The 42,285-nt window shown below is 72.9% G+C and carries 46 protein-coding genes and 1 pseudogene; 15 read left to right on the plus strand and 32 right to left on the minus strand.

Going from position 1 to position 42,285, the window contains the following annotated elements:
• The 5 genes from ABD211_RS08685 to ABD211_RS08705 all read left to right on the plus strand — a co-directional run.
• A partial coding sequence (locus tag ABD211_RS08685; RefSeq protein ID WP_344128147.1) for an ABC transporter ATP-binding protein occupies positions 1 to 526 on the plus strand: 526 nt, incomplete at its 5' end.
• 160 nt (positions 527 to 686) lie between these two features.
• Positions 687 to 1,484, plus strand: coding sequence for an energy-coupling factor transporter transmembrane component T family protein (locus ABD211_RS08690; protein ID WP_344128149.1), 798 nt, complete (start codon positions 687 to 689; stop codon positions 1,482 to 1,484).
• Positions 1,485 to 1,636: 152 nt separating this feature from the next.
• Complete coding sequence (locus ABD211_RS08695; protein WP_344128151.1) at positions 1,637 to 2,101, plus strand: hypothetical protein; 465 nt, start codon at positions 1,637 to 1,639, stop codon at positions 2,099 to 2,101.
• Complete coding sequence (locus ABD211_RS08700; RefSeq protein WP_344128153.1) at positions 2,098 to 2,661, plus strand: hypothetical protein; 564 nt, start codon at positions 2,098 to 2,100, stop codon at positions 2,659 to 2,661. The genes ABD211_RS08695 and ABD211_RS08700 overlap by 4 nt, the downstream gene beginning before the upstream one ends.
• Positions 2,662 to 2,708: 47 nt before the next feature.
• Complete coding sequence (locus ABD211_RS08705; RefSeq protein WP_344128155.1) at positions 2,709 to 3,473, plus strand: hypothetical protein; 765 nt, start codon at positions 2,709 to 2,711, stop codon at positions 3,471 to 3,473.
• A gap of 41 nt (positions 3,474 to 3,514) precedes the next feature.
• Here the strand turns inward: ABD211_RS08705 and thiD are convergent, their stop codons facing one another.
• The 11 genes from thiD to ABD211_RS08760 form a co-directional block, all read right to left on the minus strand.
• Complete coding sequence (thiD, locus tag ABD211_RS08710; RefSeq protein ID WP_344128157.1) at positions 3,515 to 4,312, minus strand: bifunctional hydroxymethylpyrimidine kinase/phosphomethylpyrimidine kinase; 798 nt, start codon at positions 4,310 to 4,312, stop codon at positions 3,515 to 3,517.
• On the minus strand, positions 4,309 to 4,959 hold the full coding sequence (locus tag ABD211_RS08715; RefSeq protein ID WP_344128159.1) for a thiamine phosphate synthase: 651 nt from the start codon (positions 4,957 to 4,959) through the stop codon (positions 4,309 to 4,311). The genes thiD and ABD211_RS08715 overlap by 4 nt, the downstream gene beginning before the upstream one ends.
• Complete coding sequence (locus ABD211_RS08720; protein ID WP_344128161.1) at positions 4,959 to 5,729, minus strand: thiazole synthase; 771 nt, start codon at positions 5,727 to 5,729, stop codon at positions 4,959 to 4,961. Before ABD211_RS08720 ends, ABD211_RS08715 begins: the two co-directional genes overlap by 1 nt.
• A gap of 2 nt (positions 5,730 to 5,731) precedes the next feature.
• Entirely contained in the window at positions 5,732 to 5,932 is a 201-nt protein-coding gene (gene thiS / locus ABD211_RS08725; RefSeq protein WP_344128163.1) for a sulfur carrier protein ThiS, read from the minus strand.
• The gene (thiO, locus tag ABD211_RS08730; RefSeq protein WP_344128165.1) at positions 5,929 to 7,047 is read right to left on the minus strand and encodes a glycine oxidase ThiO; all 1,119 of its coding nucleotides are present in this window, start codon (positions 7,045 to 7,047) and stop codon (positions 5,929 to 5,931) included. Before thiO ends, thiS begins: the two co-directional genes overlap by 4 nt.
• Complete coding sequence (thiE, locus tag ABD211_RS08735; protein ID WP_344128167.1) at positions 7,044 to 7,667, minus strand: thiamine phosphate synthase; 624 nt, start codon at positions 7,665 to 7,667, stop codon at positions 7,044 to 7,046. Before thiE ends, thiO begins: the two co-directional genes overlap by 4 nt.
• Positions 7,664 to 9,061, minus strand: a complete 1,398-nt coding sequence (locus ABD211_RS08740; RefSeq protein ID WP_344128169.1) for a purine-cytosine permease family protein — start codon at positions 9,059 to 9,061, stop codon at positions 7,664 to 7,666. Before ABD211_RS08740 ends, thiE begins: the two co-directional genes overlap by 4 nt.
• 203 nt (positions 9,062 to 9,264) lie before the next feature.
• Complete coding sequence (locus ABD211_RS08745; RefSeq protein ID WP_344128171.1) at positions 9,265 to 10,449, minus strand: ABC transporter permease; 1,185 nt, start codon at positions 10,447 to 10,449, stop codon at positions 9,265 to 9,267.
• Positions 10,446 to 11,138 (minus strand): ABC transporter ATP-binding protein, encoded by a 693-nt coding sequence (locus ABD211_RS08750; protein WP_344128173.1) that lies wholly within the window; start codon positions 11,136 to 11,138, stop codon positions 10,446 to 10,448. Before ABD211_RS08750 ends, ABD211_RS08745 begins: the two co-directional genes overlap by 4 nt.
• A complete protein-coding gene (locus ABD211_RS08755; protein ID WP_344128175.1) occupies positions 11,135 to 12,181 on the minus strand; it encodes a peptidoglycan-binding protein in 1,047 nt (348 codons plus the stop codon). Before ABD211_RS08755 ends, ABD211_RS08750 begins: the two co-directional genes overlap by 4 nt.
• A complete protein-coding gene (locus ABD211_RS08760) occupies positions 12,181 to 12,750 on the minus strand; it encodes a hypothetical protein (RefSeq protein WP_344128177.1) in 570 nt (189 codons plus the stop codon). Before ABD211_RS08760 ends, ABD211_RS08755 begins: the two co-directional genes overlap by 1 nt.
• Before the next feature lie 113 nt (positions 12,751 to 12,863).
• On the opposite strand from ABD211_RS08760, the gene ABD211_RS08765 reads away from it, so the two are divergent.
• Positions 12,864 to 13,550, plus strand: coding sequence for a response regulator transcription factor (locus ABD211_RS08765; RefSeq protein WP_344128179.1), 687 nt, complete (start codon positions 12,864 to 12,866; stop codon positions 13,548 to 13,550).
• Positions 13,551 to 13,573: 23 nt separating this feature from the next.
• Entirely contained in the window at positions 13,574 to 15,175 is a 1,602-nt protein-coding gene (locus ABD211_RS08770; RefSeq protein ID WP_344128180.1) for a sensor histidine kinase, read from the plus strand.
• 50 nt (positions 15,176 to 15,225) lie between these two features.
• On the opposite strand, the gene ABD211_RS08775 is transcribed toward ABD211_RS08770, so the two are convergent.
• From ABD211_RS08775 to ABD211_RS08820, 10 genes are read right to left on the minus strand one after another with little or no spacing between them, the layout of a single operon-like run.
• Complete coding sequence (locus ABD211_RS08775; protein WP_344128234.1) at positions 15,226 to 16,062, minus strand: isoprenyl transferase; 837 nt, start codon at positions 16,060 to 16,062, stop codon at positions 15,226 to 15,228.
• Positions 16,062 to 16,853 (minus strand): DNA repair protein RecO, encoded by a 792-nt coding sequence (recO, locus tag ABD211_RS08780; RefSeq protein WP_344128182.1) that lies wholly within the window; start codon positions 16,851 to 16,853, stop codon positions 16,062 to 16,064. Before recO ends, ABD211_RS08775 begins: the two co-directional genes overlap by 1 nt.
• Positions 16,786 to 18,000: an acyltransferase family protein gene (locus ABD211_RS08785; RefSeq protein ID WP_344128184.1), complete on the minus strand. Its 1,215-nt coding sequence runs from the start codon at positions 17,998 to 18,000 to the stop codon at positions 16,786 to 16,788. Before ABD211_RS08785 ends, recO begins: the two co-directional genes overlap by 68 nt.
• A gap of 52 nt (positions 18,001 to 18,052) precedes the next feature.
• Positions 18,053 to 18,343 (minus strand): type II toxin-antitoxin system RelE family toxin, encoded by a 291-nt coding sequence (locus ABD211_RS08790; protein WP_344128186.1) that lies wholly within the window; start codon positions 18,341 to 18,343, stop codon positions 18,053 to 18,055.
• On the minus strand, positions 18,340 to 18,630 hold the full coding sequence (locus ABD211_RS08795) for a type II toxin-antitoxin system Phd/YefM family antitoxin (protein WP_344128188.1): 291 nt from the start codon (positions 18,628 to 18,630) through the stop codon (positions 18,340 to 18,342). The genes ABD211_RS08790 and ABD211_RS08795 overlap by 4 nt, the downstream gene beginning before the upstream one ends.
• A gap of 42 nt (positions 18,631 to 18,672) precedes the next feature.
• Positions 18,673 to 19,599, minus strand: a complete 927-nt coding sequence (gene era, locus ABD211_RS08800; RefSeq protein WP_344128190.1) for a GTPase Era — start codon at positions 19,597 to 19,599, stop codon at positions 18,673 to 18,675.
• The gene (locus ABD211_RS08805; RefSeq protein ID WP_344128192.1) at positions 19,596 to 19,967 is read right to left on the minus strand and encodes a cytidine deaminase; all 372 of its coding nucleotides are present in this window, start codon (positions 19,965 to 19,967) and stop codon (positions 19,596 to 19,598) included. The genes era and ABD211_RS08805 overlap by 4 nt, the downstream gene beginning before the upstream one ends.
• Positions 19,968 to 19,982: 15 nt before the next feature.
• Positions 19,983 to 21,278: a hemolysin family protein gene (locus tag ABD211_RS08810; protein WP_344128193.1), complete on the minus strand. Its 1,296-nt coding sequence runs from the start codon at positions 21,276 to 21,278 to the stop codon at positions 19,983 to 19,985.
• Positions 21,279 to 21,288: 10 nt separating this feature from the next.
• Positions 21,289 to 21,747 (minus strand): rRNA maturation RNase YbeY, encoded by a 459-nt coding sequence (gene ybeY / locus ABD211_RS08815; protein ID WP_344128195.1) that lies wholly within the window; start codon positions 21,745 to 21,747, stop codon positions 21,289 to 21,291.
• 24 nt (positions 21,748 to 21,771) lie between these two features.
• Positions 21,772 to 22,824 carry a PhoH family protein gene (locus tag ABD211_RS08820; RefSeq protein ID WP_344128197.1) on the minus strand — a complete coding sequence of 351 codons (1,053 nt, stop codon included), beginning with the start codon at positions 22,822 to 22,824 and terminating at the stop codon, positions 21,772 to 21,774.
• A gap of 263 nt (positions 22,825 to 23,087) precedes the next feature.
• Between ABD211_RS08820 and ABD211_RS08825 the strand changes: the two genes are divergently transcribed.
• Entirely contained in the window at positions 23,088 to 25,106 is a 2,019-nt protein-coding gene (locus tag ABD211_RS08825; RefSeq protein ID WP_344128199.1) for an ATP-binding protein, read from the plus strand.
• On the opposite strand, the gene ABD211_RS08830 is transcribed toward ABD211_RS08825, so the two are convergent.
• Positions 25,087 to 25,431 carry an HIT domain-containing protein gene (locus tag ABD211_RS08830; protein ID WP_344128201.1) on the minus strand — a complete coding sequence of 115 codons (345 nt, stop codon included), beginning with the start codon at positions 25,429 to 25,431 and terminating at the stop codon, positions 25,087 to 25,089. The two genes, ABD211_RS08825 and ABD211_RS08830, sit on opposite strands and share 20 nt — an antisense overlap.
• A gap of 96 nt (positions 25,432 to 25,527) precedes the next feature.
• Between ABD211_RS08830 and ABD211_RS08835 the strand changes: the two genes are divergently transcribed.
• Positions 25,528 to 25,818, plus strand: a complete 291-nt coding sequence (locus ABD211_RS08835; RefSeq protein WP_344128203.1) for a TM2 domain-containing protein — start codon at positions 25,528 to 25,530, stop codon at positions 25,816 to 25,818.
• A gap of 30 nt (positions 25,819 to 25,848) precedes the next feature.
• Here ABD211_RS08835 and ABD211_RS08840 read toward each other — a convergent pair whose 3' ends face one another.
• From ABD211_RS08840 to hrcA, 3 genes are read right to left on the minus strand one after another with little or no spacing between them, the layout of a single operon-like run.
• Positions 25,849 to 26,577 carry a 16S rRNA (uracil(1498)-N(3))-methyltransferase gene (locus ABD211_RS08840; RefSeq protein ID WP_344128205.1) on the minus strand — a complete coding sequence of 243 codons (729 nt, stop codon included), beginning with the start codon at positions 26,575 to 26,577 and terminating at the stop codon, positions 25,849 to 25,851.
• 33 nt (positions 26,578 to 26,610) lie between these two features.
• Positions 26,611 to 27,741 (minus strand): molecular chaperone DnaJ, encoded by a 1,131-nt coding sequence (gene dnaJ, locus ABD211_RS08845; RefSeq protein ID WP_344128207.1) that lies wholly within the window; start codon positions 27,739 to 27,741, stop codon positions 26,611 to 26,613.
• 38 nt (positions 27,742 to 27,779) lie between these two features.
• Complete coding sequence (gene hrcA / locus ABD211_RS08850) at positions 27,780 to 28,802, minus strand: heat-inducible transcriptional repressor HrcA (protein ID WP_344128209.1); 1,023 nt, start codon at positions 28,800 to 28,802, stop codon at positions 27,780 to 27,782.
• A 189-nt stretch (positions 28,803 to 28,991) separates the two neighbouring features.
• Between hrcA and ABD211_RS08855 the strand changes: the two genes are divergently transcribed.
• Positions 28,992 to 29,405: a DUF4870 domain-containing protein gene (locus ABD211_RS08855; protein WP_344128211.1), complete on the plus strand. Its 414-nt coding sequence runs from the start codon at positions 28,992 to 28,994 to the stop codon at positions 29,403 to 29,405.
• 36 nt (positions 29,406 to 29,441) lie between these two features.
• On the opposite strand, the gene hemW is transcribed toward ABD211_RS08855, so the two are convergent.
• Positions 29,442 to 30,653, minus strand: a complete 1,212-nt coding sequence (gene hemW, locus ABD211_RS08860; protein ID WP_344128213.1) for a radical SAM family heme chaperone HemW — start codon at positions 30,651 to 30,653, stop codon at positions 29,442 to 29,444.
• A 28-nt stretch (positions 30,654 to 30,681) separates the two neighbouring features.
• Here hemW and ABD211_RS08865 point away from each other — a divergent pair, with 28 nt between their 5' ends.
• From ABD211_RS08865 to ABD211_RS08880, 4 genes are all read left to right on the plus strand, one after another.
• Positions 30,682 to 31,476: an enoyl-CoA hydratase-related protein gene (locus ABD211_RS08865; RefSeq protein ID WP_344128215.1), complete on the plus strand. Its 795-nt coding sequence runs from the start codon at positions 30,682 to 30,684 to the stop codon at positions 31,474 to 31,476.
• A gap of 58 nt (positions 31,477 to 31,534) precedes the next feature.
• A complete protein-coding gene (locus ABD211_RS08870; RefSeq protein ID WP_344128217.1) occupies positions 31,535 to 32,923 on the plus strand; it encodes an Ig-like domain-containing protein in 1,389 nt (462 codons plus the stop codon).
• Between the two features lie 55 nt (positions 32,924 to 32,978).
• The gene (locus ABD211_RS08875; protein ID WP_344128219.1) at positions 32,979 to 33,842 is read left to right on the plus strand and encodes a hypothetical protein; all 864 of its coding nucleotides are present in this window, start codon (positions 32,979 to 32,981) and stop codon (positions 33,840 to 33,842) included.
• A gap of 176 nt (positions 33,843 to 34,018) precedes the next feature.
• Positions 34,019 to 34,930 carry a phytanoyl-CoA dioxygenase family protein gene (locus ABD211_RS08880; protein ID WP_344128221.1) on the plus strand — a complete coding sequence of 304 codons (912 nt, stop codon included), beginning with the start codon at positions 34,019 to 34,021 and terminating at the stop codon, positions 34,928 to 34,930.
• 230 nt (positions 34,931 to 35,160) lie between these two features.
• Here the strand turns inward: ABD211_RS08880 and ABD211_RS08885 are convergent, their stop codons facing one another.
• From ABD211_RS08885 to lepA, 3 genes are read right to left on the minus strand one after another with little or no spacing between them, the layout of a single operon-like run.
• Positions 35,161 to 35,436: a GlsB/YeaQ/YmgE family stress response membrane protein gene (locus ABD211_RS08885; RefSeq protein ID WP_344128223.1), complete on the minus strand. Its 276-nt coding sequence runs from the start codon at positions 35,434 to 35,436 to the stop codon at positions 35,161 to 35,163.
• Between the two features lie 50 nt (positions 35,437 to 35,486).
• The gene (locus ABD211_RS08890) at positions 35,487 to 36,017 is read right to left on the minus strand and encodes an NUDIX domain-containing protein (RefSeq protein ID WP_344128225.1); all 531 of its coding nucleotides are present in this window, start codon (positions 36,015 to 36,017) and stop codon (positions 35,487 to 35,489) included.
• Positions 36,014 to 37,894, minus strand: coding sequence for a translation elongation factor 4 (gene lepA / locus ABD211_RS08895; RefSeq protein WP_344128227.1), 1,881 nt, complete (start codon positions 37,892 to 37,894; stop codon positions 36,014 to 36,016). The genes ABD211_RS08890 and lepA overlap by 4 nt, the downstream gene beginning before the upstream one ends.
• Positions 37,895 to 38,076: 182 nt before the next feature.
• Between lepA and rpsT the strand changes: the two genes are divergently transcribed.
• Complete coding sequence (rpsT, locus tag ABD211_RS08900; RefSeq protein WP_344128229.1) at positions 38,077 to 38,343, plus strand: 30S ribosomal protein S20; 267 nt, start codon at positions 38,077 to 38,079, stop codon at positions 38,341 to 38,343.
• 691 nt (positions 38,344 to 39,034) lie between these two features.
• Here rpsT and ABD211_RS08905 read toward each other — a convergent pair.
• The 3 genes and pseudogenes from ABD211_RS08905 to ABD211_RS08915 all read right to left on the minus strand — a co-directional run.
• Positions 39,035 to 40,018 (minus strand): hypothetical protein, encoded by a 984-nt coding sequence (locus ABD211_RS08905; RefSeq protein ID WP_344128231.1) that lies wholly within the window; start codon positions 40,016 to 40,018, stop codon positions 39,035 to 39,037.
• The gene (gene holA, locus ABD211_RS08910; RefSeq protein ID WP_425560382.1) at positions 40,015 to 41,034 is read right to left on the minus strand and encodes a DNA polymerase III subunit delta; all 1,020 of its coding nucleotides are present in this window, start codon (positions 41,032 to 41,034) and stop codon (positions 40,015 to 40,017) included. Before holA ends, ABD211_RS08905 begins: the two co-directional genes overlap by 4 nt.
• 91 nt (positions 41,035 to 41,125) lie before the next feature.
• Positions 41,126 to 42,285 (minus strand): annotated as a pseudogene (locus tag ABD211_RS08915) (ComEC/Rec2 family competence protein); the annotation flags it as partial.

Raw genomic sequence — 42,285 nt, forward strand, 5'->3', positions numbered from 1 at the left:
CAGCGCGGTGCGGGCGCCCGCGGTCAGCGCGGTGCGCGCCGCGCCGGCGCTCGGCGCGGCCGTCGACGGTCCGCCGCACAGGTGGCCCGCGAGGGACCTGGCGACCCGGATCGGGTCGGTGTTCCAGGACCCGGAGCACCAGTTCGTCACCTCGAAGGTGCGCGACGAGCTGGCGCTGGGCCCCCGCCGCGGCGGACGGCCGGCCGCCGAGGTCGACGCCGTGGTGGCGGAGCTGCTGGAGTCGCTGCGGCTGAGCCGGCTGGCCGAGGCCAACCCCTACACGCTGTCGGGCGGCGAACAGCGGCGGCTGAGCGTGGCGACGGCGCTGGCCACCGCGCCGCGCGTACTCGTCCTGGATGAACCCACCTTCGGCCAGGACCGGCGGACCTGGCGTGAGCTGGTCGAGCTGTTGGCCCGGCTGCGCGACGACGGCCGTGCCGTCGTCGCCGTCACCCACGACCTGGACATCGTCGCGGCCCTGGCCGACGACCACCTGGAGCTGGCAGCCGGAACGGTGACCCCGTGAGCACGCGAACCATCGGACATGTGCGGGTCAGTGCGACCACACCGCACATGTGTAGGCGCGTTGCTGAACCCACGTGGAACTACTGCCGCAACCGCGTTTTCGGCGGGATGTGCCCGCGGCGGGGTGTCGGCCTGAGCGGCGCGCCGATCGAGGTGACGGCGTGAGGTTCGCCCCGCCCGTCGCCGACCCGACCGCGCCCTTGGCGCGGCGGAACCCGACCGCGAAGCTGGCGGCGGCCGCGCTGCTGACGCTCGCCCTGGTGGTGTCGCTCGACCCGGTCGCCCCAGCCGTCGCGCTCGCCGTGGAGCTGGCGGTGCTGCCGCTGTTCGGGCTGCGGTTCCGGGTGCTGGCGGCGCGGTTCTGGCCGCTGTTCGCGGCGGCCGGTGGGGCGGCACTGACCTATGTGGTCTTCGGGCAGCGCACCGGCGCGACGCTGATCTCGCTGGGGCCGTGGGTGCTGACGACGGGCATGCTCCTGAGCGCGGCGAGCCTGGTGCTGCGGGTGTTCGCGCTGGCCCTGCCGAGCATCGCGGTGTTCGCCAGCACGGACCCGACCGACCTGGCCGACTCGCTGGTGCAGAATGCCAGGGTACCGGCGCGGTTCGCGCTCGGCGCGCTCGCGGCGCTGCGGCTGCTGCCGTTGCTGGGCAACGACTGGGAGATGCTGACCATGGCGCGGCGGGCGCGCGGCATCGACGCGGGCGCCAACCCGCTCGCGCGGGCGCGCCTGTTCGCGTCGATGACGTTCGCGATGCTGGTGCACGCGATCCGGCGCGGCACCCAGCTGGCGACCGCGATGGACGCGCGCGGGTTCGACTCGGGGCTGCCCCGCAGCTACGCCCGCGAGCAGCGGTTCACCGGCGCCGACGCGCTGCTCGTCGCCGGCGCGGTGGCGGTCGGGGCGCTGGCGGTGACCGCGGCGGTGCTCACCGGCACGTTCAACCCCGTGTTCCGCTGACTGGTCTACAACGACTACGCCATCGAGGCGTTCGACCGCGAGGACGCGTCCGACAAGACGCTGTTCGTCTACAACATGGTCAAGCGGCTGCGCGCAACCAGCTGACCGACGCCGCGCGCCAGGCGGCGCGGACCCGCCGGCAGCCGGACGGCATGCTCCGGACACCGTGGGTTGCCGTCGAGGTGGTCGCCATGGGCGTCGTGGCGTGCGGGTGCGCGTACGCCGGTGGGGTTCTGTTTGATCTTCCGGTCTGGCTGACCGTGCTCGTGGTGTGGATCGGACAGGTGGCGTTGTCCGCCGTCCTCTACCTTGTCCTGCGACGTTGTGACGAGTGGCTGTGGGCCAGAGCGCTGCCACCGGACTGGCCGGGCCGCCTCGACATTTCTGACCTGGTCGCTCGCGAGGACGTCGGCGCGCTGCTCGTCAGGGCGCGTGGCATGATCGGCCGGCTCGCGGTCGAGCGGTTCAGTCGGGTGGCGGTCCCGATCCGCACGGGCGGGCAGGCCCGATGGGTGGGCGAACGGGATGTCTTCCTGACGCACCTGCACAATGCCGACGCGCATCTGTGCGGGACCGTCTGGCTCTGGGCGCGGTTCGGCCGGGACGTGGCCGAGTGACCGGGACAATGCCCTCGTGGGAGTTCGCCGCCCGGGTGCGCGAGGCGGCCGTGGACGCCGACCGCGCCGTCTGGACGGCACAGGTCCGCGCCTGGCGGCAGGCCCCGTCCGGGAACGAAGGGCTCACGGTCGCGTGCCAACAGACGGCGTTCGCGCTACGGTCCGCGGCCGACCTGCTCGACCCACCGAACATGACCACGTACACGTCAACCACCACCCGGCTGGTCGCGGTGTTGTCCAATGTCGTGATCCTCGCCGGGGTGACCATCCTCGCGCTGGTCCTGTCGGGTTCCACCCTGGTGTTCGGCGTGGCCGCGTACGTCACCGCGGTGGCCGCCGCCTTCGCGACGTACCACCGCCGGCTCAGGCGACGCGGCCCACGCGACCTCGACCACGCCGAGCCGTCCGCCGCCGACATCGCGGCTGGACTGGGTACGGAGATCGCCGCGCTGTGCGACGCGTTGCGACTGGTGGACAGCCCTCGGCACGCCGAGGTACTGACCGCTCTCGAACAGGCCGCCGAATGGGCCGGGCGGGCCGTCCGACGAGCCGGGTCGTGATCGCGGTCGCATGGCGCCATAGTGGACATCCGAACTATCCTTTCCGGATGCGCAACTATCTTCGTGAGTCGATATTGCGCGACGCCGGGGCGGGCGTGGCGACGCCGGGCGTAGCCCAGCTCCTGGCGCTCGCCGAGCGTGGCGCGGTCGCGGTGCGGTGGCTGCCGGACAAGCAGCGCGTCGAGGTGGTCAGCCGGCCGGCGGGCCACGCGCTGACCGCTACGGACCGCGACTTCCTGAGCCGGATCTTCGAACCCGGGCCGACCCGCGAACTGAACCCCCACACGCTCCACACCGTGCTGCCGGAAGTCGTGCGGGCCGAACGCCACCGGGTCGTTGCCGACGGGCTCGGCCGCCGCCCGCTGCGGTGGCTCGCGTGGATCCTCTACGCCGTGTCGACGGTGAGCACGCTTGCCCTCGCGTACATGTTCTTCAAGGCCGTGGGCGGCGACAATGGCGGCGGCTCCGTCGGCGCCCTCGTGGCCGGGGTTGTGGTGGTGCCCCTGCTGTGGGTGGCCAGCGCGTGGGCCTCCGGCCTGATGCGGCCGACCAGGGCGGGCCGGGCGTGGCTCGCCGCGATCACGCCGGCCGACGAGCCGTCGCTGTCCGAACTGGTCGGCACCGGCGCGAGCCTCGCAACCTGGTCAGGGTTGACCGCCGCGACCCCGCCACCCTGGCTCAGCGGGCTGGCCTGGCAACCTGGCGGAGACAACCTCAATGCTGTGATGTCCACAGTGCTCTCGATTCGAAAGTCGATGCTCGCGCCGCGGGCGCCCTCCGGCGGCGGTGGCGGTGGTGGTGGTGGGCCGTGAGCCACAGCCCACCTGGCCCCGCGGCGTCTCTTTGATCATGCTCAGGCGAAGTGGTCCAGTGGGCCGTGGCCGGAGCCCAGGGACCAGGACGCGCCGGCCGTGACCGCCCGCAGGACGTAGGCCTTCGCGGACTCGACGGCCGCCATCGTCGGCAGGCCCTTGGCCAGGCCGGCGGCCACCGCCGAGGCGAACGTGCAGCCCGTGCCGTGGTTGTTGGGAGTGTCCACGCGGGGCGCGCGCAGCTCGTGGATCGTGGTGCCGTCCCAGACCACGTCCACGGCCTCCGATGACGCGTCGCGGACGGCGTGGCCGCCCTTCACGACCACTACCGAAGGGCCCAGCGCACCGAGCGCGACAGCCGCCTCACGCTGCTCCGCCAAGGTGCCGATCGAGCCCTGGAGCAGGACCTCGGCCTCGATGAGGTTCGGCGTCACCACGGCGGCCCGCGGCAGCAGCTCCGCCACGTAGAGGCGCTCGGCCTCCGGCTCCAGCAGGCGGTCGCCGCTGGACGCGACCATCACCGGGTCGACCACGAGCCTGGGCAGCCGGCCGGCGGCGGCGAGCTTGGCGACCGCGTGCACGATCTCCGCGGTGGCCAGCATCCCCGTCTTGGTCGCGGCCACCGGCAGGTCCTCGAGTACGGCCTCCACCTGGGCCACCACGAAGTCGGCCGGCACGGCGTGCACGCCCCGGACGCCGACCGTGTTCTGCGCGGTGAGCGCGGTGATGGCGCTCGTGCCGAACACGCCATGGGCGGCGAAGGTCTTCAGGTCGGCCTGGATGCCGGCGCCGCCGCCGGAGTCCGAGCCGGCGATCGTCAACGCGACCGGTGGGTTCACGACGGTACCTCCGCTAGGGCCGCCAGGTAGGCGGTGACGACGGACGGGTCACGCATCGCGGGACCCATGACAGCGACGCCGTACGCGCCGGCGCGCAGACAGTCACCCACGTGCTCGGGCAGCACGCCGCCCAGCCCGAAGACGGGCACCGACCCGCACAGCGCGGCGAGCGCGGCCGGGCCCAGCGCCGGGCCGTAGCCGGGCTTGGACGCCGTGGGATACACCGGGGAGACCGTGACGTAGTCGCAGCCCTCGGCCGCGGCCCGGGCGACCTCGACCGCGTCGTGGCAGGACCGGCCGACCAGCGCCGGGCGCGGGTCGGGAAGCGCGTCGCTGACCGCGAGGTGCACGCCGTCGGCCGGCCAGCCGGGATCGCCGGGCACGGCAGCGCCGCTGGGCAAGGCAGAGCCGGACGAGCCGCTGGGCACGACAGAGCCGGCCGGGCCGCCGGCCACGATCAGCGTGCCGCCGACCGGGGCGAGGAGCGCGGCGAGGTCGGCCGGCAGCGCGCGCCGCCGGGCGTACTCCTCGGACTTCTCGCGGAGCACGACGGCGCGCACGCCGCGGTCGACGGCCTCAGCCACGACGGACGTCAGCGGCCGCGCCGCCTGGGTGGCGTCCGTGAGGAGGAGCAGGCGGGGCAGCATTACAGCTCGGGGAAGCCGGCGATCTGGGTGGACGCCTCGGCGTGCCAGCGGCGCGGGATGCGGCCGGCGCGGAACGCGGCGCGGCCCGCCCGGATCGCGTCGCGCATGGCGACCGCCATCAGCTCGGGATCCCGCGCCCGGGTCACGGCGCTCGCGAGCAGCACCGCGTCGCAGCCCAGCTCCATGGCGAGCGCGGCGTCCGAGGCCGTGCCGACGCCCGCGTCGAGGATCACCGGAACCTGCACGGCCTCGCGGATGAGCGCGATGTTGTGCGGGTTGCGGATGCCCAGGCCGCTGCCGATCGGCGAGCCGAGCGGCATGACCGCCGCGCAGCCGATGTCCGCGAGCCGGCGCGCGGTGATCGGGTCGTCGTTCGTGTACGGCAGGACGGTGAAGCCGTCGGCGACCAGGCGCTCGGCCGCGTCGAGCAGCTCCACCGGGTCGGGCAGCAGGGTGTGCTCGTCGCCGATGACCTCGAGCTTGACCCAGTTCGTCTCGAACGCCTCGCGGGCCAGCTTCGCCGTGAGCACCGCCTCGCGGGAGGTCATGCAGCCGGCCGTGTTCGGCAGCAGCCTGACCTTGCGGCGCTCGACGACCTCCAGCAGCGGCGCGCCCGCCGACGCCTCGACGCGGCGCAGCGCGATCGTCACCAGCTGGGTCGCCGACCCCACAATGGCCTTCTCCAGGACCTCGAGACTGGGTACGCCGCCGGTGCCGAGCAGCAGGCGGGAGTCGAAGCTCTCCCCCGCGATGACCAGGGTGTCGTCCACGGTCAGCCGCCCGCCACCGGCGCGAGGACCTCGATGCGGTCCCCTTCGGACAGTGCCGTGGTGTCCCACTCGCCGCGCGGCACCACCTCGCTGTTGCGCGCCACGGCGACGCGCCGCTGCTCTTCCGTGCGCGCGCGGACCAGGTCCCCCACCGACCAGCCGTCGGTGACGTCGGCCGGCGTGCCGTTGATGACAATGTTCATGACCGCTCCCTGAACCGGTCCAGCCCGAACCCCCGCGCCGCCTCGGGCAACGTGCCGTCGGCGACCAGGTCGGCGATGGCCTCGCCCGTGACGGGCGCGAGGAGTACGCCGTTGCGATAGTGGCCCGTCGCCAGGACGAGGCCCTTGAGGTCGCACTCCCCCAGCAGTGGCGCGTTGTCGGGGGTGCCGGGGCGGAACCGGACCAGCGTCTCGACGAGCTCCAGCTCGGTGACGCCGGGGACGACCTCGATGGCGTCGCGGAGCAGCTCGTACACGCCGCCGGCGGTGACCGAGCGGTCGAAGCCCTTCTCCTCCGCGGTCGCGCCGATGATGAGCTGGTCGTCGCGCAGCGGCACCAGGTAGACCTGACGGCCCCGCACCAGCGCCCGGACCGTGCCGTCGAGCAGCCCCGCGGCCAGGCGCAGCCTTAGTATCTGACCCTTCACCGGGCGGACAGGCAGGTCGGGGACGCCGGGCAGGGAGGCGCTCCAGGCGCCCAGGGCGAGCACCACCGTGCCGGCGGTGAGCGTCGTCCCGTCGGCCAGCCGCACACCCGTGGCCCGGCCGCCGGCCGTGACCAGCGCCTCGATCCCGGTCGTGACCAGCGTCGCGCCGGCCCTGCGGGCCGCGTGGGCGAGCGCGTCGCGCAGCGCCCGGGCGTCGACCGAGTGATCCGACGGGATGCTCACCGCGCCGCGCAGGCGGGTGGTCAGCGAGGGCTCTCGTCTGCGGGCCTCACCCGGCGTGAGCCGCTCGGCCGGCAGGCCCAGCTCCAGGTGGAAGGCGTGCAGCTCGTCCAACGCCCGGATATCGTCGGCGTCGAAGCCGACCTGCAGCGTGCCGGCCGTACGCAGGCCGACGTCCAGTCCGGTGGCGTCGCGCAGCTCCGCGACGAAGGCCGGGTACCGCTTCAGTGAGGCCCGGGCCAGGCCGAGCAGGCGCTCCTCGCCGTAGGACGCCTCGGCCACCGGGGCGAGCATGCCGGCGGCGGCCTGGCCGGCGCCCTGCGTCGGATCGGGGTCGACGACGGTGACCCGCAGGCCCTTCTGGGCGCAGCGCCAGGCCACGGACATGCCGATCAGCCCACCGCCGGCCACCACCACGTCGCTGGTCACGGGGTCACCGCCACAAGCAGCTGTTTCGTCGCTTCCTGCGGGTCGACCGCGTCGGAGATGGCCCCAACGACGGCAACGCCATATGCCCCCGCCGCCATAAGCTCCGGGACGCGATCGACCGTTATGCCGCCGATGGCGATCACAGGAACGCGGACGGCTCCCGCCACCGCTCCGATCATGGTGGGGCCGATCGGGTCGGGCAGGCCGTCCTTGGTCCGCGTGGCGAAGGCGGGGCCGACGCCCAGGTAGTCGGCGCCTTCCTGAACAAGTCGGGCGGCGAGCCCCGGCTCGCGGGCGGTGCCGCCGATCAGATGGCCGGGGCCCGCGACCCGTCGCACCGCCTCGATCGGCAGGTCCGTCGCGCCCAGGTGGGTGCCGTGCGCGCCGATGGCCACGGCGATGTCCACCCGGTCGTTCACGATGCACAGCGCCTGGTACTCGGCGCAGAGCGCCATGAGGCGGCGGCCGAGCTCGTACACGTCGCGGTCGGTGGCGCCCTTGACGCGCAACTGCGCCACCGGTGCGCCGGCCGCGAGCGCCGCGCCGGTCACGGCGAGCGCGTCGCGGCCGGCCCGGGCGTCAGTGAGGACGTGCAGGCGACCCAGCGCGGCGGCGGTCACGACCGCGCCTCGCCAGCCGGATCCGCTTCGCGGGCCGCGTCCGCCGCACGGGGTGCGGGCACCGCCACCTCCCCGCGTCGGGCGCGGACGATCGTCGGCAGGCAGACCAGGGCGGTCACGAGCGCGGCCACCGCGAGGCTCACCAGCGACGCCGACCAGCCGTTCGCCGGGTCGATGCCCAGGTCGGCCTGCCGGGCCGACCACCAGGCCGTCCAGCCCGCGCCGGTGCCGGCGAAGTACGTGGGCAGGGTCAGCTGGTACGCCACGAACCCGGCGGCCCACGGCAGGAGCAGCAGCGGCCGGGCCGGGGCCGTGTCGGAGGTGTCCCAGGTGCCGCGCGGCACCAGGAAGTAGGCCACCACGAACACGCCGACGAGCGGCACGAAAACGGCACCGATGAGGAACAGGAACGGCTCGTACGCCGCGATGTCGAAGGTGAACGCGAGCACCGTCGCGACGGCGCCGACCGCGAGCGCGAGGAGCCGGCGGTCCAGCCGCGCGGACAGGTTCTGCGCGGAGACGGCCGTCGAGTACACGTTGGCGAACGCCTCGTCGACCTCGACGAAGATCAGCACGAGCAACGCCACGAAACCCCACTGCAGGGCCAGCAGCGCGCCGATCACGTCGAAGCCCGAGGCCCCGTACGCGGCCAGCGCCAGCGCGCCCAACGTGAAGAAGGCGATGGTCGCCGCGCCGTACCCGACGGCGGTGCCGACGAACGCCGGGCGGCCGCCGCGCACGTGCCGGGTGTAGTCCGCCGCCAGCGGGAACCAGGACACCGGCAGCGCGATGACGATGTCGGCGGCGGTCCAGAACGACGAGGCGCCGGCCTCGGTGAACGCCGGCAGCGGGTTCGAGAGCACCTCCCAGAAGAGGTAGACGACGCTCGCCAGGGCGGCCCACACGGCGTAGCGGGCCAGCACCCGCACCGCGCCGAGCGGGCGCAGCGCCATGAGCGTGGCCAGCACGCCCGCGCCGAGTATGAACGGCCAGCGGGGCGCGTCCAGCACGCGGGAGGCGGCCTCGGCGATGATGACGATCTCGAACGTCGCCCAGCCGATGCACTGCACGATGTTGAGGATCGTCGGCAGGTAGGACGCGTGCCGGCCGAGCAGGCCGCGCAGCAGCACCATCGCCGGGGCGCCCTCCCGCGCGCCGGCCGCGGCGCCGAGACCGAGCAGGACGGCGCCGATCACGGCGCCGACCACGATCGCCCAGAAGGTCTGCCCGAACGGTCGTCCCGGCAGGATCACGTACGCGGCGGCGACCGGCAGCAGCAGGCTGATGCCCAGGTTGCCCCAGAGGCCGAGGGTGTCCCGCAGTCCGAGCAGCTTCGGTGCCGGCTCGGACAGGGTGCGGGGCACGTCGATGTCGAGGGTGGCAGGGGTGGCCATTATCAAATCTCCCTACGCCGGCATTACCCGGTCAGGTTCCAGCGGTCGGCGGCAGATTCGTCCGCCCTCTCAGCCCCGTCACCCCGGAGCTCCCGTTCACAACATCGTCACTGTACGCCAGCGCGCCCGGGATTCGCGTTGTGGCGCCATAGCCGTGGAATGCGGGCCCGGATTCCACGGCTATGACGCCATAAGCCGGCCGGCTAGCCCGCGACGGCGGCGGCGGGGGCGACGCGGCTGGCGCGCATGGCGGGGTAGATGCCCGCGATCACGCCGATCGCCATCGTGGCCGCCAGGCCGCCGAGTGACGCCCAGGCCGGGACGACGGCCGGCCACCCCCGGTTCAGGGCGTACGCGGCCGTGACGGCCACGCCGACGACGACGCCGCCGGCACCGCCCAGGGCGGAGAGCAGCAACGACTCCGTCAGGAACTGGAGGCGCACGTGCCGTCGCGTCGCGCCCAGGGCCCGGCGCAGGCCGATCTCCGAACGCCGCTCCAGCACCGAGATGACCATCGTGTTCGCCACCCCGATGCCGCCCACCAGCAGCGCCACCCCGCCCAGCCCGAGCAGCAGCGAGGCCAGAGCCGCGTCGGTCGCCTGCTTGGCGGCCAGCGCGTCGGACGGGCGGGAGACCGCCACCTCGTTCGGCGCGCCGGGGTTCGCGGTGCGGCCGAGCACCGCCCGCACGGCGCCCAGGTCGGCCTCGACCGTCCGGACGTACACCGTGGTGGGGTGACCGTCGAAGCGGGCGAACCCCCGCGCGGCCGGCCAACCCACGAACGCCGCGCTGTCCAGTTGGGGCGCCAGCTCGATCGGGTTGAGCACGCCCACCACGGCGTACCAGCGGCCCGCGAGCCAGACGCGCACGCCGGGGCCGCGGATGTCGAGGCGCTGGCTGGCGCGGGCGCCGAGGACCACCGCCGGGTAGTTCGCCGTGGCCGCGGTCAGCCAGCTGCCTTTCGCCACGGTGAAGCGCAGCGTGGCGGGCAGGTCGCGGTCGACCGCCAGGACGTCGACGCTGCTGGTCTCGCCGGCCGGCACGTGATCGTTGCGGTAGACGTGCGCGTCGAGCAGCGCCGTCGCGGCGACCGACTCGACCGGCCCGATCCGGGCGATCATCGCCACGGACTCCTCGGGCAGCGTGGCGGTGCCGCCCTGCACCGTGCTGCCGGGCGCGACGGTCAGCAGGTTCGTGCCGAGGCGACTCAGGGCCCGGTCGAGCTCCGCGTGGCTGGACGCCGAGATGCCCACCACGGCGATCATCGCCCCGATGCCGATGGCGATACCCAGAGCGGAGAGTACGACCCGCAGCGGCCTCGTCCGCAGGCCGGCGGCGCCGAGCCGCGCGATGTCGCCGGGCCGCAGCCGGATGTTCCGCCTGCTCACGCCGTCACCTCCGCCGCGCTCACCGCGTCGACCACGATCCGGCCGTCCTTGATCTCGATGCGTCGGGGCAGCCGCGACGCGATGCCCAGGTCGTGGGTGATGACCACCACGGCCGTGCCGGCCGCGTTCAGGTCGCCGAGCAGGTCGAGGACGCCCTCGCCGGCGACCGAGTCGAGGTTGCCGGTGGGCTCGTCGGCCAGCAGCAGCACCGGCTCCCCGAGCACCGCCCGGGCGATGGCGACCCGCTGGCGCTCCCCGCCGGACAGCTGCGCTGGCACGTGGTCGACGCGCCCGGCCAGGCCCACCCGGGCCAGGGCGGCGGCCGCGCGCTCCCGCCGCTCCCGGCGCGGCACCCCGGCATAGAGCAGGCCGTCGGCCACGTTGTCCAGCGCCGGTACGCCGGCCGTCAGGTGGAACTGCTGGAACACGAAGCCGATCGTGGTGGCCCGCAGCGCGGACAGCCGGCGGTCGGACAGGTCGGCGATCTCCTCCCCGGCCACCCGGACCCGGCCCCCGGTGGGCCGGTCGAGCGTGCCGAGCAGGTTCAGCAGCGTCGACTTGCCGGAGCCGGACGGCCCGACGATCGCCGCGAACTCGCCGCGGCCGATCGTGAGGTCCACGCCCCGCACCGCGGCCACCCCGCCGGGGTAGACCTTGGTGACTCCGGCCAGTTCGGCCGCCGGGGTCACGTCGGCATCCTGACGACGGCCCCCGGCGCGATCCCCGGGCCGGAGACCTCCACCCGCCCGTCGGCGAACATCCCCGCCCGTACCGCCACGATCCGCGTCGCGCCGCCCTCGACCAGCTCCAGGCCGTACCCGCCCTCGGCGAGGGCCAGCAGCGCCGAGACCGGAACGCTGAGCACGTCGGACCGGGTGCGGGCCGCGTAGCGGACCGTCAGCCCGGACGTGGCGCCCGCGAGCGCCTTCTGGTCGGGGACCGTCACGGCGATCCGGGCCCCCGCCGCCCCGGCCTCCCCCTCGGCGGCCGGAGCGGCGGCGCCGGTGCCGGCGGCGGCGACGCGGCCGGGCACGGTCGCGCCGTCGGGCAGGACCACGGTGACCGCCACCCCGGGCTCCGCCCAGCCGGCGTCCGCCGCGTCGGCGGTGGCCACCACGACCTTCGCCGTACCCGTGACGGACAGCGCGTCGGCCGGTGCCGCCGCGCCCACGCGGACCGACTGGGCAGCGACCCGCACAGCGCCGGCGACGTAGACGACGGCGGTCGCGTCGACCGTACCCGTCTCGGGCACCCCCAGGTCGCGCTGCCAGCTACGGACGATCTCGGCGGTACTCGCCGAGAACATGTCGTCGACGGCGAACCCGGTGTACCCGAGCGCGTCGAGGTTGCGTTCGAGCTGCGCGACGTCCGTGCCCCGCGTCCCCACGGTCAGGGCCCGGTAGGCGGGCACAGTGCCGTAAAGCAGCACGACCGGCTTCTCGTCCACGCGGGCCACGGGCTGCCCGCGGCGCACGGTCGCGCCGGCCGCGGGGAGCCAGGTGAACGTCCCCGTGGCCTTGACGGTCAGCGGTCGCGCCTCGCCGAACCCGACGGAGGCGTCCAGGGTCACGTAGTCGACCAGGTCGCCCCGGGTCACCTCGACCGTCGCGGCCGGGGTCGGCGCGGCGACGGGTGACTGGCCGCCCGAACGGCCGAAGCCGACCGCCGCGACCGTGCCGGCCGCCGCCACCACGCCGACGACGCCGCCGACCAGCCACGCGCGTCGCCTCATCAGCCCTGCCCCGGGCCGGGATCGGTCGGCGCGCCGATGATCGGCCCGCACGTCCGGCCGGCCCGCTGCGCACCCTCGGACGTCTGGTCCCACGGGAGGGGCTCGCCCTCGGCGTCCTCGGGGAACCAGCCGTCCGGCCCCGGGTCGGGGAAGTCGGGGGCCCCGTTGGCGCGCATGCACTTCGCGTACTCGCGGGCCGTCTCGATCTCCTCGGCCGTGCGCACGGGCTTCTCCCGCAGCTCCTTGGGCACCGGGGGCAGCAGCGCGGAGCACTTCTTCTGCGCGGCGGCGAACTTCGGATCCGCCTTGAGGATGCGCAGGTCGCCCTCGAAGGTGAACCGTCCCTTGCCGTCCGGGTCCGTCACCTTCAGGCCCTCTTTGCGGACGCAGGCCACGAACTCCCGGACCGACTCGACGTACTCCGTGACGACGTCGGACGCCGCGCCGGTGGCCGGCGCGGCGCCACCGGTCCGCGCCGAGGCGACGCCGGACCGCTCCGGGTCGCCACCGCAGCCGGCCAGCAGCAACAGGCTTCCGAGCACCGACGGCACCGCATGGATCAATCTCATGCCGGCGACCGTAGGGGGGCGGTCATGAAGAAGTGATGAAGAACTCCTGCGATGCTCGTGGGCTGTGTGACAGCGGGTCGCGCCGGCGCCGGACGCCTCCTACCGTTGGCCGCATGGTGGCGAAGGTGCTGGTCGCGGAGGACGACCCGAAGCAGGCGAACCTGCTGCGTGTCTACCTGGAGCGCGAGGGCCACAGCGTGCAGGTCGTCGGCGACGGCCGGGCGGCGCTGGACCGGTGCCGCGCGTACCGGCCCGACCTCGTGGTGCTCGATGTGATGATGCCGCTCGTCGACGGGCTGGACGTGTGCCGCATCCTGCGCTCCGAGTCCGACGTGCCGATCCTGCTGGTCACGGCCCGCTCGACGGAGGACGACCTGCTGCTCGGCCTCGACATCGGGGCGGACGACTACCTCACCAAACCGTACAGCCCGCGCGAGCTGACGGCCCGGGTCCGCGCGCTGCTGCGGCGTTCGGGGCGGCTGCCGCAGGACGACGCGGTGGTGCTGCTCGTCGGCGGCCTACGCATCGATACGGGGCGTTTCCAGGTACGCGTCGACGACCGGCCGGTCGAGTTGACCGCCAAGGAGTTCGGCATCCTGCAGGTGCTCGCCGCGGAGCCCGGCCGGGTCTTCACCCGTACCCAGATCATCGACAAGGCGTTCGGTTTCGACCGGTACGTCGAGGAACGCACCGTGGACGCCCACGTGATGAACCTGCGCCGCAAGGTGGAGGCCGACCCCGCCCACCCCCGCTACGTGCAGACCGTGTACGGCCGCGGCTACCGGATGTGCGACGAGTGAGTTTCCGCGTCAGGGTGGTACTCATGATCATATTTTTGGTGGCGACCTCGACGGCCGCGACCGCCTGGCTCACCGTGCGCCAGGCCAATGAGCAGCTCACGAAGAGCAGCCCCGCGGACCCGGACGACGTCGCGGCGGCCGTCGCCGAACTCGCCGGGTACGGGCGCGCGCACGGCACCTGGCACGGCGTCGACGCGACGGTGCGGGCCCTGTCCGACCGGCTCGGGCAGCGGCTGCGGCTGGTGACCGCGACGGGCACCCTGCTCGTCGACACGGACCTGCTCGGGGGCGGCGTCGCGCGCCCGGTGACGGGCGAGGCGGCCGTGGTCGACCCCCGGCCGCCGATGCCGGCCTTCACCGCCTGGACCGGCGAGACCCGCGCCCAGCTCGGCGCCGAGATCGTGACCGGGTACATGCTGGGCTGGCCACGGGCGGCCTGCCTGACGCGGCTGGGCGTGCCGGTGCGCCTGACGCACCCGAAGCTGGAGCTGCCGGTCTTCGAGCCGGTCGGCGACCAGAAGCGCCACCCGGAGTGCGACCGGACCACCGCGAACGACAAGATCGCCATGCAGGCCGTGTACGCGCAGACCGGCCTGTGTGCGGAGCGCGGCGACCAGGACATCGACTGCCTGCAGCTGATCTTCACCCGGGAGATCGACCGGGCCGCCCCGGAGGAGACGCGGCTCTTCGTCGGAGCGGTCGACGCGACCCCGCGCACGATCCCCAACGGGTCGATCGCGCTGGCCGCCGGGGCGGTGATGCTGGCCGCGGCGCTCACCGCGCTGCTCATCGGCCGCCGCGTGACGCGTCCGATCAGCGCCCTCACCGTCGCGGCGCGCCGGCTCGGCTCCGGCGACCTCGCCAACCGGGTGCCCGTCACGGGCCGCGACGAGATCGCCGACCTGGCGCGCGAGTTCAACCGGATGGCGGCCTCCCTCGCCGACAGCGAGGAACGCGAGCGCCGCCTCATCGCGGACATCGCCCACGAGCTGCGTACCCCCCTGGCCAACCTGCGCGGCTACCTGGAGGCGCTGGCCGACGGCGTGCTGCGCCCCGACCCGGAGCTGTTCGCCTCGCTGCACGAGGAGGCCCTGCTCCAGCAGCGGATCGTCGACGACCTGCAGGACCTGGCGCTCGCCGAGGCCGGCGCGCTGGCCTACCACCGCACGACCGTGGACCTCGCCGAGCTGGTCGAGGTGTGCCGCACGGCGCACGCGGCCGTCGCCGAGGCGGCCGGCGTGACCCTGACGGCGGACGCGCCCGTGCCGGTCGACGTGGTCGCGGACCCCGACCGGTTGCGCCAGGTGCTGGGCAACCTGATCCGCAACGCGGTCGCCGCGACCCCGCCCGGCGGGCGCGTGACGCTCTCGGTGGGAGACGGGCCGATCATCCGGGTGGCCGACACAGGGCGGGGCATCGTCGCCGACGACCTGCCGCACATGTTCGATCGGCTGTGGCGGGCCGACCGGGCGCGCAGCAACGCCGACCGGTCACAGGGCGGCAGCGGGCTGGGGCTGGCGATCGCCCGGCGGATCGTCACCGACCACGGCGGCACGATCGAGGTAACGAGCGCGGTCGGCGTGGGCACGACGGTGAAGGTCGCCCTCCCGCGCGCGGAAGTCTGAACCGGGCTGGTACCCATACATACCAGCGCGGTTCAGGCTTCAGGAGCCGGTCAGTTCCCCGCCGGCGGGACCGGGTTGGGGATGGCGCCGCCGAAGCGGCGGTCGCGCTGGGCGTACAGCTCGCAGGCGTGCCAGAGGTGGCGGCGGTCGAAGTCCGGCCACAGGGTGTCCATGAAGATCAGCTCCGCGTACGCGGACTGCCAGAGCAGGAAGTTCGACGTGCGCTGCTCGCCGGACGGGCGCAGGAACAGGTCCACCTCGGGCACCTCGGGGTGGTAGAGGTAGCGCGCGAAGACCTTTTCATTGATCTTGTCCGGGTCGACCTTGCCGGCGGCCACGTCGCGGGCCAGGGCCGCCGCCGCGTCGGCGACCTCCGCCTGGCCGCCGTAGTTCACGCAGAACTGCAGCGTCAGCGTCGTGTTGTGGCGCGACATCTCCTCGGCGGTCTGCAGCTCGGAGATCACGCTCTTCCACAGCCGCCCGGCCCGCCCGGACCAGACGACCCGGACGCCCAGCTCGACGAGCTGGTCGCGGCGGCGGCGGATCACGTCGCGGTTGAAGCCCATGAGGAAGCGCACCTCGTCGGGCGAGCGCCGCCAGTTCTCGGTCGAGAAGGCGTACGCCGACAGGTACGGGATGCCCAGCTCGATCGCGCCCTCGACCGTGTCGAACAGGGAGAACTCGCCCCGCTCGTGGCCCTTCGTGCGGGGCAGGCCGCGCTCCTTGGCCCACCGGCCGTTGCCGTCCATGACGATCGCCACGTGCTTCGGCAGCACCTCGGCGGGCAGCGCCGGCGGCCGGGCGCCCGACGGGTGCGGCGTGGGCGGCTTGAGGACAAGCGGACCGGCGGCGGCGCGACGGCGGCCCCGGCCGCCCAGCGATCTGATCACGTGCGCTCCCCATTGCTCGTCCGGTCCACCAACGGCAGCGAGCGTAACCCCCGCTCAAGGTGCCACTGCAGGTGCGCCGCGACCAGGCCGCTGCACTCGCGACGCGGGCGCTCCTCGCTGGCGTCGGCGACCTTCCAGTCGCCGTCGGCCAGGGCCACCATGAGGTCCAGGGTGGCCGGCGCGGGCCGGGTGGCGCCGGGTGGTCGGCAGTCCGGGCACACGGAACCCCCCGCGGGTACGGAGAACGCGCTGTGCCGCCCCGCCGTCCCGCACACGGCGCAGCCGCTCAGCGCGGGCGCCCAGCCGGCCGTCGCCATGGCCCGCAGCAGGTACGCGTCGAGGACCAGCGGGCCCGCGTGCTCGCGGGCCGACAGGGCCTTGAGCGCGCCGAGGGTGAGCAGGAACAGGCGCAGCGACGGCTCCTGCTCGATCGGGGTCAACCGCTCGGCGGTCTCCGCGATGGCGGACGCGGCCGTGTAGCGGGGGTAGTCGTCGAGGAACGTGCGCCCGTACAGGTCGATGCCCTCGACCTGGCTGACCATGTGCAGTGCGCGTTCGACGGTGGCCGGGTTGACCGTGGCCGACCCGGCGAGCTGCACGTCGATGTGCCCGAACGGCTCGAGCCGGGCGCCGAAGCGCGACGTGGTGCGGCGCACTCCCCGCGCGACCGCCCGGACGCGGCCGTGCCGGCGGGTGAAGAGCGTGATGATCCGGTCGGACTCACCGAGCTTCTGCGCGCGCAGCACGATCGCGTCGTCGCGGTAGAGCTTCGTGCGCATCCCGGGCATCGGACCATTGTGCCGCGCCCCAGCGCGGCGTGGGCAGGGTGACCTGCCCGACGGCGGGGGACACCGGCACCCCGGACGAGGGGACGCCGATCGCGGCGGCGGCGAGCACCGGGGCCCGTACGGCCGGAACGGGCAGGGCGGGTCGCCGCAGCGCCGGCACGGGCCGGGGCGCGCCGGGCACCAGCCGCACCGGCCGGCGGGCCGCGACGTCCTCGACCCAGCCGAAGACGAGGACCGCGACGACGACGAGGAGCGCGGCGAGCGCCAGCCGCCAGGTCAGACCGCCGATCCCGGCGGCGGCGAGCAGCGCGCCCGCCGCGACGATGGCCGACGAGTGCCAGAGGTAGATGGTGACCGCGCGGGCGTTGAGCACCGCCACCGCCCGCCGCAGGCGCGGCAGCCGGTCGACGAACGCCAGGTCGCGCGGGGCGAAGCCGACGAGCACGAGGACGAACGCCATGGACCAGAACGCGTCGGCTAGCGGCATGCCGTTGAGGTCCCAGGACCAGCCGGTCGGGTTGTGAAGGCCCGCCACCACGGCACCCAGGGCGAGCGCGACCGCGATGGCGACCCGCGCCCACGGGCGGATGCGGGCCAGCAGGTTGTCGTGGTGGGCGAAGCCGAGCAGCCAGCATCCGAAGTAGAGGCCGAAGTCGAGGATCACCTTGTTGACCGGCGGGCCGAACTCCAACGCCACCCGCGTCACGAGCGGAACGGCGAGCACCGGCACCGGCCACCGCCGGAACGCCCACAGCGCGATGGGGGACAACAACACGAACCACAGGTACTCGCGCAGGTACCACACGACGCCGAGCACCCGCGTGCCCCAGCCGTTGGCGACGGGGTCCTGCAGCGGGAGAACCCAGCGCAACAGGTGCCAGCCGACCGGCAGGCCGCCGATGAGCAGCATCGCCGGCACGAAGATGGCGCCGGCGAGCCACAACGGCGGCAGCAGGCGACGCAGCCGGCGCCCGACGGCGCGCACGCCGTGCCGGTCCAGCGACGCGGCCATCAGCGACCCTGCCAGGGCGAACATCACGCCCATGGCCGGAAGGACGACGGTCAGACCGACGATGCCGGTCGAGTGGTACAGCACAACCCGCACGATGGCGACGGCTCGAACGACGTCAAAGTAACGATTGCGCATCGCTGGTTCCTACCCAGCAAACCTGGACGGAAACTCAACGCCGGAATCCCTGTCACAGAGCGTCGTGGACGTCGCTGCGGTGGCCTAAATGGACGACCAGGACCACGAGGCGGTCATCTTCGACGGTGTAGACGATCCGGTAGTCGCCGACGCGGATGCGTAGCAGGCCCGGGTGTCCGGTCAGGACTTTGACGCCGTGGGACCGAGGGTCGGTCGAGAGGGTGGCGACCGCGGCGATGAGACGTGCCTGCACGGGTCGGTCGAGCTTACCGAGCAGCTTGGCGACCCTTCTGTCGACCTCGATCCGGTAGGTAGGTGGGGTGGCGGGACCGGACGTCGTCACAAGTCCAGCTCGGCGCGCAGCCCGGCCAGTGGAACGGGCTTGTCGCCGGCGTCGATACGGGCAAGGGCCTCACGGGCGGCGTTGACGTCGGCCGCGTCCTCGGCGCGTTCGATGGCCTCCGCCAGTTCGGCGGGCACGATCGCCGCGAGGCGCTGGCCGCGCCGGGTCAGGTAGGTGATCCGGCCGTTGAAGTGGGCGCGGGAGACCACGTTGGCGAGGTCGTCGCGGGCGCTGGAGATGGGCATCTCCTGCGGGTCGCGCGGTGATTCGTGGGCGGGCTGAGCCATACGCCAATCGTACGACTCGTACGGTTCGTACGCCACGCGTGGTCAGAAGCCGAGGCGTCGCAGTTGGCGGGGGTCGCGTTGCCAATCCTTCGCCACGCGCACGTGCAGGTCGAGGTAGACGCGGGTGCCGAGGAGGTCCTCGATCTCGCCGCGGGCGCGGGTGCCGACGTCGCGCAGCCGGCTGCCGCCGGCGCCGATGACGATCGCCTTCTGGCTCTGGCGCTCCACGTACACGTCGGCGTAGATCTTCGTCACCGCGCGGGGACCGGCGTCGGAGTCGGGCCGTTGGATCTCCTCCACGAGTACGGCGATGGAGTGCGGCAGTTCGTCGCGCACGCCCTCGAGCGCGGCCTCGCGGATCAGCTCCGCGATGAGCACCTGCTCGGGCTCGTCCGTGATCATGTCGGACGGGTAGAGCTGGGGCGAGCGCGGCAGATAGGTCGCGAGCACGTCGACGAGCACGTCGAGCTGGTCGCCGCTGACCGCGCTCACGGGCACGACCTCGGCGAAGTCGCCCAACTGGGTGACCGCGAGCAGGCGCTCGGCCAGCTCAGCCTTGCCGACCAGGTCGGTCTTCGTGACGACGGCGACCACGGGGGCCTTCAGTTCGGCGATCTCGGCCGTGATGAACCGGTCGCCGCGGCCGATCTCCTCGTCGGCCGGCAGGCACAGGCCGATCACGTCGACCTCGCTCCACGTCTGGCGGACCAGGTCGTTGAGGCGCTCGCCGAGGACAGTACGGGGTCTGTGCAGGCCGGGGGTGTCGACGAAGACGAGCTGCGCGTCCGGGCGGTGCACGACGCCGCGCACCACATGCCGGGTCGTCTGCGGCCGGTTGCTGGTGATCGCGATCTTCTGCCCGACGATGGCGTTGACGAGCGTCGACTTGCCCGCGTTGGGTCGGCCGACGAAGCATGCGAAGCCCGCCCGAAAGGCCTGCTCCTCAGCGCGACCCGCGCCCCGGCTCATGCCTCCACCGGGCCGGTGAGCGTGCCGATGACCGTGCCGTCCGGACCCGCCGCGTGCACGGGAGCCTCCGCCGACAGGTCGCGGACGGCCGCATAGCCCTCGCCATCCACTGTGGATGCCTCGGTCACGACCGCGGCCGCCTCCAGCACAGTGGCGCCCGCAGAGACGGCCTGGGCCACGGCGAGCTGCAGCGCCGACAGCGACAACGACGGCAGCCCGACCGTGGCGGCCGCGTACGTGCGGCCGTCGCCGTCGCGCACGGCCGCGCCCTCCAGGGCGACGGTGCGGGCGCGGGCCGACCGGGCGAGCGTGACCAGCTTCGCGTCCTCGGCGCTCAACGGGGCGATGTCGGTGTCCAGCTCAGGCATGAACGGTGCCACTCCTCAGGCGTCTGCGGTCTGCTTCTCGTCGCGTTCGGGGGCCAGTTCGGCCGCGCGTTCGCGGGTGACGAGCATGGTGTCGATGCGGTTGCGGCGGCCGGTGGCGCCCTCGGCCTCCAGGCGCAGCCCGCCGATGACGGCCACCGCGCCGGGGATCGGCACCCGGCCCAGGGCCTGCGCCAGCAGGCCGGCGACGGTCTCGACCTCGTCGGTGGGCAGTTCCACGTCGAACAGCTCGCCGAGGTCCTCGACCGGCAGGCGCGCGGTGACCCGCACCCGGTCGTCGTCGAGGCGTTCCACGGGCGGGCGCTCGTACTGGTCGTACTCGTCGGTGATCTCTCCGACGATCTCCTCGAGGATGTCCTCGATGGTGACCAGCCCGGCGGTGCCGCCGTACTCGTCGACGACGACCGCCATGTGGGTGCGCGCGGCCTGCATCTCCCGCAGCAGCTCGTCCACGTGCTTGGACTCGGGCACGTAGGCCGCGGACCGCATCACCTGGGACACCAGCTCGGTGGCCGGCTGCTCGCGCCGCACGAGATCCTTCAGGTAGGCGATGCCGAGCACGTCGTCGACGGTGTCGCCGATGACCGGCAGCCGCGAGAAGCCCGACCGCAGGGCGACCTGCAGGGCCTGCTTCACGGTGGCGTCCGACTCGACCCACACCATCTCCGTGCGTGGCACCATGACCTCGCGGGCGATGGTGTCGCCCAGCGCGAACACCGAATGGATCATCTCCCGCTCGTCGTGCTCCACGACGCCGCGCTGCTCCGCCAGGTCGACCAGCTCGCGCAGCTCCACCTGGCTGGCGAACGGCCCCTCGCGGAAGCCGCGACCGGGCGTGACCGCGTTGCCGACCCGGATGAGCAGGGTCGCCAGCGGCCCGAGCGCGCGGCCGAGCCAGCGCACCAGCGGGGCCAGCGCCAGACCGACCGCGTAGGAATGCTGCCGGCCGATCGTGCGCGGGCCGACCCCGACGACGACGAAACTGACCACGGACATGATGCCCGCGGTGAACAGCGCCGCCGGAAAGCCCGTCCCCCACGCGTCAAATGCCAGGATCGCGATGAGTACGGTCGCGGTCAGCTCGCACGCGAGCCGCAGGAGCAGCAGCAGGTTGACGTAGCGCGGCACGTCGGCCGCGATGATCTGCAGTGACTTGGCGCCCCGCCGGCCCTCGCGGGCCATCTCGGCCGCGCGCCCGGGCGACACGGTCGACATGGCGGCGTCCGACATGGCGAAGATGCCGGCCAGGACGACCAGGCCCGCGGCGACGATGATCAGAGTTGCCTCGGACACCCTCGGCTCCTCATCGGGCGGCTCGCCACCCCTCCAGCAGTTTGGCCTGCAGCCCGAACATCTCGCGCTCCTCGTCCGGCTCGGCATGGTCGTAGCCGAGCAGGTGGAGCACGCCGTGGACGGTGAGCAGGTGCAGCTCGTCGGCGGCCGTGTGGCCCGCGGTGGCGGCCTGCTTGGCCGCCACCTCCGGGCACAGCACGATGTCGCCGAGCAGGGCCGGCTCGGCGCCGGTCTCGGCCGGGCCGTGGTCGATCGTGCCCTCGTCCATCGGGAAGGCGAGCACGTCGGTGGGGCCGTCACCGCCCATCCACCGGTGGTTCAGCTCGGCCATGTAGCCGATGTCGACGAGCAGGATGCTCAGTTCGGCGAGCGGGTTGACGCCCATCTCGTCGAGGGCGTACCGGGCCACCGCGAGGATGGCGTCGGTCTCGACGACGGCCCCGGACTCGTTGGCGATCTCTATGGACACGATGCGAGTTTCCTCTGGTTCACCTCAACGCCTGCGGGCGGCCCGCCCATTGTGACCGCCGCGGCTCTGCACGGCGTGCACGACAGGCGCTTCCTGCTCGGCGTCCCACCGGGCGTACGCGTCAACGATCTCACCGACCAGGCGGTGACGGACAACGTCCGCGCTGGAGAGCTGCGCGAAGTGGACGTCCTCGACCTCGCTGAGGATGTCCCGCACGACGCGCAGGCCGCTCTTCGTGCCGCCCGGCAGGTCGACCTGGGTGATATCGCCCGTCACCACGATCTTGGAGCCGAACCCGAGCCGGGTCAGGAACATCTTCATCTGCTCGGGCGTGGTGTTCTGCGCCTCGTCCAGGATGATGAACGCGTCGTTGAGCGTGCGGCCGCGCATGTAGGCCAGCGGGGCGACCTCGATGGTGCCGTTGGCCATGAGCCGCGGGATCGACTCGGGGTCGAGCATGTCGTGCAGCGCGTCGTACAGCGGACGCAGGTACGGGTCGATCTTCTCGTTGAGCGTGCCGGGCAGGAAGCCCAGCCGCTCGCCGGCCTCGACGGCGGGCCGGGTGAGGATGATCCGGTTGACCTGCTTGGCCTGCAGCGCCTGGACGGCCTTGGCCATGGCCAGGTAGGTCTTGCCGGTGCCGGCGGGGCCGATGCCGAAGACGATCGTGTGCTCGTCGATCGAGTCCACGTACTTCTTCTGGCCCAGCGTCTTGGGTCGGATGGTGCGCCCGCGACGGGAGAGGATATTGAGGGTCAGCACCTCGGCGGGCCGCTCGGTGGTGCCCTCTTCGAGCATGCCCACCGTGCGGCGGACGGCGTCAGCGGTCAGCGTCTCGCCTTTCTCGATGAGTTCCAGTAGTTCGGCGAAGATGCGCTCGGCCAGAGCGTTGTCGGCCGGCGCGCCGGAGATGGTGATCTCGTTGCCGCGCACGTGCACGTCGCTGGCGACCGTGCGCTCGATCAGACGGAGAATCTCGTCGTTCGAGCCGAGCAGGCTCACCATCTGCTGCGGGTTGTCGACCGTGATCTTGGTCTGCACGCGCGGCTGTGCCGCTGGGGGTGGACTGGCGGTCATATCTCGGCCCGGCGGGCCTAAGCCACCTGCTCTCCGCAACTCGACGGCACTGGACCCCTCCTATGATATCGGGCCGACCCCCGCAAACGTCTAACGGATAAGTCGGACCATTCGCGCCGGCTCCCGGTTCCCGGACGTCCTACCCATCGACCGCCACCGACACACACGCCGTCGGCCCCGTGGATATCCCCAATCGCGCGCCCACTACCACCGGCAGGTGACAAAGTCGGACATGACGCACATCCACGTCCGAGGACACCACCATGACGCGGTTCCGACCCCGGCACCGGGAGGGTCGCATCACCGTCGCGAGCCTGCTGCGTCGGTCGTTCGCGGCGCTGGTCGTCCTGACCCTGCTCGGCGGCGCCGGAGCGATCTTCGTGGCACTCCCCCTGTACCTCACGGCGCGGGAGCGGATGGCCACCGTCATGCAGGCCCGCTCCGCGAACGCCGACATGAAGCGGGCGATCACGAGCGGCCAGCTGGCGCTGGACGGATACCTGCTCACGTCGGACCTGAAATACCGGCAGGTGTACTGGGAGGCCCAGCGCGCGTACCCCCAGCAAGTCGCGGAGCTGCGCAGCCTGACGGGCGGGGCGGAAGCCGCGGCCATCGCCGAGGTGGCGTACCAGACGGAGGTGTGGTGGTCGCTCGCCGACCGGTGCATCATCCAGGACCCGGCCGTCATCTCCGACAAGGAGATCAAGGAGGTCCTGGAGCGGTTCGACTACGTGGCGATCGCGACCGCCAACCTGGACAGTCGACTGACGACAACGGCGACGAACACGCTTGCCGATCTCGACGCGCTGGCCCGCGCCACGCTGATCGGGCTGGCCGTACTGACCGCCATCGCCGTGGCCATCGTCGCGTTGATCGGCTGGCGGGCGACCCGGCGCATCACCACCCCGCTCGGCCAGGTGGTCAACGCCATCGACGAACTCGCCCGGGAGAACGTCGACGTGCACGTGGACGCCGAGGAGGCGCCCGCGGAGATCGCCGCGGTCGCGGAGGCCGTGAACGAGGCCGCCGACCGGTCGGCGATGGAACGCCGGCTGCTGGCCGAGACCCGCAACGTGTCCGTCGCGGTGCGCGGGCACCTCTCCGGCGCGGAGGCGACCAGCGCCGCGACCCGCGGCCTGGGCCACCTGCTGAACGTCGACCACGTGCTGATCCGACCGTCCGCGACCGCGGAGGTCATCGCGACGTCCGCGACGTGGAGCGCGCCCGACGCGGTGGGCGACCCGACCACGCTGGTTCACGCGACCAAAGAGTGGCCGATCAACGAAGACCCGCTCTACGTCGTGGACGCGTCGGCGGAGCCCGACAGCTCGCTCACCGGGCAGGAACGGGACAGCCTGCGGGCTGCCGGCGCCGGACCGGCGGTCACCGCCGCCATCGGCGAGGGCGACGAGCGGATCGGGCACCTCATGGCCATCAAGCGGCTCGGTCATGGCACCTGGACGCCACTCGAGATCCAGGTGGTCCGCATGATCGCCGCCGACCTCGGCCGGGCGTTGACCCACGCACGGCTGTACGCCCACGAACAGGAACTGGTCCAGCGCCTCCAGGACCTGGACGCGGCCAAGACGGAGTTCCTGTCCAACATCTCCCACGACCTGCGCACCCCGCTGACCAGCGTGGCGGGCTACCTCGAGGTGCTGCTGGAGGAGGACACCGGACCGCTGAACCCGACCCAGACGAGGATGCTCACCGTCGTCGACCGCAACGTCGAGCGCCTGCGCATGCTCATCGAGGACCTTCTCGTGATGTCGCGGATCGAGTCGGCCACGATGACCATGACACTCGAGCCGATCGATGTCGGCGCCGTCCTGGAGGGCGCCTGCCAGACGCTGGCACCGAACGCGCGCATGGCCAGCGTCGCGATGACCTATGAGGTCGCCGGCCCGCTGCCGCTGCTCGGCGACCGGTACTACCTCGACCGCATGTTCATGAACGTGCTGTCGAACGCCGTCAAGTTCACCCCTCCCGGAGGGACGGTCACGGTCACCGGGCGGGCCGAGGGGTCAACCGTGGTGATGGTCGTGCGCGACTCCGGCATCGGCATCCCGCGCGACGAACTCGACAACCTGTTCACCCGGTTCTTCCGGGCCAGCAACACGGCCCGGCACGCGATCTCCGGGACCGGCCTGGGCCTGACGATCGTGCGGACCGTCGCCGAGCGCCACGGCGGCACCGTCACGATCGACTCCGAGGAGAACGTGGGCACCACGGTGACCATCCGGCTGCCGCTGTCCGACGATGTCAGCCCGGCGGCCACGTGAGGTCACGGCCCGACAGCACATGTGCGTGCACGTGGTGGACCGTCTGCCCGGCGGACGGGCCGGTGTTGAACACAACGCGGTAGCCGTCCGTCGCGCCCTCCGCGGCCGCCACGGCGGCGGCCGCGGCCAGCACCTCCGAGGCGAGGCCCGGATCGGCGGCGACGAGCTCGCCGACGTTCGCGTGGTGCGCGCGCGGGATCACCACCACATGGCTGGGCGCCTGGGGGTTGATGTCGCGGAACGCCAGCGTCGTCGGCGTCGAGTGGACCTCGGTCGCGGGGATCTCGCCGGCCACGATGCGACAGAACAGACAGTCGTTGCTCACACGGCGCATCCTAGGCGGTCCCGGTAGGCAGGCCCGGCAGCGACCAATCCGCCTGTTCGCGCAACCGTGGGCGGAACGGGCTCATACGCTGGCGGTATGGCCTATCCACCAATGCCGGGCGTGCCCGACCCGATGGCGCCCTACGGCGTCGATCCGGTCACCGGGCAGCCGCTGTCCGATAAGACCAAGCTCGTCGCCGGCCTGCTGCAGATCTTCCTGGGCGGCTTCGGCGTCGGCCGGTTCTATACGGGCCACACCAAGATCGCCGTACTCCAGATCGTGGTCACGATCTGCACGTTGGGCTTCGGCGCGCTCTGGGGTTTCATCGACGGCATCATCATCATCGCCAACGGCGGCACGGACGCCGAGGGCCGCGTCCTGCGCTGAACCTACCAGCGCCCCAAGCGGGCGCTGAATCTACCAACGCCCCAAGCGGGCGCTGAGCACCGACAGGGCGGCCACGCCGGCCGTCGAGGTGCGCAGCACCTCCGGGCCCAGCCGGACCGCTACCGCGCCGGCCGCGTCGAAGGCGGCCAGCTCCTCGTCGGCAATGCCACCCTCGGGGCCCACGACCAGCACGATCTCACCGGACGCCGGCAGGTCCACGGCCGTCAGCGGGGTGGTCGCCGACTCGTGCAGCACCAGCCCCAACGCGGCGTCGCGCAAGCGGCCGGCGAGCGCCGCCGTGCCCGCCGCGCCCGCGACGGTCGGCAGCCACGGGCGGCGGGCCTGCTTGGCGGCCTCCCGGGCGGTGTCCACCCAGCGCTGGCGGGACTTCTCCCCGCGCTCGTCCTTCCACCGGACCACCGACCGGGCGGCCGCCCACGGGACGACCTCGTCCACGCCGACCTCGGTCATGGCCTGTACGGCCAGCTCGCCCCGGTCGCCCTTGGCGATGCCCTGCGCGACGACGAGGGCGACCGCGTGCGGTGGGACGTACCCCCGGGTGGTGATCGACAGGTTGAGGGTGCCGCGCCCGACGGCGGTGACCACCGCGGACGCCGTGCCGCCCCGGCCGTCGGCGAGGATCAGCTGCTCGCCCGCCCGCAGGCGCTGCACCGTGGACGCGTGATGCCCCTCCGGCCCATCCAATGTGAAGAGATCACCGGAAGGAAGTTGCGCCACCAGAAAGAGCGGCAGACTCACTGGGCTGTCCGGTTCACTCGCCCCGCTCGCTCACTAGGCGTGCCCGTTGAACGCGTCGCGGATGGAGCTGAACAGGCCGCCCTTCTGACGGGAGACCTCGGCGATCTCCTCGCCGCGCAGCGCGGCCAGCTCGCGCAGGAGGCGCTCCTGCTCCGGGTCGAGCTTCGTGGGGGTGCGCACATCGAGGTGGACGTGCAGGTCGCCCCGACCGGTGCCGCGCAGGTGGGGCACGCCCCGGGCGCGCAGGCGCAGTGACGCGCCGTGCTGGGTGCCGGCCTTGACGTCGACCGTCTCCTCGCCGTCGAGGGTCTTGATCGTCAGGCGGGTGCCGAGCGCGGCGGCGGTCATCGGGAGGGTGACGCGGCAGTGCAGGTCGTCGCCCTTGCGGGAGAAGACGTCGTGCGGCCGCTCGTGGATCTCGACGTAGAGGTCGCCGGCGGGGCCGCCGCCGGGGCCGACCTCGCCCTGGTTGGCCAGGCGGATGCGCATGCCGTCCTCGACCCCGGCCGGGATCTTGACGGTGAGCGACCGGCGGCTGCGGACCCGACCGTCCCCCGCGCACTGCTGGCACGGGTGCGGGATGGTCGTGCCGTAGCCCTGGCAGGTCGGGCACGGGCGCGCCGAGACGACCTGGCCGAGGAACGTCTTCTGCACCGACTGGATCTCGCCCCGGCCCGCGCACGTCTCGCAGGTCTGCGGGTGCGTGCCGGCGGCCGTGCCCGCGCCGCTGCAGGTGGTGCAGAGCACCGCCGTGTCCACGGTGATCGGGGCGTCCACGCCGAAGGCGGTCTCGTGCAGGTCGAGGTCGAGGCGCAGGATCGCGTCGGCGCCGGCGCGCGTGCGGGGGCGCGGGCCGCGCGAGCCGCCGCCGCCGAAGAACGCGTCCATGATGTCCTGGAACCCGACGAACGGGCCCGCGCCGCCGGGGCCGGGGCCGCCGCCCTGCGGGGCGAGCGGGTCGCCGCCCAGGTCGACGATCTCACGCTTGCGCGGGTCGGAGAGGACCTCGTAGGCGGCGTTGATCTCCTTGAACTTCTCGTGCGCCGCCGGGTCCGGGTTCACATCGGGGTGGAACTCCCGCGCGAGCTTGCGGTAGGCGCGCTTGAGCTCGTCCGGCGACGCGCCCCGCTGCACCCCGAGGATGCCGTAGTAATCCTTGGCCACGTGAGTCCCAAGTCCTCAATCGTCTCGTACGTCGGTCGTCAGCTGCCCTCGAGCACGTCACCCAGGTAACGGGCGACGGCCCGCACCGTGGCGATCGTGCCCGGGTAGTCCATCCGGGTGGGCCCCAGCACACCCAGCCCGCCCACCATGGTGTCGCGCGGACCGTAGCCCGTGGCGACGACCGAGGTGGTGCGCAGGTCCTCGAATTCGTTCTCGTCGCCGATGCGCACGTGCGCGCTGGTCTGCCGGACCTGGCCGAAGAGCTTGAGGATGATGACCTCCTCCTCCAGCGCCTCCAGCACGGGCCGCAACGAGCCGGCGAAGTCGAGCATGTTGGCCCGGGCCAGGTTGGCGGTGCCGGCGATGGTCACCCGCTCCTCGCCGCGCTCGACGAGCGTCTCCAGCAGCACCGTCGACAGCGACGCCATGGCGCCGCTCAACTCGGGGCGGACCTGGTCGTGCAGGCCCGGCACGACGGTGGGTGTGTCGGTGAGCCAGCGGCCCACGAGCGCCTCGTTCATGGCGGCGCGCAGCTCGACGACGTCGTCGGCGCCGAGCGGGGCGGGCACGTCGACCAGGCGCTGCTCGACCCGGCCGGTGTCGGTGATCATGACGACCATCAGCCGGGTCGTGGAGATCGAGATCAGCTCCAGGTGCCGGACCTTGCTGCGCGACAGGCTCGGGTACTGCACGATGGCGACCTGTCGGGTCAACTGGGCGAGCAGGCGCACGGTGCGGTGCACCACGTCATCGAGGTCGACGGCACCGACCAGGAAGCGCTCGATGGCCCGGCGCTCGGCCGGGGTGAGCGGCTTGATCCGGGAGAGCTTGTCGACGAAGAGGCGGTAGCCCTTGTCGGTGGGGACCCGGCCGGCGCTGGTGTGCGGCTGGCGCAGGTAGCCCTCCTCCTCCAGCACGGCCATGTCGTTGCGCACCGTGGCCGGGGAGACGCGCAGGTTGTGCCGCTCGACGAGCGCGCGGCTGCCGACCGGCTCCTGGGTGGAGACGTAGTCCTCGACGATGGCGCGGAGCACTTCGAGCTTCCGGTCGTCCAGGGACATTCCGTCATCCTCCCCTCACTGTGCGCGCGCTGGCACTCCGAAACGGTGAGTGCCAGTCTACGTCGCCCTGGCCACGGACCGCGACGCGCGCAGCGTGGCGTGACACGCACTCACGGTGTCGCCCAATGGTCCCTCCCGAAGGGCCGTGCACACTAGCGCAGCGATCGTGATAGCCCTACGGTGACCCCCATGACTGAGCCTCCCCTCACACCCCCGCCCCCGCCGCCGCCCGCGGCCGGGCCGCCGCCCATCGGCTACTCCAGCAACGATGAGAAGACGTGGGTCCTCGTGTCCCACTTCGGTGGCGCCGCCGGCGCCCTCATCGGCACCGGCGGTGGCGGCTGGATCGCGCCGCTCATCGCGCTGCTGGCGAAGGGCAACGAGTCGCCGACCGTGCGCGCGCACGCGGTGGCCGCCCTCAACTTCCAGGTCCCGCTCGCCATCGCGGCCGTGATCGGCTGGATCACCGTCTGCATCGGCATCGGTTTCATCATCTGGATCGCCGCGATGATCGTGGGGATCATCTTCGGCGTCCTGGCCGGCCTCAAGGCCAACGAGGGCCAGTTCTACAAATACCCGTTCTCGCTTCCGCTGGTGAAGTAGGCCACATACGTGACCGGGGCGCCGACGGCGTCCCGGTCACGGCAGCAGGTCGCGGACCACGGCGTCGGCGAGCAGCCGTCCGCGCAGCGTGAGCACGGCCCGGTCCCGCTGGAGCTCCAGCAGGCCATCGGCGACGGCCCGCTCGGCCGAGGCCAGCCCCGCCGGCGTCAGCCGGTCCAGCGGCAGCCCTTCAGCCAACCGCAGGCGGAGCATGACGTCCTCCAGGTGCCGCTCGTCCGCGGTCAGCGTCTCCCGGCCCGCCGCCGGGGAGACCCCGTCGGCCAGCGCCGCCGCGTAGCGCGTCGGGTGGCGCACGTTCCACCAGCGCACCCCGCCGACGTGGCTGTGCGCGCCCGGCCCGAACCCCCACCAGTCCCCGCCGCGCCAGTAGATCAGGTTGTGCCGGCAGCGGGCCGCCTCGTCGCGCGCCCAGTTTGACACCTCGTACCAGCTCAGGCCGGCGCCGCCGAGCGCGGCGTCCGCGGCCAGGTAGCGGTCCGCGGCCACATCATCGCTGGGCGCGGGGAGCTCGCCCCGGCGCACGCGCGCCGCGAGCCGCGTGCCGTCCTCCACAATCAGGGAGTACGCCGAGACGTGGTCGACCCCGGCGGCGACGGCGCTGTCGAGGGAGGCGGCGAAGTCCTCCGCCCGCTCCCCCGGCGTCCCGTAGATCAGGTCGAGGTTGACGTGCTCGAAGCCGGCGTCGCGCGCCTCGTGCGCGGCCCGCGCGGCCCGGCCGGGCGTGTGCCTACGGTCCAGGACCGCCAGGACGTGCGCGGCGGCGGACTGCATGCCGAGCGAGATCCGGGTGAAGCCGGCGCTTCTGAGCGCCCGCAGCGACGCCGGGTCGACCGACTCGGGGTTCGCCTCCGTGGTGATCTCCGCGTCGGCGGCCAGGCCGAACGTCTTGTCGATGGTCTCCACGATCCGGGCGAGGTCGGCGGGCGGGAGCAGGGTGGGCGTGCCGCCGCCCACGAAGATCGTCCGGGCGGGCGGGGCCGCGCCGGCGAGGACCCGGCCCGCGAGCTCGATCTCCCGGACCAGCGTGTCCACGTACTCCGCCTGGCTGGCGCCGCCGCCCAGCTCGGCGGCCGTGTACGTGTTGAAGTCGCAGTAGCCGCACCGGGACGCGCAGAACGGCACGTGCACGTAGATCCCGAACCCGTCGGCCCCGACGTCTGTCAGGGCGGGCGCGGGCAGCGCCCCGTCGGGCGGAGCGGGGTCGCCGTCGGGCAGCGTGCTGGGCATGGTTCCCAGTGTGCCGTAGCGTCGCGGCATGACCTTGGTTGATGTCGTCGTGGACCGGGGTGTGGCCACCCTCACCCTGAACAGCACGGCCAACCGGAACGCGCTGTCGTTCCGGTTGATGGACGAGCTGTCGGCCGCGCTCACGGCGGCGGTCGGGGACCCGGCGGTGCGGGTCATCCTGCTCTCGCACGCCGGCCCGGTCTTCTGCGCCGGCGCGGACCTGCGCGAGACGACGGCGGCGGTGTCGGCCGGCACGACGCTGCCCGTGGTGCGCCTCGCCCAACTGCTGGCCGACCTGTGGGAGTGCCCGAAACCGCTGGTCGCCCGCGTCGCCGGGCCGGCCCGGGCGGGCGGGCTGGGCCTGCTCGCGACCGCCGACCTCGTGTTCGCGGCGGCGTCGGCGACGTTCGCCTTCACCGAGGTCCGCCTGGGCGTGGTGCCCGCCGCGATCTCGCCCGTGGTGCAGCCCCGGCTGACCGCGCGCGGCCTCGCCGAGCTGTACCTGACGGCCGAGCCGGTGCCCGCCGCCCGCGCGGCAGCGGCGGGCCTGGTCACCGCCGTGGTGCCGGACGACGGGTTGGACGAGGCGGTGGCGGCCGCGGGCGCGGCCGTGGTGCGCGGCGCGCCCGGCGCCCTGGCCGAGACCAAGCGGATCTGCCGGGACGGGCCGGGGGTCGTGCTCGGGGAGGGGCCGTCGGCGACGGCGATGCGCGCCCGGCTGGCCGCCGCCGCCGAGCTGTCGGCGCGTACGTTCGCCGGGCCGGAGGGACGCGAGGGATTGGCTGCCTTCGCCGAGAAACGCCAGCCGTACTGGGAGGCGTAGCCCGTACGGCCGACGCGCCGATGTGATCACCGCCGAACGTGACGGTCGTTAGGCGAATGTGAGCAACTTGACACACCGGGCCAGAAGACGCGCGGCCGCCGTGGCGCTGGCGACCGTCGCGGGGGCAACTGGATGCCTCATCGGGGCTGCGCCCGCGGCGGCCGGCACTGCCGTCGTGTACTCCGACTTCGAGGACGGCACGCACCAGAGCTGGGCCCCGATGGCGAGCCCGACGACCATCACCAATACCTCGGCGGTGGCCCACACCGGCAGCCGGAGCCTGCTGGCGTCCAGCCGGTCCGCCGGTGCCCAGGGTCCGGCGCTCAACATCACCAACAGCATGCGGATCGGCATGCGGTACCAGTTCTCCGTCTGGGTACGGACGGTGAGCGTGCCGGCCAACGTCAACATCACCGTCCGGCAGATGTCCGGCACCGCCCAGGAAGCGGGCGTCCAGGTCGCCAGCAACGTGGCCGTCGGGCCGACCAGGTGGACCCACCTACGTGGCACGTACACGCCGCCGTACGGCTACGACCGGTTCCAGGTGCGGGTGGAGACGGGCAACGGGCCGGAGCCGTTCTACATCGACGACTTCACGCTGACGGTCCTGGAGACGACGCAGCCGCCGGTCATCACGAACCCGGCCAGCGGCTCGGTCGTCGCCTCCCGACAGCCGACGATCATCGGCGTCGGTCCGCCGTTCACGACGGTGACCGTCACCGACGGCCCGACGGTGGTGTGCCGGGCCCGGGTCGACAAGGCCGGCGACTGGCGGTGCGAGGCGCAGGCCGCCCTGGCGGGCGGCGGTCACACCGTCACACCGACCGTCCACGACGCGGCGGGCAACGCGACGGCGGGCACCCCGGTGACGTTCACGGTGAGCGCGGCGGCCACCCCCGCGCCCCCTGTGATCCTCCTGCCCCGGCCGGACACGACGCTCGCGAACGCCACCGTGACCGTGTCCGGCACCGGGCCCCCGTCCGGCGAGGTGCTCGTGTCGGAGGACGGCCGCGTGCTGTGCGGCGCCACGGTCCTCGCGGACGGCACGTGGCGGTGCACGCCGGGCACGCCGTTCAGCGGCGGCCGGCACACCATCTACGCGGCGGTGCGCAACGGCACCGGCCCGGTCAGCTCCGCCCGGTCGGTCACGTTCGGCGTCGACACCTCGATCCCCTGGCCGCCCACCGTCCGCGATCCCGCCCCCGGGGCCACCGCCAACATCCGCCAGCCCGTCATCTCCGGTACGGGCGAGCCGGGCGTGACCGTGCGGGTCACCATCGACCGGGTGCTCGCGTGCGTGGTCACGGTCGGCTTCGACCAGTCGTGGCGCTGCGTCCCGGACGCGCCCGTACCGGACGGGCAGCACCTGCTCGTCGCGACCGCGGTCGACGCGGCCGGCAACTGGGCGAACGCGCGGGCGGTCTCGTTCTTCGTGCGCGCGTCCTGATCGACCTTGGGTCCGGTGGCGTCGTCCGGCTAGGGTGGCGACCGGAGGGTCAGGCATGCGACTGCGGTCGGTGGTGGGGGTGCTGGTCGTCCTCGCCGTCATCGCGGGCGTGGGCGCGTTCGTCGTGCTGCGCCGGGTCAGCCCGGACCTGCCCGGGATCCTGCTCGGCAGGCCCTGCACGGTGGGCTCCGGCGACGGGTCGGTCTCGCTGGACACGGCGCAGATGGCCAACGCCGCCACCATCGCCGCCGTCGGCCTGCGTCGGGGCGTCCCGGACCGGGCCGTCGTCATCGCGCTGGCGACCGCGTTCCAGGAGTCGGAGCTGCGCAACCTCGCGCACGGCGACCGCGACTCGCTCGGCCTGTTCCAGCAGCGCACCAGCCAGGGCTGGGGCACCGAGAAGCAGATCCAGGATCCGCGGTACGCGGCCGGCAAGTTCTACTCCGCGCTGCTGAAGGTCAAGGGCTGGCAGCAGATGCGGGTCACCGAGGCGGCCCAGAAGGTGCAGCGCAGCGCCTACCCCGAGGCGTACCAGAAGTGGGCCGACGAGGCGGAGGTGCTCACCGCCGCGCTCGCCGGCCACGCGGAGGGGGCCGTGACGTGCCGCGTCACCGGCCAGCCCGGCAGCCGCGGCCCGGCCGCCGCCGAGCAGCTCGGTGCGGCCATGCGCAAGGACTGGGGCAAGCTGCTCACGGTCGCCGGCGGCGCCGACACGGGGATCGAACTCGCGGCCACCTCGGACAGGTCCGGCTGGCAGCTCGCCCACTGGCTGGTGGCCCACGCCGCCGACCGGGGCGTCAGTGTCGTGCGCTTCGGCACCCGCGAGTGGCGCGCGGACAGCGGCGGCTGGAAGCGCGTGGACGCGTCGGGCGGCGGCGCGGGCGAGCGCGTGGTCGCCGAGGTCTTCGCGCCGGCGTAGCCGGCGCCTGCCGGTTTCGCTGCAGCGTAGTCGGGGTCTCACCAGGCGTGACGCGCGTCATAGCGGTCGCCGGACCCCTCAGCGTTCCTTGAGTTGCACGGGTGACCGCCGAAAGATGAGCGCGGCTACTATCGGCCGGTCACCCCGTTCCGCCCTACCCACTCAAAGGGGAGGAAATGACCGCTTCATTCGATTATGGCGGCCGCACCGGCTACGAGCCGATCAGCGAAGTCGACCGCAAGGAGTTCCACGAGCAGGGTTTCCTGCTGCTCCGGAACGTCCTCACCGAGGACCACCGTGCGGCCCTCGAAGCGGCGGTCGACCGCGTCTACGCGGAGGAGAAGGCGGCCGGCAACACCAAGCCCGACGGCACCCTGCACCTGCTCGGCTTCCTCGAGCGCGACGAGCTGTTCGGTGAGCTGCTGACCCACCCGATCGCGTTCCCGTACATGTGGGGCCTGGCCGGCTGGAACATCTACAGCCACCACAACCACCTCGACGTCACTCCCCCCGCCGCCGAGCCCGAGAAGCCGTACTGGGGCTGGCACCAGGACGGTTACCGGCAGAACTCCGACCCCGAGACGATGGACCCCAACGTCCCGCGGCCGATGTTCTCGCTCAAGGTCGCCTACGTGCTCTCCGACCTGTCGGAGACCGGCCGTGGCGCCACAAAGGTCATCCCGGGCAGCCACCTGTGGAACTCGCTCGACCGCCCCGCGGACCTGTCCGTGCACAACCCGGACCCCGAGGGCACCGTCGAGATCACCGCGAACCCCGGCGACGCGTTCATCTTCGACCGCCGCCAGTGGCACTCGCGCTCGACGAACCTGTCGACGATCACCCGCAAGATGCTCTTCGTCGGCTACACCTACCGGTGGATCCGCCCGCTGGACGAGCTGCACCCCGACATCAACGGCGAGTGGTACAAGAACCGCACGCCGGTGCAGCGCCAGCTGATCGGCGAGGGTGGCCACACGGCCAACTTCTGGGGCATCAACTGGGACGGCTACATCGACGAGGAGATCCCCCTGCGCAAGGAGCTCAAGACCAGAGGGCTCCTCGACAGGAACATCCCCTGGCTCCGCTAGGCAGTTCAGACGAAAGGGGTACCTCATGGGTACCCCTTTCGTCGTTCTACGAGGCCGCGTCCGCGGCGGCCGACGCGCGGGCGCGGGCCATGTACCGCTCGAAGATGGCGTTCTCGCTCGGCGCGTCCAGCGACAGCTGGTTTCGAAACGAGGTTCGACAAGCCCTTTTTCAACGCGGAGTGAGGGGCACCCGGCCCACCATCCGGGTGCCCCTCGGGCTCTGGTGCTGCTTAGTAGGTGCTGCGGCGCCCACCGGCCAGGGACACGGTGAGCATGACGCCCACGGCCGCGAGGCCGATCTGGATCAGCAGCTCGACCCAGTCCACGCCGTTCGTGGTGGCCACGCCGAGCGACCGGGCGATCGCGGTGCCCAGCAGGGCGGCGCCGACACCGATCAGCATCGTCAGCCACAGCGGGATGTCCTGCCGGCCCGGGACCACGAGGCGCCCGAGGGCACCGACGATGAGGCCGACGATGATGGCCGTGATAATTCCAGTGACAGTCATGACGCCTCCAATTCCGGGGCTCTTTCAAGCCTTCGTTATCGCTCGGCCTGTTACTGCCCGAGCGTGGAGAGCGTCAAACGCGCGGCTGCGTCGACAAGTGCGCGGTCCATCGTGGAGAACGCCATCGGCGGCGCGTTGACCAGGGAAAACCAGGAATATTCAAGGGACTCGGCCGGATCGATCTCGATGCGGTCCGCGGGCAGCCAGGCCAGATAAAAGCAGTCGAGTACGGGCAGCACCTCGCCCTGGAAGTCGTACTCCCCTATGTACATACCGACGAAGTCGCCGAGTTCGACATCGACGCCGAGTTCCTCGCGGCCCTCCCGCAGGGCCGCGTCGCGCGGGTGCTCCCAGCCGTCGCAGAACCCGCCCGGCGTCTCCCACAGCCCGGCCTTCGGCTCCATCGCCCGCCGCAGCGCGAGAAACCTCACCTCCGGCGCCAGCGGGCCGTCGAGCACGAGCAGGCTCGCCGTCGGCCGGGCGTTGACGAACAGGGCGTACCCACAGGATGTGCACGTGGTCGGAGGGTGGGTGGCCAGCGGCGCGCCGCAGCGCGGGCAGTGTGCCGACTTCGTCGTCACTTCTTGGCGGTGCCCTTGCCGTCGGTCCCCTCGTTGGTGGACAGCGCGGCGATGAAGGCCTCCTGCGGCACCTCGACGCGGCCGACCATCTTCATCCGCTTCTTGCCCTCTTTCTGCTTCTCCAGCAGCTTGCGCTTACGGGTGATGTCACCGCCGTAGCACTTGGCGAGCACGTCCTTGCGGATGGCGCGGATGGTCTCGCGGGCGATGACCCGCGACCCGATGGCCGCCTGGATCGGCACCTCGAACTGCTGGCGCGGGATCAGCTTCTGCAGCTTGGACGCCATCGTCGTGCCGTACGTGTAGGCCTTGTCCTTGTGGACGATCGCGGAGAACGCGTCCACCGGCTCGCCCTGCAGCAGGATGTCCACCTTGACCAGGTCGGCGGCCAGCTCGCCCTGCGGCTCGTAGTCCAGGCTGGCGTAGCCCTTGGTGCGGGACTTGAGCTGGTCGAAGAAGTCGAAGATGATCTCGCCGAGAGGCAGCGTGTAGCGCAGCTCGACGCGGTCCGAGGACAGGTAGTCCATGCCCTGCAGCACGCCGCGCCGGCCCTGGCACAGCTCCATGACCGCGCCGACGAAGTCGTTCGGGGTCAGCACGGTCGCGCGCGCCACCGGCTCGTACACCTCGGCGATCTTGCCCGTCGGGTACTCACTCGGGTTGGTCACGATGACCTCGGTGCGGTCGTCGGTGACCACCCGGTAGACCACGTTGGGGGCCGTCGCGATGAGGTCGAGGCCGAACTCGCGCTCCAGCCGCTCCTGGATGATCTCCAGGTGGAGCAGGCCGAGGAAGCCGCAACGGAACCCGAAGCCCAGCGCCGCGCTCGACTCCGGCTCGTAGACCAGGGCGGCGTCGTTCAGCTTGAGCTTGTCCAGCGCGTCGCGCAGCTCGGGATAGTCGGAGCCGTCCAGCGGGTAGAGGCCCGAGTAGACCATCGGCTTCGGGTCCTTGTACCCGCCGAGGGCGTCCTTGGCCGGCCTCGACTGGATCGTCACCGTGTCGCCGACCCGGGACTGGCGCACGTCCTTCACGCCGGTGATCAGGTAGCCCACCTCGCCGACGGACAGCGCCGCCGACTTCACCGGCTCCGGCGAGATGACGCCGATCTCCAGCAGCTCGTGCGTGGCCCCCGTGGACATCATCTTGATCCGGTCGCGCGCCTCCAGCCGGCCGTCGACCACCCGGATGTAGGTCACCACGCCGCGGTAGATGTCGTAGACCGAGTCGAAGATCATCGCGCGGGCGGGCGCGGCCGCGTCGCCGACGGGCGGCGTCATCTGCCGCACGATCTCGTCCAGCAGGTGCGGCACGCCCTCGCCGGTCTTGCCCGAGACCTTCAGACAGTCCTCCGGCTCGCACCCGATGAGGTGCGCCAGCTCCTCGGCATACTTCTCCGGCTGGGCCGCCGGAAGATCAATCTTGTTGAGTACGGGAATGATATGCAGATCGTTCTCGAGCGCCAGGTAGAGGTTGGCCAGCGTCTGCGCCTCGATGCCCTGGGCCGCGTCGACGAGCAGCACGGCCCCCTCGCAGGCGGCCAGGCTGCGGCTGACCTCATAAGTGAAGTCGACGTGCCCAGGGGTATCGATCATGTTCAGGACGGCGTGCTCGCCCTGCCGGTCGCCCTCGCGGATCCGCCACGGCATGCGGACGGCCTGGCTCTTGATCGTGATGCCGCGCTCGCGCTCGATGTCCATCCGGTCGAGGTACTGCGCGCGCATCTGCCGGGCGTCCACCACCTCGGTGAGCTGCAGCATCCGGTCCGCCAACGTCGACTTTCCGTGGTCGATGTGGGCGATGATGCAGAAGTTGCGGATGCGCTCCGGTGGGGTGGCACCGGGGCCGGAGGCGCCGGCGTCGGGCGTCGGTGGCACGTCTGTCCGTTTCCTCGTCGGGTCTGACTAGCTATAGTCCCATGCCGGCACCTGGGGCCGTTCCTGGTGCCGGCCGTTTTGGTCCGCCCCCTGGCCACCTGGTAACCTGGCTGTTCGCGCGCCGCGCTCGGTGCAGTGTGCGCATTTCCAACTCAGACTACGGAACAGGACGAGGCTGTCGCGTGGCGAACATCAAGTCTCAGATCAAGCGCAACCGGCAGAACGAGAAGGCCCGTCTGCGCAACAAGTCGGTCAAGTCTTCCCTGAAGACGGCCGTCCGCAAGTTCAACGCTGCCGCCGCGACGGGCGACGCCGAGAACGCCGCCGCTCTCATGCGTGCCGCGTCGAAGCAGCTCGACGTTGCCGTCAGCAAGGGCGTCATCCACAAGAACCAGGCCGCCAACCGCAAGTCCGCGATCGCCAAGAAGGCCGCGGCGCTCAGCGCCTGATCTTCCTCGCCCCGGGCGCCCCTGGCACCCCAGCGAACCATGGGGCGTCCCTGACGCCCGAGACGGAGGCCGCGAGCCCGGCGCACGCCGGGCTCGGCTCCGCGCTCCCTTTGCAGGTCGAGCGCACGCCTCACCAAGCGACAACGCCCGCCCCGCAGCCAACCGTGCCGCCCGGCGGGGCGTTTCCGCGTCCCGCCGGGCGCCATGCAGGCACGGTCGGCGAGGCGAGTCCCCCCCCACCCGCCAACTGCTCACATCTGGCGGGCCGCGACGTTCCAACCCCGCCAACTGCTCACATCTGGCGAGCCCCCAACGCTCCAACCTCACCAACTGCTCACATCTGGCGGCTCGGACGTCCGGAAACCCGCCAGATGTTCACATGTGGTGGCTGACGCGGTCCTGCCACTCGGCCAGGCGCCCATATGTGAGCATGTGGCGGCCTGCATCCGCCAACCTCACCGGGTACGGCGCCATGGCGAGGTAGACGACCGGCCGCGTCCCGCCACTGCGACCCCTTGGCGAGGTGGACGCGTCACCGCACCACCACAAAGCGACCCCTTGGCGAGGTGGACGCGTCACCGCACCGGCAGGAGCGCCCCCTTGGCGATGGAGACACGTCGCCGCCCCGTCGCGAGTGACACCTCCTCGTGCCGGAGGCGAGGCGGGTGGGCGCTCAGACGGTGGGAGGTGGTCAGCGGGCGCGGCTGAAGCGGCCGCGGTTGAGGCGCGCTCGCGCCAGGCGCAGTTGGTCGATGGCGTTGCGGCGCCAGACGTTCATGATCGGTGGCCCGACGGGCCGGTCCGCGCCTGTACGTGGGGGCGGTGAACTTCCGGCCTGACGCCCGGGGTCCGCCGGGCGCGGCCGGGTGTCCGGCATACGGGTGCCGGCGGACGGTGGGCGGGCCGCTGCGGGCGGCGGGACGTCGCCCAGGGGCATGGGCCACGCGCCGACGGCACGGGCGTGCGACGAGGCAGCCGACGCCTTGACCTCGCCAGGAACGGTGGCGACGCCGCGCGCCACCCGGGCCCGCGCGGCCCGACCGGTCGAAACTCCCCGTGCCGTGCCGCGGTCACTGCCGGCCTGGTCACCCGTCGCGGGGACACGTGCCGTCACCCGGCGCGGGTGCGCCGTCGGGCGGGCGCCGGGCTCGGGTCGGTCCGGGTCCCCCGGGGTGCGGGCTTTCGTCGCGGGGGCGTCCGTCCCGGTCGCGACGCTGGCGTCGACGGGCGTCGCCAGGGCGCGGTTGGATCGGGCGACGAGGGTCGGCGTGGAGACGCGGGCGACCTGGACGGGCCGCCAGCGCGTCCGGTCCTGCGCGTCGCGGGGCGCGGAACCGTAGCCAGCGAGCGGTTCGGACCTTCGTCGGTCGGCGTCCTGCGACGGCGTACCCGACGGGGGTTCGGCGGCGCGGCGGGGACCGGCGTGGGTGCCGTTGGCACCGGTCCAGGCGACGACCACGCCACCCAGGGCGGGCAGGAGGTCGATGAGCTTGACGGCTCCGGCCACCAGGACCGGCAGCCCGAGAGCGAGCCACCAGGGCGTGAGCTCGGCGAGCGCGATGAGCGCGCCGAGGAACGTCGTGCCCTCCAGCAGCGCGAACCTGGCCAGCGATCCAGGGTTGAGGCGTTGCAGGCGCAGCAGGCGCGCGTAGAGCGAGCGCCGGGCGGGGGTCACCGGTCGCTCCCGGCGCGCGCGGCGGCGACGGCCATGACGGCGCGTTCGAGGGCGTAGCCGCGGTCGTCGGCGCCGCCCTTGACGGCGGCGTTGCAGTCGGCGGCGACGCGCATCGCGGACACGAGACCGTCGGCGGTCCAGCCGCGGGCCTGGCGCTGGGCCCGTTCCACCTTCCACGGCGGCATGCCGAGGCTGCCCGCGAGCTGGTAGGCGTTGCCCCGGCCGGCGCCGGCGACCCGCGCGACGATGCGGATGCCGTCGGCGAGGGCGTCCGCGATGGGGACGGGGTCGACGCCGATGTAGAGGGCCCACCGCAGCGCCTCGAGCGCGCCACCGACGTCGCCGACCATGGTGGCGTCGGCCACGGTGAAGCCGCTGACCTCGGCCCGGCCGCGGTAGTAGCGCGCGATGGTGGCGCTGTCGACGCGTCCGCCGGTGTCGGCGACGAGCTGCGCGCACGCGGCGGCCACGTCGCGCAGGTCGTTGCCGACCGCGGAGAGCAGCGCCTCGGCGGCCGCCTCGGGGCAGGTGCCGCCGAGCCGGCGGACCTCGGCCCGGATGAAGTCGACGCGCTCACGGTGCTTGGTGAGTTTCGCGGCCGTCGTCACGTCAGCCCCGGCGGCGCGTACGGCGTCGGCGAGGGCCTTGCCCTTGGCGCCGCCGGCGTGCGAGAACACCAGCGTTATCTCGGGATCGGGAGCGCCCACGTAGGACTGCAGGGCGGCCGTGAGGTCCTTCTTGGCGTCCTGCGCCGCCTGGATCACGACGACCCGGCGACCGCCGAACAGCGATGGGCTCACCGCGTTCTCGAACTCGGCCGGGGTGGTGTCGGCGGCGCGGTGCTCGATGACGACGGTCTCGGGGTCGGCCGCCCGGGCCGCCGCGATCACCTCGTTCACCGCCCGCTCCGCCAGGAACTCCTCGTCGCCGACGACGAGGTGGAGTACGCCAGGGGTCCCGCGTGTCACCTCGCCATCCTCGCACGTCCGCCGGCCCGCGCCCGGCAGCCGAGCCATGATCACTGAGTCTCTGACCAGTTGACGGAGCCGGTTCGACGGTCGACCGACCACCCACGGCGATCGACCGACCACCGACGGTGGACGAATGGGTGGCCACCCCGATCCCGCCGTCGACGGCGACCACCGCGAGGTCGCCGGAGGTGTCGGTGCGCAGGATCCGCGCGCCGGACCGCTGCAGCCGGGCCATCAGGCCGGGGTTCGGGTGGCCGTACCTGTTGTCGGCGCCCACGCTCACCAGTGCCACGCGGGGCGCCACCGCGTCGATCAGCCGCTCGGCCTGGGCCGCGGACCCGTGATGGGCGACCTTCAACACGTCCGCGCGCACCTCGCCCGCGCCGGCCGCGAGCAGGTCGCGCTGCTCGTCGGTCTCCGCGTCGCCGGTCAGCAGGATCCGCACGCCGCCCGCGTCGGCGCGCAGGACGAGCGAGTTGTTGTTGGGGTCGGAGTCCGTACCGGCGAGCGGCCGCACCGGCCCCAGGACCGTGAGGGTGAGCCCGGGCCACGACCGCCGCCAGCCGGGCCCCGGCGTGAGCACGGACGCGCCGCCCAACCGGGCGCGCACGGCCGCCGCGCGGTCCGCCGGCTCAGCGAGCGCCGGCAGGGCGGCCGCCACGAGCTGCCGGCCCCGCAGGACGCCGTCGAGTCCGTCGACGTGGTCGGCGTGGAAGTGGCTCAGCACGAGCAGCTCGATCCGTTCCACGCGCAGCCCGCGCAGGCAGGCGTCCACACGGGACGGATCCGGCCCGGCGTCCACCACGACGGCCGAGCCCGGCGCGACCGGCAGGACGATCGCGTCGCCCTGCCCGACGTCGCAGGCGACCACGAGGGCGCCCGGCGGCGGCCAGCCCGTGGCGAACACCCGCACCGGCAGGCCGCCGAGCACGGCCCCGACCGCCACGACCAGGGCCAGCCGTCGGGGCGCCCGCCAGGCGGTGGCCACCAGCAGCGCCACGGTCACGGCGCCGAGCAGGAGCCCGCCGGTCACACCCGCGGGCCACGGCAGGTTGCCCGCCGGCACGTCCGCCCCGCGGTGCGCGATCGCCACCAGCCAGCGGGCCGGCCAGCTCGCCAGCCACGCGAGGAACTCGGCCAACGGCGGACACACCGGCGAGACCGTGGCGGCGAGCACGCCGAGCAGCGTGGCGGGCGCGACGGCCGGCACGGCCAGCATGTTGGCGGGCACGGCCACGGCGCTGACCGTGCCCGACAACGCGACCACGACCGGCCCGCAGGCGACCTGGGCGGCCG

Origin of the sequence: Luedemannella flava (assembly GCF_039528515.1) — a bacterium.
GTDB lineage: Bacteria > Actinomycetota > Actinomycetes > Mycobacteriales > Micromonosporaceae > Luedemannella > Luedemannella flava.

What these genes read in the sequence shown, in the direction of transcription:
- ABD211_RS08695 (WP_344128151.1), top strand. Translation starts at nt 1,637, where the DNA reads ATGCTCCGGACACCGTGGGTTGCCGTCGAGGTGGTCGCCATGGGCGTC.
- ABD211_RS08705 (WP_344128155.1), top strand. Translation starts at nt 2,709, where the DNA reads ATGCGCAACTATCTTCGTGAGTCGATATTGCGCGACGCCGGGGCGGGC.
- ABD211_RS08715 (WP_344128159.1), bottom strand. Translation starts at nt 4,959, where the DNA reads ATGCTGCCCCGCCTGCTCCTCCTCACGGACGCCACCCAGGCGGCGCGG.
- thiS (WP_344128163.1), bottom strand. Translation starts at nt 5,932, where the DNA reads ATGAACATTGTCATCAACGGCACGCCGGCCGACGTCACCGACGGCTGG.
- ABD211_RS08740 (WP_344128169.1), bottom strand. Translation starts at nt 9,061, where the DNA reads ATGGCCACCCCTGCCACCCTCGACATCGACGTGCCCCGCACCCTGTCC.
- ABD211_RS08755 (WP_344128175.1), bottom strand. Translation starts at nt 12,181, where the DNA reads ATGAGGCGACGCGCGTGGCTGGTCGGCGGCGTCGTCGGCGTGGTGGCG.
- ABD211_RS08760 (WP_344128177.1), bottom strand. Translation starts at nt 12,750, where the DNA reads ATGAGATTGATCCATGCGGTGCCGTCGGTGCTCGGAAGCCTGTTGCTG.
- ABD211_RS08765 (WP_344128179.1), top strand. Translation starts at nt 12,864, where the DNA reads ATGGTGGCGAAGGTGCTGGTCGCGGAGGACGACCCGAAGCAGGCGAAC.
- ABD211_RS08770 (WP_344128180.1), top strand. Translation starts at nt 13,574, where the DNA reads ATGATCATATTTTTGGTGGCGACCTCGACGGCCGCGACCGCCTGGCTC.
- recO (WP_344128182.1), bottom strand. Translation starts at nt 16,853, where the DNA reads ATGCCCGGGATGCGCACGAAGCTCTACCGCGACGACGCGATCGTGCTG.
- ABD211_RS08785 (WP_344128184.1), bottom strand. Translation starts at nt 18,000, where the DNA reads ATGCGCAATCGTTACTTTGACGTCGTTCGAGCCGTCGCCATCGTGCGG.
- ABD211_RS08795 (WP_344128188.1), bottom strand. Translation starts at nt 18,630, where the DNA reads ATGGCTCAGCCCGCCCACGAATCACCGCGCGACCCGCAGGAGATGCCC.
- era (WP_344128190.1), bottom strand. Translation starts at nt 19,599, where the DNA reads ATGAGCCGGGGCGCGGGTCGCGCTGAGGAGCAGGCCTTTCGGGCGGGC.
- ABD211_RS08805 (WP_344128192.1), bottom strand. Translation starts at nt 19,967, where the DNA reads ATGCCTGAGCTGGACACCGACATCGCCCCGTTGAGCGCCGAGGACGCG.
- ABD211_RS08820 (WP_344128197.1), bottom strand. Translation starts at nt 22,824, where the DNA reads ATGACCGCCAGTCCACCCCCAGCGGCACAGCCGCGCGTGCAGACCAAG.
- ABD211_RS08825 (WP_344128199.1), top strand. Translation starts at nt 23,088, where the DNA reads ATGACGCGGTTCCGACCCCGGCACCGGGAGGGTCGCATCACCGTCGCG.
- ABD211_RS08835 (WP_344128203.1), top strand. Translation starts at nt 25,528, where the DNA reads ATGGCCTATCCACCAATGCCGGGCGTGCCCGACCCGATGGCGCCCTAC.
- hrcA (WP_344128209.1), bottom strand. Translation starts at nt 28,802, where the DNA reads ATGTCCCTGGACGACCGGAAGCTCGAAGTGCTCCGCGCCATCGTCGAG.
- ABD211_RS08855 (WP_344128211.1), top strand. Translation starts at nt 28,992, where the DNA reads ATGACTGAGCCTCCCCTCACACCCCCGCCCCCGCCGCCGCCCGCGGCC.
- hemW (WP_344128213.1), bottom strand. Translation starts at nt 30,653, where the DNA reads ATGCCCAGCACGCTGCCCGACGGCGACCCCGCTCCGCCCGACGGGGCG.
- ABD211_RS08865 (WP_344128215.1), top strand. Translation starts at nt 30,682, where the DNA reads ATGACCTTGGTTGATGTCGTCGTGGACCGGGGTGTGGCCACCCTCACC.
- ABD211_RS08875 (WP_344128219.1), top strand. Translation starts at nt 32,979, where the DNA reads ATGCGACTGCGGTCGGTGGTGGGGGTGCTGGTCGTCCTCGCCGTCATC.
- ABD211_RS08880 (WP_344128221.1), top strand. Translation starts at nt 34,019, where the DNA reads ATGACCGCTTCATTCGATTATGGCGGCCGCACCGGCTACGAGCCGATC.
- ABD211_RS08885 (WP_344128223.1), bottom strand. Translation starts at nt 35,436, where the DNA reads ATGACTGTCACTGGAATTATCACGGCCATCATCGTCGGCCTCATCGTC.
- holA (WP_425560382.1), bottom strand. Translation starts at nt 41,034, where the DNA reads ATGGCTCGGCTGCCGGGCGCGGGCCGGCGGACGTGCGAGGATGGCGAG.